The organism is Pedobacter frigiditerrae (assembly GCF_004331645.1).
In the GTDB taxonomy this organism is placed as follows: domain Bacteria; phylum Bacteroidota; class Bacteroidia; order Sphingobacteriales; family Sphingobacteriaceae; genus Pedobacter; species Pedobacter frigiditerrae.
On the sequence record NZ_SJSK01000005.1, the window covers coordinates 173015 to 230685 of the forward strand.

Sequence of the window (57671 nt, forward strand, 5' to 3'; positions counted from 1 at the left end):
TTTTGTGTAGTCTTGATTATTGGCTTCACCTATATGGGTGTAACCTCTATCGGAAACCAAGGTTGCAGGTAAATCACAGGAATCTTTAAGTTCTTTAATTAAGGTTGGCCTAAAAACCGACTCTTCCTTATATCGATAGATACTTTGTGAAACTGGAAAATTAAATATCGTTTTTTCTCTGGACAATACCAGGGGCTCTTTATTACCTAAAAGATATCTGAAGGCAACACTTCCATTAAACACCCTTACCTCAATGGCATAAGCATTTTTATCACTTTTATTTATGCTGTAAATTTGCTGATGGTAACCATTTTCAATTTTACTACGCTCTCCCAATGGCCAGTTTATTACTTCCTGATGGATTGATATATCCGATGCAGACAAGCTCATTTCTCCTGCATTGCCTTGATTCTCGAAATCTAAACCCAAAACAGACTTTTCTATAATAACTTGCTCATTAACGATAATGTCATATAGCAATTGCTTATCATTGAGCTGAATGGAAAATATGGTTTTATTATCTGGGGACGAAATTTTAAATGATTGTGAAAATGCCTCTACAGTAAAGCTCAGCCCACAACAAAAAACTAATAGACATCTTTTAATCATTTTTTTACATATGTTCATGGCTAAATTATATTAGGTTATCTACAACTGAACCGGCATACCAGCTACTGGCAGCACCAATTAAGGCCGACTGCTCTCCTAAAGAGGTGGTCTTAACTAAAATAGGATTATTCCGTAATTTTAGCTGACTCAACAATGAAGGTCCAAAAAAATCAAATGCCTTGGAAATGTTACCACCACATACCAAAAGTTCGGGGCTTTCCCGTGTGATTGCCTTATCAAGGAACAAAGCAAGATTGCATCCAAATTCTTCAAAGATATTTTTGACTATAGTACGCTCCTGTGGAAATTTAGCCACTAAGTCTTTGACGCTTCCCAATGTCTCCCCAGTTAAAAGCTGGTATTGGTTTAAAAACCAGTTGGTAGAAAAATAATGTTCTGCAATGCTGTCTTTAAATGGGATTTGCCAAAATTCTGCATCCCGAGCTCTTTCGTCACTATAAATCGCAGAACCAAAACCTGTACCTAAAGTAATCCCAATTACATTTTTATACCCTTTGGCGGCGCCACCAAAAACCTCCCCCTGCAAAAAGCAGGGTGCATCATTTAAAATATTGATACATTCTGGTAAAATATCTAGCTCAGCAGCTAAAAGTTCCTTAACATTTAATCCGTATAAGGATTCGTATTTATTTAATCCTTTGATATAAGAAATTCCTCTTTCATAATCAAACGGACCGGGCATTGCAATGCCCATCTTTAATGGTTTAAAAGCCGCATTTTCAAAAAGTTCAAAAATTGCAGCACACCATTGTGAGATAATTTCCTGTGCATTGCCATCAGAATTTACATTTCTTCTGACCATGACATCGTTAATGATCTTTCTTTCCAGGACATCAACTAAGCACACGGTAATATGAGAGCCCCCAATATCAGCTCCCAAAATGATAGATTTATGCATATGTGTTAATTGCGAATTATTATGATTTATAAAACTTATATCCAAAAAGGAAAATGACTAAATAACAAATGATTGGTAAATAATAAGCCGCTGCCACATCATGGTTCGCTATCAGCCCCATTAAAGGCGGAAAGACTGCTCCCCCAACAACACCCATCACAATGAACGAAGATGCCTTTTGGGTGTGCGGACCAAGGTTTTTTAATCCTAAGCTGAATATGGTGGGGAACATAATGCTAAAGAAAAAATTAAGCATCAGTAAGGCTATGAAAGAGGGCCAGCCCCAACTTTGGGCAACAATTAAACACATGGTGATACTTCCCAATGCAAAGAGTGCCAGTAAACGATTAGCAGGAACGAATTTCATTAAATAGGTTCCAAAAAACCGACCTATCATCATCATTACCATGCTTAATGCAAAGTAGTAACCTGCGGTTTCATCTGTAAAGCCCATTTTCTCATGGCCATAATTGATAAAGAAGGCCCACGTTCCACCCTGGGCGGCTACGTTAAAAAACTGTGCCATTACAGCAAAAGTGAAATGCCTGTGCTGAAAAAGTGTTTTTGCAGGTAATTTATCTGCTAAATCTGGAGCAACAGCATAAGCATCCGTATCTGTAACGTGTGGATCTGTTAATTTGGGAACTTTCACAAAAGCAAAGGCAACTGCAATTGCAGTAATGATGATTCCTATGATGATGTAAAGCATTTTAACAGAATAAAGGTCATTAGAATGCTCTTGCCCACCTCTTAAAATAAAATAACTTCCTATTAGCGGACCAACAACTGCACCAAGGCCATTAAAAGATTGGGCAAAATTGATACGTTGATCACTTGTTCTTTGGTCTCCTAATGAAGCTACAAAAGGGTGAGCCACGGTTTCTAGGGTGGCCAGTCCACAAGCGAGAATGAATAGGGCAAATCTGAAAAATGCAAAGGATTCTGCGTCTGCAGCCGGTACAAATAAGAATGCTCCAATGGCATATAAAAATAGGCCTAATAAGACACCATTCTTATAGCCATATTTTTTCATGAACAAACCTGCCGGAATACCCATTACTGCATAAGCTCCGAATATGGAGAACTGTACTAAGCCAGATTCTGACTTGGTTACGCCTAAAACATTCTGGAAATGTTTATTTAACACATCTCCCATGGTAATGGCAACGCCCCAAAGCATGAATAATGAGGTCACAAAAACTAAAATGATCGTGTATTTTTTTTCTGAAAAAGCAGGTTTCACCGACATTGATTTTTAATTAAAAGAGGCACTGTATTCAGGAAAAAAGCAATCCCAAAAACAGTGCTTTAAGTTGTTATAATAACTGATTATTTTTTTGTTTCTACCTTAATGTCATCAAAGAATAGTGATCCTGAATTAACATCTCCCCATACAGAACCCAATCTGATAGCATTGATCTGGTTGGTGCTTTCCACTTTTATCACTGATTGAGAGTCAATGAAATATTCACAGCCCGTTGCCGTAAAAACATACTTCATTTCATGCCATCCAGTAGTTCTTTTAACAGTAGTAGGCTTAAAATCCTTTCCGTATCTGTAACAATAGTTGTTTTTATCGACCCTTGTATGAATACCCATCATAAAGTTTTCTTTTGCCTCGGTATTATTAACAACGGCTGCTGCTATTCCCGTTACCTCTACCTGATCATAAAACCAAATGGTAACCGTTGCATTTTCAACTAATGGAAAATCCCTGTATAAATTACATTTACCGAAAGCACCTATTTCGTATGATTTATCTCCGGAATGAACCTTTACGCTGCTGATGATAGGTTCACATTCAGAGTTGCCATTTTTCCAAATCCTTTTTGGCTCTTCGAAACCGCTTTCAAACGCGGGTTTAGATTTTGATTTCTGAGCATGGCCGGCTATAGTAAATAAACTTCCTGCTATTAGGGTAAAGATTAACTTTTTCATTTTATTAAGGCACTTTAGGCGTTACTGTAATAGTAAATTCGATTAGTTTCTCTTTGAGTTCAACTTTAGAAGCGTTTCTAACTAAGAACGTGGCTTTATAAGTCCCAGGTGTATTATAGATATGCACATAAGATTTTATCACCGGAGTAGCAATAGACTTAATAGGTATTACTCCAGAGGCATCACCTGCAACGGTTCTCAAATCAAATCCCTTAGAAATTACCCAATCATCATCCCCAGGGTAGGCCGCATTTAAACCTGTATGCACAATATTTCCTGAATTTATTACCCAACGGGCAGAGTCTCCTCTAAATTCCACATTCTTAAACAATCCATCTGTAAAAGAGAGTGCATTATTATATATTTCCCCATCAGCATGAGTAGTTATGAAATTAAATGCACCTACTGTCCATTGTCTTTGCTTTTGTATCGCTGGGTCTACCGCCAAATATCTAAAGGCAACGTAAACAGGTTTTCCTTCAACTGCATAAGGATTCAACTTGATAGTACCTGAAGGTACATTAGTTGCAGAAGTACCTAGAATTACATCGCTAGTAATATTTGCCCAAGTGGCATTTTTTACGTTAGTAGTATCATAAACCCCGCTAAAATTATTAGAAACTAACACACTCAAGTTATTTTGAGCAATCCCAAATTGTACATTGCTGTTAAAACTTAATTGGGCATTGCCATTAACATCATTAGAAAACTTATTCTTCTTTGAGTATTCTTTGCCAATTTCACCAGAAAAAAAACTGATATAATCTGCATTACCATTGATATTAAATAGCACTGAATCTCCAGCCTTATAGGTTAAACTTTTTGTGGTAACATTTAAATCCGGATTATCTAAATATGATTTTCTGCAGGCCGAAAGTATTGCAATGGCAAACAATGCCGGTATAATTATTTTTTTTATCATGATTTTTTTACAATTAATTATTCACCATTTTAGAATCCAGGATTTTGCTTAGCAAATTTATTTAAATTCATCTCAACTGCCGGTATCGGATATACCAGCCATTTGTCCGTGAAATTAATTCCGTCTGCCCTTGCTGCATCTCTGTTGGCAGATGGAGCTGGGGGAATAATTTGGACATTATTAGGGAATCGTTCTGTACTTCCATTAAGGGCTAAATCAGCTCTTTCAATTACTTTTGCTTTTAGCAAACCCCAACGCTTTAAATCTTGTTTTCTTAACATTTCGAAACATAGCTCACGCATTCTCTCATCCTGTATGGTTTTCAAAAAATTAGCAGGATCGTAATCTGCAGGAGTTAAAGCACCAGTTAATTTTTTGGCAGTTGCAGTAGCTGCTGTGCCAATATAAGTAAATACGGCACCCGTGGTGGCCGCTGTTGAAGCACCAGAAGTATTAAATGGAGCTATTGTTGTACTGGTACCTGCTGTGGTTACCCTATATAAATTACCGGTTGTTGGTACTACAATATTAGCATTTACGGCAAAGGCCGTATTGGGTGTCCATGGAGTACCTAAATAAACTATGGTACCTAAAGGTACATCAGAATACTTACCCGTGGTACTCATGATTAAAGAGGTTACCTTGCCACCTACGATAGTTGTACCAATAGTTGCGTCTTCTGTACCAGTAGCACCTATTTGTGTTATGGCAGTAGGTGCAACAGTATAGCCGCTGCCTTGGTTAGCGGTTAGGGTTAATTCAATTCCATTTTTAACTGGATTATTTAAACCTCCATAAGCCCTGGAGCGTATTAAATTCATGATACTAATTGCCTCTGGACTTACAACACCTGTAGATTTAAAATCAGCTTCTACAAACATCAGTAGCACATCTGAATATCTTAACAATCCAACATTCATTGGAGAGTTGTTATTATCCCTGGGCACAACTACCTCATAATCTCTATTCCATTTGTTTGGCCATCTTACCCAATACCCATTTTGATTAAATGTAAAAAAGACTTTAACAAGAGAAGGACCTGAACCTGAATAAGCAAAATTAGATATACTAATATCCCTTCTATAGTCTGGAGAATTATCTGTTGATCTTATGGGGTTATAGTAAGACTGAAAGGACCGATATAAAACTGGTGTAGGATTTACTTGTCCAGTTGCTAGATTACCATTTGGTTGCTGTATAGTATTTGAATGATTTTCTCTTAAAACCCCTCCCTGAGCTATCACTGAAAATTCACATTCCCACATACTTTCCTTATAGGTAACATCGTAGGCATCCGCACATTGGTTAATAAAAATCTGAGCATAATCCGGGTTCAGGTTATGAATCCCAGATTTAATCACTTTATCTGCCCAACCTCTGGCTTCAGCATACCTTTTTGTATCATTAATAGGCTCTCCTGCAGCATATAAACAAACTCTTGCTAAAATGCCCTGTACAGTAGTTTGCACTACCCTACCGCTATTGTATGGTACAATGTTAGTTGCTTTTTGAGTAGACAATAAAGCTTCAGCTTCTGTCATTTCTTGAATCACCCAATCATAAACATCCTTAGATTTTGTAAAAGCAATATGGGTATCTTGTGGTACTGTTATTGATTTGGTTCTTAATGGACAATCTCCCCACCATTGGGTTACAATGAAATGATAATAAGCCCTTAAAAATTTAGCTTCACCTATCATGTGTTTCTTTTGGTTACCGGTAAATCCTTCTACCTTATCAACGTTTTCCAGAAAAGTATTAGCTCTGCCAATACCCGTATAACAAAGGCGCCATACTCCTAAATTTTGTACATCAGTGGAATTAGCGTTAAAATGTGCGATGCTCCCGGCAACCGGGATACTTCTGTTATAGGATTCATCTGATCCTTGTGAAAAAAAGGATTCATAATTTCCTGAATAAAAAGCCTGTATTCCATCTACCCTATTCATTGCGTCATATATCGAATTTAAATAGGTACTTGCTTCTATAGGCGTATTAAAATAAGTTTCTAGTGTTAATTCTTTCGGTACTGTATCCAAGAACTTTTTACAGGACGTAGCCGAAATACCTACTAATGTCAAAAGTAGGATTACAAATTTTATGTGATGAGTTGTTTTCATGATCATTGCTAGTTAAAGTGATACATTTAAGCCAAAGGTTACTGTAAATGCCCTTGGGTAGGCAGAAAAATCATATCCTGCAGTTGTACCTGTCCCCCTGGTAGAATTTTCTGGATCTGTAGAAGAATAATTGGTAAGGGTAAACAGATTTTGGGCAGAAGCATATAGCCTTGCTGACTTTAGATTTAGTTTTTTTATAAAAGTTGGCGGCACTGTGTACCCAAATTGTACAGTTTTTAACCTGATGAATGACGCATCTTCAATAATTCTTGAAGAATAAACTACCGCACCTCTTGCATTGGCCCTAAACATAGTATTGCTCCTGTTTTCAGGTGTCCAGCGGTTTGCATAACTTGCAAATTGATTAATGTCAAATCCTGCAGGAAAGCCTCCTTCTAAATATAACCTGTTTGCATTCATGGTTTCATTTCCATAAGACCATTGTAAAAAAACATTTAAATCAAAAGCTTTATATCTAAAGTTATTACTTAAACCACCAAAATGTAGCGGATTAGGATTACCAATAACAGTTTTGTCGTCATTATTAACTAAACCATCACCATTTACATCTCTGTATTTAGGATCACCTGGCTGTACCGGACTAGTTCCGGTACGTGCTTGACCTATATCTCCTTCGCCAACTGGGATATTTGCTTTTAAAATATATGAACCATTTTCTAATAAATCAAAATCTTCAACCTGGTAGTTACCATCATAAATAAAACCATACATTGAAGAAATAGGGCGGCCTATATGCGCTATGTAACCGTCCTTACCATTAAATGTATTACCAGATCCACCAATAGGGCTTAAAAAATACCTTTGGCCGTCAGTCAATGCTACTATCTGATTTTTGTTGAAGGTAATATTGAAGCTGGTGTTCCAGGTAAATTTATCGTTCTTGATTAATTGTGAATTTAAGGTAAATTCCACACCCTCATTTCTCGTTCTTCCTATGTTGTTTATGATATTAATGGGTAAACCACTACTTGCAGATAAGTTGGCATTTAACAATAAGTCATAAGTATCTTTTTTATAATAGTCGGTCTCTAATGTAATTTTATCACTTAAAAAACCAAGTTCTAAACCTATATCAACAGAACCTGTAGTTTCCCATTTAATGTCCCTATTACCTAGAGGTTCAATATAAAAAGCTTGTGTATCATAATTTACAACATTTCCAAAAGGATAGTATCCAGGAGTACTAGAGCTCCCACTAGCCAACTGACTGATATAAGCAAAATCTCCGATACGGTTGTTACCAACAATTCCATAACCGCCTCTTAATTTTCCAGTTGAAAATAGATTCAGGTTTTTAATAAATTTTTCTTCACTGAAACGCCAAGCCAATGCAGCTGATGGAAAATACCCGTATCGCTTTCCCTCTCTAAATTTAGACGATCCATCTGCCCTGAAATTACCGGTAAAAATGTATTTACCTCCCATAAATTGATAATTAAATATAGCACCGAAAGATTGTAATTTATAAGTAGACATAGAAGAACTTGTAGTAGAATTCAATGATAGAACTCTTCCTAATCCTGCTATTCCTAAATTTTCGTTAGGAACAAAATTTGATTGGTAGCCGAAGTTTTGGGTTTCATTGATCTGGAATTCATACAAGGCTTTTATAGAAAGCTGATTGTTTTGGTTAAATTTCTTAGTATACGTTAAAAGGTTATTTACAGAATAATCGTTTCTATATCTTTGAGCAATACTTCCATTCACACCGAATGTTTTTCCAGCTGGTGTAAGCGGACTCCCCTGTCTGGTTTTACTATTAAAAAAATTCTCAGTTCTGCCTACACCCAAGTTTACACCAGCGGTTGACCTTAGTTGTAAATTTTTTGTGATGGCGTACTCCAAATAAGTATTTCCCACAAAAGTATTGTTAAATACTCCGCGATATTCATTAATAAAAGAAGAATAAGGATTTACACGATAATCTAGCGGACTACCGTCTGTAGGATCATTTTCGGGATCTAAAAATTCATCGAATAAAGCATCTGGGTCTAAATTTGATCCGGTAATAGGTCTGTAACTCCATACTTGGTATAACAAATTAAAAGTTACATCATTACCTCCTTGATTATTCTGACTCCTGGGTGTCTGTCCATAAGATTTCGTAGCAGAATAATTAATATTGGTACCAATTTTGAATTTCTTACCTAAATTTTGGTCTAAAACTGCCCTTCCCTGATACCTAGTGAACCCACTATTTACGATAATTCCCTTTTGATCGGTAACCGAACCAGAGACAGAATATTTAGTTTTTTCAGTACCTCCATTAACCGAAAGGTAATGGTTCTGAAATGGAGCTGTTTCATAGATTTTATCCTGAAAATCAGCTCCTTTAATATTTCTGTACGACTCTAAGGTTTTACCATCTTTAAAATAACCTAGTGCATTTTGAGTAGAAGTTGGGTTAATTTCTGATTGCAATTTTACAAATTCGTAAGGGTTCATTAACTCTACCTTTTGAATAATCTTGTTTGTTCCATAATAACCATTATAGCTTACTGTAGGCTCTCCTAATTTACCCCTTTTAGTTGTGATGATAATTACACCATTAGCACCTCTTGAACCATAAATAGCAGTTGCAGATGCATCCTTTAAGATATCAATACTTTCTATTTCTGCTGGATTGATCGCGTTATTATCAGGGTCTTCGATAGGAAAACCGTCTATAACATACAGGGGAGAATTAGAATTATTAATGGAATTGTTTCCACGAATGGTAATACTAAGACCATCTCCAGGCTGGCCATCTCCTGAAATTACCTGTACTCCTGCAACCCTGCCTGCCAAAGCCTGTTCAAAAGACGTTACGGGGGCTTTTTGCAAATCTGCCATACTCACCGTACCGATAGAGCCAGTTACATCCCTTTTCACGGTTTGTCCGTAACCAGTTTGAATTACGACTTGATTTAAGAGCAATGCATCAGCAGCTAGCGTAATGTTGATATTGGTCCTACTCCCAACGACAACCTCTTGTTTTGTAAAGCCGATGGAAGAAAAAACAAGAACTGATTGGTTATTGGGTACTCTGATACTATATTTACCACTTGCATCGCTTGAAACAACTGTATTTGTGCCTTTTAATGCGATGTTAACGCCAGGAATGGCTTCACCGCCATTGTCCACAATAATCCCAACTATGACCTTATTTTGAGCGAGGCCTTTATTGCTTAAGCCAGTGATAAAAAATGTGATCAGTAGGACGAAAAATATTCTAATTAATATTTTATTTTGAGTTTTAGGCTTTCTAGGGCCGATTTCACAATATATGTTCATGTTGTTTAGTTATATTATTTTAAAACCACGTTGATAATGTTGAAGACACCATTTGCGGAAATCGTGTCAAACGGACTAATTGTACCAACGCCTGTATTATTAGGGCCTTGCGCAGAATATGTGGTACCGTTAGCAAATACCACTTTAAGCCCATTTAAACTAGTGCCAATGTAAGTGCTTCCAGCTGGAATTGAAGTCGAATAAATTTGCCCTAAAAAAATATGCCTATTCAATAAATCAGCCAAGACAGTAGGCGAGGCCAAAGAAATTGTCGATAATGAGTTATATCCCTCGGTTTGTAAAGCAGTATTAGTTGGTGCAAATATCGTTTTTGCATCGCTTCCCGCCAGCAAGGAGTTAAAATCTGTTGAACCGGTGCTTGCTCGATCAATTATTGCCTTCAGAAATGTTAAATTACTATTGCTCTGGATCAGCTGCAGTAAGTTGAGGCCTGATGGTTGACTTAGAACCGATGAAACTTCATTAATAATGCCATTACTAGCTATTTTGTTAGCCGCATAATCGTTCAATGCGAAACCATTGACAAGTACCCTAAATCCAGTAACAGCGTTATTGGCATTTAAAACCCTTGAAACTGACGTCGTTAATGCTGATTGATTTAAAGTGACCGGCTTTTTGGGCAATTGGTAACTGAAATACTTCATGTCAAGAATGTGGTAGGCAACCAATTCGCTAGCAACAACATTCGGATCAACCGCATTAATTTTAACGGCAGAGTTGTATTTACCACCTAAAAAAGAGTTGAAAGAACTGTTGGTTGGACAAAAAACGGTGTATGGCTTGGTGCCACTCAACAAGGTGTTATAATTTGTGGTCCCCTGACTTGCACGGTTGATGGCCGCTACAAATAATGAGTAGTTGCCATTAGACTTAAGCGCAGTCAAGATGTCATTACCTTCGGGCATTAACACTCTTTTAATGGCATAGAAGTTACCATTTGTCGTTCCTATCTCCTTACTGATGACCTCTGCACCATTAATCACATTGGTCAGGCTATCTTTGGTAGAGAACTTAAAGTTATCTAGCAATAGAACTTTACCATTATTGGCAGTTATGTTCAAGGAACTGTTAATCTCAGAAATCGAAACTTTACGATCAACCAGATGATACCTTAAAATATCTGACAAGACCTTGGGGTCGGCTGCATTCACAGCAGCAACGTTTGGGTAGCCAGCATCTATAAAAGCCTGGTTAATGGGCGCAAAAAAAGTGATGTTCCCGTTAGATCCTAGTGTTTCCTTCAATCCAGCTCTATCAATAGCGGCCCTGAGCATACTGAAGTTAAGGCCATCTGCCTTTAAGGCTTCATAGATGTTAACTGCTGCTGGCGTTTCAAATTCATCTTTTTTACATGAACTTAAAAAAAGGAGACATAAAGTAGATAATGTTAGGAATGCTGTGATCATCTTGTGCTTGATCTTCCTTTTGGATAGAAAAAACGCACGTTCCACAGATGAACTACACATTACGGGTAGTAATTGTTTCTTCATTTGGTTCGAGTTTATATTTGGTTAACTAAATCGGTTTAGCGAATTAAACGAATTTTTATGAGAATCCAAAATATTTTTTTTTATATCACCTTACTTTTTTAACAAAAAAGCATTTAGATTGGCTTAAATTTGCCAAATTAATAAAGATTAATTGCTTTAAATAAAATTTTAGCAACCTTAATGACGATGGAATATAAATTAGATAAAAGTGTCAGATAAAGATATCAAACCAGCAATTTTGCCAAATGCCTCATCGATGACGAAACCTAGCTAGTGTCCGGCCAGTCACTGCCAAATATCTGTCTAAAGATTCTTGTCGCTATTAAAATTATTCTGGAGGGATCTACAATAAATAACAAGGAGAAAAAAATCACATTCTCAGTTCGTTAAGCCCATATGTTTCCATTCCTATATTATTATTGTGCTTTAAAATCCTCGTCTTTTTATAGCTTCACAATAATTACGTACTTTTACGCTGCTAAATCAATTTAAGTACAAGTAAATGGCAAAAAGAAAAATAACCATCAAGGATATATCAGAGCATTGCGGAGTTTCAAAAACGACAGTTTCCTTTATTTTGAATGATAGAGCTAAGGAAAACAGGATTAGCGAGGCAGTAATCACAAAGGTCCTAAAGTATATTGAAGAAACAGGCTATAAGCCTAGCCAATTAGCGACAAGTTTTAGGACAGGCGTAACAAAGACCATAGGCTTGATGGTTGAAAATATTTCCGATACATTTTTTAGCCTTGTAGCAGCAGGAATTGAAAAACTGGCCTATAAGGCAGGCTATAAAATCATTTACAGCAGTCATTTTAATAATCCAGCCAAAGCAAAGGACATTTTACAAATGTACATAGATCAGCACATAGATGGTTTTATCATCACTCCTACTGAAAAGCTAGAGGAGGACATTAAAAATTTAGTGGATGAGAAGGTTCCATTTGTATTGTTTGACAGGTATTATGAGGGTATAAATACAAATTGCGTGGTCATAAATAACTTTGACGCGACCAATGAAGCAACAAACCATTTCATAACAAATGGATATGATAATATTGCCTTTGTAACGATTAATTCTATTCAGAATCAAATGAAAGAACGTCTAAACGGGTATCATAAAGCCATTTCTGATGCAGGAAAGAATGCTTGTGTACTTAAAATTGACTTTAACAAACCTTCCGAGGACAACATCGATAAAATAAAAAAATTCTTGATCAGTAATGACCACATTGATGGTATTTTATTCGCCACAAATTATTTAGCGTTGAGAGGCTTGGCTGCGATTTCTCAACTACATAAAACCATTCCCTCTGATTATGGCGTTATCGCATTTGATGACCATGAAATCTTTGAGCTAAATCTTCCATCTATTACTGCAGTTAAGCAGCCTATTCAAGAAATGAGCAAGCAAATCATGAACAACCTAATTAATCAGATAGAAAGCAATAATAATCTTGTATATAGCCATACAGTGGTTCCCGCTACATTAATCGTACGGAATTCCACCGTGAAGACCACATGAGGTTTTGATGATTTACCTCTGTTTAGCAAACAAAACTGGATACATCTGATCTGCAATGAATTTATTTCCAGTTGCATTCATATGAACCCGGTCCCTGGTTAAAATTCCCTTTTCTGCATTGTCAGGATTATTTACCTGAAGATACTTGATCATTTCCTTTCTTAGATCAACCAGGTTACAATTATATTTTAAAGCGATTTCCCTAACTATTTGACCATAGGCATTCAAATCCCCATCTTGGGGATTGGTAAAATCTTTTTTTTCGCCTATGACAGAAGGCGTGCATAGAACGACTTCTATTCCCCTGTCCTTTAATATCTTAACCATAGCAGAATAAAAATTCAAATAACGGTTGGCATCAGTACCGGTTCCCGACTGACTTTTATGCCATACATCATTTATACCAATATAAATCACCACCACATCTGGCTGCTTATCAAGGATATCTTTTTGAAAACGAAAGAATAAGTCATATATCTTATTGCCAGAAACGCCCGCTCCTATTAACTCAAACTGATCTATTTTTCCCTCTGTTTTAAGCCTATTCTTCATTAATGTGATAAAGCCATCTTCATCAGGGCCATGCCAGGTTATGGAATCGCCAAAAAAGATAACTTTTTTAGGTTTTAGCAATGTCATGCTGGAAAACATTAATCCCAACGAAATAATTAGGACTGAGATATTTGTCTTGTTTTTTAAATACTTCATAAAGAACCTCTTTTAATTAATTTGAATGGATTTTTAATTCTTTTAAAATTTTTATTTAAGATTAGGTTTCCAGCGGTTGCCCCCATCTGCTCCCAGTCGGTGGTTATTACGGTTATGTCTAATAATTCCTTTAAAACTGTCTCATTAAAGGATATGACCCCAATATCCTCTCCTAATTTAAGATTTGATATTTTGATCAATTTGAGTAGTTCTGCAAGGTCTGCCTCTTTGGTAACAATAAAAAACGTGCCCTTCTTTATTAACTCCATTTCAGCTTCATGGGCGATACGGAATGTTTTTCCATTTTCCTTACAGTAACTTTTAGCTCCTAAAATCACTTCACTTGGATGATTACTCCATCCAGGAAAAATCAGCACTCCCTTTTTATATTTTTGAAGTAAATCTTCAGCACCATTTAACGCATTGAATATATCTTTCTCAAAATCCTGATAAACCGCCATGATTTCATCATCAAGTTGAGGCAAATCCTTATCCAGGAGCAGCAGTTTATCGTGGGGAATCAATCTGAATGTTTGCAGGTATTCTTCCTCATCAGCTCCATTAAAAAAATGAGGCATGATGACATAATAATCATATTTACCCAAACTTTCGTTGATGATGCTTTTGAAAACCGATGGGTCATAGTGATGGATTTTAAGATCAACCTGTGCCTCTTTTTCTAAGGCATGCTTAAAACTGTAATAGATATACTTTTTATAGGAACTTAACTTGTTAAGCACCATTAAGATTTTTAGGCAATTATCTCTCTTACAGACAAAATACCCCTTTCCTTCCGTATAGGAAATATATCCCTCCTTTTTTAATTGACGGTAGGCCCTTGAAATCGTGACAAAGGAAATCTCATTGCTTTCACTCAGTGCTGTTACAGATGGCAATCTACTTCTTCCCTTCAGGTCCCCAAAATCTATCTCTTCCTTTAAAGACCGGGTGATCTGCTTATAAATGGGTGTTTCAAGATTGGCATCAAATTTCAGCTTCAACATGGCTAGATTTTTAGGTTGATGGTATAATTACCACTGTTTATGTTCAGGGCCTTTTGTGAATTATTGCTCATTTTGACTCCGTTGATCTTAATTTCTTTATAAAATGGTAAAACTACACTTGCCGAGGAATTTGCAGGAATAGAAATCTTTAAGGTAACCTCACTTCCGTCCCTTGCCCATGAAGAGGTGACCTCACCCTTTATGGTTTCAATTTTAGCACTGACTTCATTTAACCCGATAGATGGAAAAAATGGTTTAATGATAATTTCTTCATAGCCAGGCGCATCTACATTGGTTCTTATCCCAGCTAAGGACCTGTAGAACCAGGCGTCGATGCTACCAAACATCACATGATTGTGAGAGCCGCTACCATTCCACCATTCAGGAAAGGTGTTTCTCCCTTTTAGCATCTCATCAAATCCGGGATAACCTTTTGCGTTAACAAACTGATACACGACATCATTTCGGTCTGTTGCCATTAACATTTCATAAATGTATTTTAGGCCCTGAATTCCTGCATAGATATGTCCTTCCCTTTTCTTCAAGATATCATTCACCAAATTGGCCAGCGCATCATCCCTGTGAACATCGGGTGTTAAACCTAAAAACAGGGGAATACCTTGTGAATACTGAAAATGATAATCTTCTCCCTTGTAAGTCAAGGTGCTTTCATCAAAATAGGTACCATTAAAAGCTGCTCTTATCTTTAGTTTTAAGGCATTGTATTTCTTTACATCCTCTATTTTTCTTAAAGCTTCCGCTGATTTCGAGAGAATATCGGCACAAAAATAAAACATGGCAGTGGTTGAAAGTTTTGGAAAACCTCTCACCCATCCAGATTTCCCCTTATCATCCTGGGCCGGATTTCCCCAATCACCATATTTATCAGCCTTTAATATATAATTGTTCGCATTTTTTTCAAGATATTCGACATAGCTTTTCATCATGGGATAATAGTTTTTCAGAACCTGTTTATCCCCATGATTCGAATAATGGTCCCATATCACTGGAAATGACCCGCAACTCCAGTTGGTGTTTTCTGATACGCTAAATGTGGGTGCGATATGCGGTAAGGCTCCTTCTTCGTTCTGAGCGAATTTCACATCGTCCAACCATTTGGCATAAAAGTTAGCTGTGTTAAAGTTGAGCATTGCCTCATCCGCAGTAACGTAGCCATCGGTCATCCAGCCCAAACGTTCATCACGTTGCGGACAATCTACCGGCAAACCCTGGAACGCTCCTTTTTGGGATAAAACGGTGGCATCATGTATTTTATTGATGAGCGGATTGTCGGTTATCAAAGTTCCTGAATTGGCAACACTGGTGTAAACAAATTGACCCTGAATATCCAAAACCTGGACATTAACGGCAACCGTAACTTCTATATATTGAAAGCCATGATAGGTGAACCTGGGTTCGTAAATTTCTTCGGTTGACCCATTTAATATATAAATGTCTGTGTTTTTTGCTGCCCTGTTACTCTTAACGTCCAAGGTCTGGTCGGCTTTTAAATCTTCTGCATACCTAATGGTTACTTTGGCCCCTGCTTCTCCCTTTACCTTGATTTTGGCCCAGCCCGTGATGTTCTGACCAAGATCATAGACATTTTGTGTGGCATTGATCTTATACACATTAAGGGGATCGAAGGTTTGCATCACCCTTTCTGGCGACATGACCTGTACCATTAAATTTTCAGCAGGTTTGCTCATGGGCACTACATTTTTCCATGAAGCATCGGTATAACCAGGCAAATCCCATCCCCTTAATTCCAAACGGGCATCATAACTTTCTCCATCGTAAATATCATTTGCTATAATGGGACCTAAAGCTGCCCTCCAGCTCATATCTGTTTTGATGGTTTCATTTGTACCGTCTTCATATTCCAGTTCCAACTGCATCAAGGCTCTTGGATAACCCCAAAATGGCATGCGCCAGTCCTGATATTTTTTAGCAGGATTATACCAGCCATTACCTAAATGTATGCCTAAAGCATTTTTTCCGCTTACCAGTTTTTCCCTTACATCAAAAACCTCATATAAAACCCTGTCTGTGTAACGTGTTTTAGCTGGAGCTAAAACATGGTCTCCAATCTTTTCCCCATTGATATTTAGCTCATAAAAGCCTAATCCTGTCACAAATACCCTCGCCCTTCTGACATTTTTTTTAAGATCAATCTCTTTTCTTAGGTATTGAGACCTATTAGCTATTATGCTATCGGGCTTGAATGCTGTTTTTTCTTCTGATGTCGCTGTTTCAGCATTATAGGGGGCTTCAGATCGATAGCCAATCCACATCGCCTGCCAAACCTTAGGTTCAAAATAGGCTGTGCTAAATTGCGTATTAAAGGTAGATTCCCTGCCATCCTGATTCCAAGAGGTAACTTTAACCCAATAGTCGGTATTACTTTTTAAGATATTTCCTTCGGGGTAAATATTTGTGGATTGAGCTGATTTTATCTTTCCGCTGCTCCATACGTCAGGTGAGTTTTTTGTCAATAGTTCCTTTTTCGTGGAAATCTGAACACGATAATGTGTCTGCCTTTGATCATTTAATTTGGAAACGATTACCCATGTGATATTTGGGTGGCGATTCATAACATTGATGGGCGCCTCAACATAATCAATGGTAACTTTTGAAATTTTCCATTCTTCGTTTGCCTTGATCAACATGCTGTTCAATAGCAATGAAAAAACAATCACTACCCCTCCCAAAACCTTTCTCATTTTACAATCTTAAATCTTTTGTTAAATTAATTCCACTTGACGAGGCACCTACCATGATTCCAAAATCTCCTGGCTCAAAAACCCAGTCTTTTTGGGTTGGGCTCCAAAATTGAAAGTCTTTTTTATGCAGTAACATTTCAACCTTTTTAATCTCACCTGGTTTCAAATGTATTTTTTGAAAGCCCTTTAACTCCTTTACTGGCCTCTCTATGCTGCTTTGTCTATCAGCAATATAAACTTGGGTAATTTCTGCACCCTCTCTCTTCCCTGTATTTTTAAGTTCAAATGAAACTTTTACAATCCCTTCCTTGGCAAAGGATTTTGCATCGACGTTTAAGTTAGTATATAGAAAAGAGGTAAAGGACAAGCCGTATCCAAACGGATAAAGCGGCGCTATTTTCTGATGCTCATACCAACGGTAACCAACAAAAATGCCTTCCTTGTAGTTAACATCGTAAATTTTGCTCCTATCACCATCTTTAGGCGCATTCTTATTCATGGGCCTGTCGCCTGGCTCATAACCAAAAGCAGGTGAATCCTTGAAGTCTCTTTCGATGGTAAAGGGTAACTTTCCTGATGGATTTACTTTTCCAGATAAAATTTCTGCCAAGGCAAGTTGCCCAACCTGACCCGGATAAAAGGCATAAATGATGGCGGCAACATTTTTATTCCAATTGGTCATCTTTATGCCCGAACCTGAATTAACCACTACGATAGTTCTTGGGTTTAAGCTACTGATTCTCTGGATTTCCGCCTCGTCTGCCTTATTCAGGTTGAAAGGGCGATCTACTGCTTCTGTATCATTAGTTCCAACAGAATAAATGATGCAGGGAGCGCTTTTAAGCTCCTGGTCTGTTGGCTTATCTATAAAATAGGCTGCCTTGAATTCATTTGCAATTGCGGTTTTCATATTGATCACATCGTAGCCCAAAACCCGACCAGAACCGCCGCCTGCTGCATTTTTCAGGACATATTTACCAGTTACTAAAATTCTCCCATCAGCTTTAAGCGGTAAGATGTTGTTTCTGTTTTCCAGCAGGACAATCCCTTCTCTTGCAGTCTGCAAGGCAATTTTTTCATGTTCCGGAAAAGAGTGGTACTGTTCCTTAACCAAAGGTTTTCGATCGTAATAACCCATCATGATGCTGGATATCATTAAATATTTCACCATTTCATCAATCTCGCTGATATCCACCTTACCAGCATCTAAAAGTGCTTTGGTATTAGCCAAGCTTTCTCCTTTTGGCATTTCCAGGTTCTGACCAGATTTAATGATTTTCTCTGCATCCCAGACAGATGTCCAATCGCTCATTACCAAGCCTCTATAGCCCAGTTCTTTTCTTAACAATTGCTTTATCACATATGCACTTTGACCAGCCCATTCACCATGCACCAGGTTATAAGAGGTCATTACGCCTAGAACGCCAGCATCTATTGCTGCCTTGAATGCAGGCATATAGATTTCATGCAAGGTTCTTTCATCCAAATTAGAATTGCTTTTCCTTCGGTCCAAATCGGTATTGTTAGCCACAAAATGCTTTACTACGGCCATAGTGCCCGTATTTTGCATTCCCGTAACATAATTTTCAGTCATTCTTGAAACCAGGTAAGGATCTTCCCCCATATATTCAAAATTCCTCCCGTTTTGGGAGAGCCTGTAAATATTTACACCAGGGCCTAAAAGCACATTAATTGCTCTTGATTTAGCTTCCTCCCCTATGGCATAAGCATATCTATAAGCTAATTCGCGGTTCCATGTGGCTGCAAGTTGTATGGTTGGCGGATAAGCTACTGTTTTTTTGACATTATCAACCTTGACGGTATCTGAAGGTGCGTGTAAACGTACCCCCTGACTGGCATCGGTAAAATTGACCGGTGGAATACCTAAACGCTTGTTTTCCGCAATGTGAAAACCCTGCCCCCTAACCATATTGATCTTTTCATCAACAGTCATTTGTCTAATCAATTGGTTAGCCCTTTTTTCGGCCTCTTCATAAGGAACAAATGGGTTAAAAGGTTTTGGCGCTATATTTTGCGCTTGCGCTGATAATGTAGTAGCACAAAATATAAAGGCAATAAATAATCTGGTTTTCATATTATACTTGTTTGATCATGACACAGGTCCATGGTGCAATGGTCTTTTCATAATTTAGTATTCCTTTTTTAGGTTTTACCTGCTCTTTGGACAAGGCAATCGCAGCAAGCTTTAACTTGGCTACCTGTTCCCTGGTTGGGGGTTCGGGGCTCCCCATCTTTCTCCAGTCGTATAATACATTGCCATGTTCTGCATCTATGGTTTCTATTTCGAAAGAGGTGTTAGCAGGCAGGTCCGTTAACTGTAAACTTACCTGCTTTGGTTTTCCTATATCCGTTAGCTCATTTCCACCTCCAACGGCGTCGATTTTTTCTGGTGGGAAATGGTAAATTAGGGAAACTATTTTCTGTGTTTTAGAATTACGGGTCACGATCATCCCGTCTTCACGATGCAAAATTTCATCGCCAAGGGCATGCAACATTCTATATCCATGATAAGCAGGCTTAGGGATACCCTGATAGTTAATAAGTCCAAAGCCACCATGAAATATGGTATCTCCAGCGCCTTTTTCTTCAAACACATCAGTAAAAGTCCAGTAAGATAATGAATCAGTTAGTCCAATGCTATCTAAATTGGTTTTTAGCAAGAACGCTGCTACAGGCAGAATGTCATGGCCACGATCTCTTGGAGATGCACTGGTGTTCCACTCCGTTAGATGTAGCTCTGCGTTGGGATAGGCACTTTTTTTCACGGCATTACTCAACCAGGTTAGATCTTCCTTGGTAGACTCTACGCCACGGCCTTGTGGATAAGGATGGGTAGATATGAAATCAATGGCCAAATTTTCTTTTTGACAGTATGCCAGGAAATCTAGGATCCAAACGCCTTGGTACTTAGCCTTGGTATAATCGTCATTAAAGCCCGTTTCTACATTGTCGCCCGCCTCTATCCTCTGGCTTTTGTTGGCCCTGAAACTACTTGTTGACGGACCGCCGACCCTTAATTTCGGGTCTATTGCCTTAATTGCACTTACAGATACCTTGTATAATTCGAAATATTGGTCTTTACTGCCTGACCAAAAAGCACTTAGGTTAGGTTCATTCCAAACTTCAAAATACCAGGAATAAACCTCTTGTTTTCCGTAACGGTCAATGCAATGCTGGGTAAATTTAGAAACCAGTTCTGCCCATTTGGCAAAGTCTTTTGGTGGGGTAACATTACCTTTCCACCAGAACTGCGTTGTTGTACCAGATGCCATATCCGTTGGCATAAACCCCAACTCTACAAATGGTTTTACACCAATTTCCAGCATCCTGTCAAACAGGTCATCTATATATTGCCAATTATAAACTTCTTTTTCCTTGCCTGTTTTAGCATCTTTGAATATCCGGTAGACACACATGTCATCATGAAAAAGACCATGAAAACGCACATATTCGAAACCGCAGTTTTCTTTAACAAACTTTAAATGCTCTAACCAACCTGCCCTTAAGCCTTCATTTGCCCTACCTGCACCCACACACTTGCTCCAGAAGTGGGCGAATTTCTCACCTTTAGCTTTAAAACTTACCGTATGCTCTACATTCGCTGCAATAGCAAATACTGAACTAGCATTTAAAAATGATGGCATAAATAATGCCCCTGTACCGGCCAAAGCAGACTGGTAAATAAATTTTCGTCTTTGCATATTAAATTATTCTGATTTTTTTAAAGAAAAGGTTAAAGTGCCAAAACCAGGCTGGTCATAAGGTCTCGGTCCCGCACCTTCTGGCCTAATTTTATCTATTACTTTTTTAGTATAAGGTGCGTTTATTCCTTTACGGTTTTGATAATGGTTATAGACCATTTCGTAGATGGGTCTAAACTCTCCCCTATTATCTGCAGAAACTGTTTGATGCATATATTTTTTGGTCACGTCTGATTTGACCTCAAAAGGAACTTCTCCCCCCAGGTTATATTTAGCCGTATATTCAAAGCCCTTTAAAAGCCTATTGTTCAAGGCCCCGTACAAATCTATTCCCTGGTTGTAGGCTATTTCTGCGCATTCTGCAAGGTTTCCCAATCCCAGTTGCGCGTGGGCCTGGTCCCTACCGCTCTCTTGGCATTGACCACTCTCGTAGATATAGTTAGGTAGGCTGGCATTTCCCTCACCCTTTAGGTAATAATTTACCGCATCATCAAATATTTCCCTGTTGTTGCAAAACACGCCAATGGCCATTGCAGTCTTCAAGCAAGCATTTCCCCAATTGCCGTTAGCCCAGGGAGCATAGCTTTTTACCACGGGATAAAATACTTCCAGGAACATTTTTTCACACTGCGCGATATCCTTAGGGTCCCAACCCTTGTAACTATAACGAATGATTTCTGCTGCATTTAAAAAATGAGATCCGTTTAGACCTGCCAGCAATTCCTTGTCCCTTCTCACGATTGCCTTTAACTTATAGGAGTAGGCATTCAGGATTTCCACCGCTTTCTCTGCATGCGCTTTTTTTCCGGTGGCTGTCCACATTAAGGCATTGTAATAGGCCGCGATGCAATCATTATTGACCTCTTGGGCGTGCAGGCCAAAATCCTTCTCCCTGGCAACACTATCAAAGCCCCCCTTCACCTTATACGCTGAACTGGAGAAAGGATTGGCCCTCAATGCTTCAACACCGCCAAGCCAAGGCTGTTTAGCTCCATTTACGCGTTGATGAATCAGGTCCAAGGCAGCATTGCCGTGTAATATACCGGGATGGACAAATTTTTGCTGCGCAGTTGCCTGTTGTATCAGAAACAATGAGCAGATAAAAAGGCTCAGATAAAAATTACGGGTCATATTTGGTAGGGTTATTATTACAAATTAATAAATACTAAATCAGTTTAGCAAATATTTTACGAATTATGATTGATTTTATTTCACTAATGTTACAAGTAGGGAGAAAGACTCAACAATGTTTCTTTTTAAACTAATCCATCGTAGTAATCCCAAAGTATGTTCTAATGATTATAGGGGTGCAAGTAATCGCCTGTTGGACGCTTGACCGTCCCCTTTAGCGGTATCTGCAGGCCATTGGTACTCTTGAGCCAAGCTGCGAGTTCACTAGCCATCTCTAGCTCAATTTTCTCGCACCCCGGCTTTCCTGCTAGGTTGTAAAGTTCTTCAGGATCCTTTTTGATGTTGTACAACTCGTTTGTGTCCCAAACCCCATGGTACTTGATGAATTTAAATTCATCAGACCTTACCCCGAAGATTGTGGGCGTCATGGGAAAGCTAGATTCCCAGTAATACTCATAGAATACCTTATCCCTCCAATTTGTTTTGTCGCCTTTTAAAAGCTGGGTGAATGATTTACCGGGCATATGGTCTGGTTTTTGCAACCCAGCCATTTCCAGCACGGTAGGCGCAATGTCTACATTTTGTACCATGTTTTCAATTGTCTGCCCACCATTGAAAACTCCAGGGCCATAAGCTAAAAATGGCACTTTGACAGATTCTTCATAGAAATGCCTTTTGTCTATCAAGCCATGCTAACCAAAGGAGAAACCATTGTCGCCCATATAGATCACAAGGGTGTTCTGATCGAGGCCATTGGCTCTCAGGTATTCCAGCACGGACCCTATGCTTTCATCCACCCCTGCCAGCGTTTCACAGTAATTTCTTATATACTGTTGGAAATCCTTATGCTCATGGTACATGAAATCCACGCCATGCCAGCTAAACCGTTGGTTTTTCACCCACTGTGGCCAATTTAAGTTTTTATAATCATTATTGGAGGTCTGGTAAAAGCTACTGGGCAAGGCATACTCTAGATTTTTGTACATTCCCCTATGACGTTTTGCCGGTTGCCATGGTTCATGGACAGCCTTGTGTGAAAGATAAAGGAAAAACGGCTTTTTCTTATCCCTTTTCTCTAGCCAGGTAATTGCGTGCCCTGTTAGCAAATCGGTGATGTACGTGGAATCCCCATACTGGATTTCCGTTCCATTGATATTCAATTCGGGATTCCAGTAAACACCCTGTCCCTTGAAGCTTTCCCAATGATCAAAGCCCGGACGGGGTCGATCGGATTCATCCCCCATGTGCCATTTTCCGAAAAAAGATGTCTGGTAACCTGCCTTCTGTAAATATTGAGGAAAAAAAATCAGATTCTCGGGGTCCGGTGCCTGGTTATCGACCACGGTATGAACATGCGAATATTGACCCGTCAGAATAGATGCCCTACTAGGTGAACATAGGGACGTGGTCACAAACGCATTCTTGAAATATGCCCCATCCTTTGCCATTTTATCCATGTTGGGTGTCTTTAACCACGGTACCCTTTTGGTAAATCCCATAAAATCATTTCTATGGTCATCTGAAAGGATGAAAATCACATTTCTTTTGGCCGGATTATTCTTAATGGAAGCTAATTTAAGGGGATTTGATTTTTGAGAAAATCCAACGAGTGGTAAAATGTTCAGAAACAATAAAAAAGCTATGTACTTCATCGTAAATATGAATTTGTATACAAGGATATAATCCTGCCAGTTTATACTAAAAGCATAAACCAGCAGAATGAAGCGTTAATTTGCCTGACAGCTAACGTTAGTCAGATTCGTTCCCTTTTTAATATTCAGTGGAGAATTACCACTTAAGGAATTCCCCTGGACTTCACCATTTTTGGTGTTGTTTGGAATATAAATCCCGTTGTTGTCGTTATTATTCACGGTATTATCTATGATACTGAAATTTTGAGGCTGGCCGGTCTCGTCATACGCCAGTCCTATCCCAAAATCAGTGTTGCTGCTAACGGTATTTCCCCTCACCAAAATGATTGATGAACTGCCTCCCAAGCGGATTCCACGGAAATTATTCCCGGTCATGATGTTATCCTCAACAGTAAGGTTAGTTAGATGGGTTATGTTCAAACCATTTCCACCTGGAGAATCTTTAAAGTAATTTGTTCCATATACCCAGGCCTTATCAATACTTCTTAGGTAAACATTATGGAAAAAGGTTGGCAGGCTATGCGTTGAACTGGCCAAAGTTCCGTTACCCACTATATAATTACCTTTTAAAATGACATTATTGGTATGTTTGATATGGCATCCCATACCTGTATTTACGATCTTAACATTAGTAATGTACACACGGTTGTTCCTGGTCGTACCTCCATTATCTATGGTAATTTCTATTCCGAATAAGGGAAACTGGTTACTCATTCTGTAAGACTCTGGCCTGTTACCGTCAATGGACAAATCGGAGATCGTTAAGTCCTCAATATACCCCCCAGATTCCAGCATCCCCCTACCCTCTACGTTTGTCCAGCTTTCATCACGCTTGATTATTGACACATCTTGCCCACCACCTTTCAAGCGCACATTTGATTTAAGGATGATCGGGCTTTTGATACGGAAAATCCCACTACCCAAAAGAACAGTTCCCCCACCACTATTACTTAGGTTAGTTATGGCAGCATTGATTTGGTTTTGGTTATCATTTTCCGTTCTGGGCGATAACACATTTGATGGGCTTTCTATAATTGTTGCCTTGGTGGGCAATGTGGGTGTATAGGCGGCTGATTGTATGGTTGCCAGCATTACATTTGAAAGAGCTCCCTCTCCTTTTTTGACATACTGTCCATCCTGTGCCTGTGCCTGTGTTTGAGTTTGTTTTTCACATGAGGACATGGCACCCGTGATTGACAGTAAAGCGCCTAGGATAAGCGCCCTGGTCAAATGTTTAATTTTCATACTATTTAATTTGGCTAATGGATATTACACTTTTTTTTTACTTATATATACTTTATCGACCTGTCAGGTCAATTATCTCAAGCTCATTTCAACATATATCGTTGCCTCGGGCTCTAGGATGACCTCCCCTAGTTCAGCCACCATTCCCGTCTGGGTAATACTTGGAAGTTTTCCATTGTTTCTGCCATAACTGAACGATTTGCTGTTTATGGCATACAGATCGTATTTTAGACTAGCTGTATTCAGGCCCTTGAAACTTAACTTAATCGTTTGGCTGGTTGCAGTCTTATTCCAAACGACAACATTGTACCTGCCATTTTCAGAAGCCACGAATGAGTTTATCTTTGCAAGGTCATACGTGACCATATTTCTGTTGACAGGCATCTTATTATAAATCCAGAATGCGTAGAACCCGGAGCGGTACTTATAGTTTTTAGAGTCCCAGTCGTAGTTCTCCAAGGTGAAAAAGTCATCTCCGAAACTGGCACTTTGCCCCATCGACTGTGCCCAATAAAATCTATCTGTCTTTGTTAACTGCTCCAGTGCCAGTTTAGTAAGTTCAAGTGTCCTTGCACAATGCCTGTAGCTATTGTTTGCCAAGTCGTTAACACTGCTGTACGGGCTTTTTAACCAAGAATATTCTGTGCAAAATAACTTGACATTTGGCTGCAAGCTTCTGTAAGCAGCTGTTCCATTATAAAATCTGTTCATCTTGTCCACTGCGGTTTGCGTACTTGATTGGGCGATTGCATTGTCGCTCCAATTCAAGTAGTTGTGGTAAGCCAGGAAATCAAGGTTTATGCCATGCATTTTCCCGTCGGAGAGTTGCACCTTATTGGTGGCTGGGTTGGTTAACCGATCCATGAACATAGCGAGCCAGCGGTCCAGCTCAAATCCCGGCGCACCTATTTTTAAGTTAGCGTCAGTAAGTCTTTTGTTCGCCAGGCCAATGTAAGCATTGACGAAATCTGTCCAGAATAATTCAAAGTTAGGATAATAACCCCACTCAATACTCGAATCCAACTCTGGCTCATTTAAGATCTGGTAAAATATGTCTACGTTACCCCCAACATATGACCTTACCTTTTCGAAGGACGTGCCGTGCAAACGCTGTACTTTTTCTGCATCCCCTCTCATTGCACGGGGCACAGACTCCATTCCCAGGTGGATACCGACACCTGCCGCAATCAGGTTATTGACAATTGTCTTTTGTGAGGGCTGCCCGGCATCCGTTATATCGTTCCAGGTTCCGTCAGCGGAAATATTTGTCCCATTGGGAAGGTTCAATTTGTGGAACTTGACACCTAATGGCGCCAGCACATTTACCTGATCATATATTTTCCCTGCATTGACCCATTTTTGCGGGCAATATGTTCCCAATAGATCTTTTTTTAGGCTTACCCCTTCGTGAGTCCTTGAAAAATCAACATCAACCTGCAAGCGGTTGTCCGTAACCACCGGAACAGATACAGGCTGGACAGTACCCGTTACCTGTTTTTTTTCCTTTTTACAGGAACAGAAGGACGTCATCCCCATGACCAACATGGTGAATAGTCCAGCTTTCAACAAGTAAGTCAATCTTATCAAAAAGATCTGTATCAATGTATGAGCGTAAGTTTGAAGTAAACGAGCATCTCTAAGTTGAAATACTCTTCCAGTAACAAGTAGGTCCCGTTCGATCATGTTCTGTATTCATTTTTACTCAAAGACTGGATGCAGGGCAAGCCAATTTCCGCAAGTAATTAGGATATTTGGTTAGAGATTTTTAAATCTTATATCAATATTAGGTAAAGTAAATCGGTTTAGCAAATTAATTTTTGATAATGTTCACAAATTGGCAAAAAAAAAGGGAAGGTTTCCAACTACTCTTTATGGACCGAATTACGGAAACCTATAAAATCTCCTGACCCAATGACAACAATAATTGAACGGGCATGGATGAAAAAGTGTCCAGGTAGCGGATATCTTAACACAGTTGACATTTTTCTTTAATAGATTCTTTTGAACATCAATACCTTCGGATATCAGCAATCGTCATTTAAGGATTGGATTTAGCCAAATGTCAGATGAAAAATCGTGTCAGAGAAGTGCGTTTCCGGGTTTGGCAAATGCGGTGGTTTCTCTACTAATGTTTGGCATAGAACCAATTTTTAATTATTAGCCAATATGTCTAAGGCGCGCTGGACAGCCGCTTTTGCAATACCCATTTTATGGCCGTTTTTTTTCAGCGCTGCAACCAATTATTAAAGCGTTTCTGCAAGTCCTGACAATGGTCCCATTAACTCGACAAAAAATAAGCGCCAGAAGTAAGCCCTTCAAGAGATTTCGCGAATGTCTTTAGGCATAAGAGAAGCGAACGGAGTATCGATTAAGGATAAATGCAGAGTCAAGTCAGCATAGGAATTGTTCATTATTCAGCTTGTCCGTTTTCTGTCATAGCGTTTGAACTGGCGATTTTTTGTTAATGATTTTCAAGAAAAGTTTAGGGTTAATTCTTGAGCCAATTCTTAACACTTTTACAATGCCAATAGGAATTTCAAATATGTCCTTGCCTATTGCCTTTAGGCTTTCAACAGCCACTTTTTCAGCTGAAATGCCTTTGTCCGTTTGCCCACGTTTATCTCTTGCTCCATTGTCTAACTCAGTATCAACAATCGGTGGTAATATTTCGAAAACCTTTACGGTCGTGGCCTTTAACTGTTTGCGTAAAGAAATGGAAAAAGAATGTAAGGCAGACTTTGTCGCTGAATAAATAGGGACAATTACCAAAGGTACAATTCCCAAACCTGATGATACATTGATAATCGCACTCTCTTTATGCTTCATAAAATGAGGTGTAAATAGTGCAGTTAAATGAAATGTTGCGTCTAGATTAATAGCAGTTTCACTAGGGCCATTCAGATAGTCTGTTTCGCCCTTTCTAAAATCTATTTCTCGCTGGATACCTGCATTGTTTACAAGTATATTAACAGAAGGAAATTGTGCCATGCAAAAACCATATAATTCTCTGCGTTTTTCAATATCTGAAATGTCGCATTGTTTTGTTATGAGAGCAGGAAGCAGGTTTTTGGCTTCTCTCAATTTATTTTCCCGCCTGCCACAAATAATAACGGTATTGCCATTGGCAATAAATTGTTTTGCTAATTCCAAACCAATGCCTGTTGCACCACCTGTAATTAGAATTGTATTGTTTGTTATGTTCATTTACGTTTATAGATTTAAGTGTGCAAAAAATCCGATGTTGTTTCCGTATGGGTCAATTACCTGCGCAAAACGTTGTCACCAAAAATGAGTCCCAAGGTCCTTTGAAGATTGGTGTTTCTGATTCAATGAGTTTTTTATGGGTTTCATCCACTTCTGATGGTGTTTTGCGAGCAAATTGCATACTAATTCGGTTTTCGCCCTTTGGTGGTTGCCAATTCGGGTTGGTGTGCAACATTGCATTTTCGGGAATAAATCCGATACTGTAGGCGTCTTTCGATGTAAAATCGACGTGGTGTTCATTGTCTTGACCCTCGGGAATTGCAAGGGCAAGATTACGATATAATGAGGATTTTGCCAAGTCTTTTGCTGTTATGCCAACTGTCTGTAATGAAATTGCCATTGTTTATATTTCCTTAATGATTTAATGGGACAAAGGTCTGCAATCCATATTTAGTAAATGTTGCTTTATATCAACGTTTTTTGATGATTACGACATTTGGTAGGATTGTTTTATTAAGCCATAAATTTCCGTTGTCAATTCATCTAAACTGGAAATTCGAATATGATTTTCATGTTTGGTGTTCAAAACTAAACTTTTGATTATTGGAAAATCGTTTTGCTCTCTTTCTGAATAAAACTTGATGTCCAATTGTGTTTTCATTGGTCTCACAATGAGAAAGGTTTTGTGATGAACAAATACAACACAGTTTTTTGTTGCACCTACTACGATGTTTTCCCAATCAATAATTTCCGCCAAAAGTCTGTCAAATATAAATTCTAATTCTTCTGCTTTATTTTTGAAAAGGTCGCCAATGTTTACTTTTACGCAGTTATGCCATTGGTTAGGATTTCTTAATTCTCTTTCACACTTTGGGCAGGTCTGCATACTATAGTTGTGATTTTATTCTACTCAAAGTAGAAGGTGTCAAACCTAAATACGATGCGGCCATTTTGTTGGAAACTCTTACTAAAAACTCGGGTTGATATTTCATAACCCACTTAACTTTTTCTAATGCGTCAAAACCCTGAAAACCATAAATTCTTTGTTGAGCCGTGATGAAACCACGTTCTAAAATTTGTCTGTAAACTTTTGCAAATTGTGGTAAAGTCTCCACCAAATGAAAAAAGTTTTCTCTGGATATTTTCAGAAGTTCTGATTTTTCAATTGTCTGTACAAACTCGAAAGCCGGTGTTTGGTCTATTAAGCTTGGTAAAGCTGTACCAAAAGCACCTTCAAAAGCAAAATATCTTGTTGTATCTGTAGCTTCATTATTGGTTGTAAATAATCGTAAACAACCCTTGTTGACAAAATAATAATACTTACAAATTTCGCCTTTATTAAGAAGAAATTGATTTCGTTTTGTTGTCAATAAGGTAAAATGAGAACAAATATGGTCGAGTGTCGGCTCGTCAATAAATGTCTTTTTCTTAAGATATGTTTTGATTTTTTCGTACATCTGTCTGTAGTTTGACGCTCCAAAATGGCACGTACCTTAAAAATTTTAAGCTTTTGATTCCAATTTGAGCACTGTTTATTCAAGATTGGATCACATGAATCCTAATGATAAATTATCTTATCCTCCAAAAAATCGCGGGGTTTACATCACACACCTAAAACCAGTATTTTCCAGTCCGGTGTCCATTGAGGATTTCATGCGGGAAGATACCCGATAGCCTTCGCAATAAGATTCATTACATAAGAAAGAACCTCCTCTAACTACCTTCTTGGGTATTTGGGGCTCCATTGGATCAAGAGAACTGCCTGGCCCCCTTGGATTCACAACTGGTTTACCTGAATTATCATGATAATCTGCCGAATACCAATCGCTGCACCATTCCCAGACGTTTCCCGCCATGTCATATAGGCCATACCCATTTTTTGAAAAGGACCTAGTGGCTGCCAGTCCCCTAAAGTTATCCCAGTTGGTATTGAGGTTGGGAAAACTACCTTGCCAAGTGTTCGCCTTTGGCTTGCCGACTTCAACACCCTCATTCCCCCAGGGATATAGTGCATCCTTTAGGCCGCCCCTGGCAGCATACTCCCATTCTGCTTCCGTGGGCAAACGTTTTCCCGCCCACTTGGCATAAGCGGATGCATCGTTCCATGAGACATGAACAACCGGAAAATCCTCCTTACCGATAATGGAACTGTTTGGACCTTGTGGATGTTTCCAATCGGCACCTTTTTTCCAAGTCCACCAATTGCCAGGGTTATTTAAGTCTACCCGGTTCCTTGGTGAAACAAATACCAGGGATGCCGCAACCAAGACACTGTCGGGCGGCTTTGGAGTGCCTAGGGGCAACTGTTTTTTCATATCTTCCCAGTCGGGCACCTTTTCTGCAGTGGTAATGTATCCAGTTGCCTTTACGAACGCTGCAAATTGTTTGTTGGTAACTTCGGTAACATCCATCCAAAATCCCGTTAACCTCACCGCATGTCGGGGTTTCTCATCTAAACGACCGCCTTGGTCTGAGGCACCCATCATGAATTCCCCATCAGGGATCCAGGCCATCCCAGCTGTATCTGCCTTAATGCCAGCTAAGTCCGTTCTCATCGACTTTACACCGAACCGAGTGGGAAGGCGAGCACAACAACTTAAACTGTCATTTGACAATGTCGTTTCCTCCCTGGGCTTTTCAGAACATGAGGATATCATTATTATACCTACAAAAAATGAAACCTGCATTATCTTGTTCATTTATCTTTTTATGTTTAAATCGTAATTAATTGCAATATTTAATATTGAGTAACCTGATGACTTCCAGATTAAATTAAAGGCAATGCCACTTAATTATTTCGCAATTTAATAATATTAGGGATACCTAGCCAGTAAATTCGTGTGTTAAAACACATCAGATCGATTTAGCTTCCCATTCCAATTGCGGTAAATAGTGGCTGGGACATGATTTCCAGGCCATGAACTTCATTGTTAACATGAGCAGCATCGATCAAGTTATTTGACTGGCTACCAGTCAGGGTAGGAACTTCGCAGTGCCTGGCATAAAACAACCTAAATTTTTTATATAAACCCGACAATTTGCGGGAATGGCTTGCCACAGTTCAGTCCAAATAACCAGCCGTTAGCTAAGGGGCATTTCGAATCACGTTTATCCACAAAATTTCGGAACAATACCCGCTCTTTCAGCACTGGTTTAAAAATAGGTTGATGCTTGAGGTGTATCTAACCATAAACCACTCCTCAAAGACGCCATCCAATGCAGCAATCACCTCAAACAAAATACACTTCACGATATCGTGAAGTGTATTGGCCCTCCAAGTTGTATCGAACCAGCTCGCCCCCTCTAATGAAAATTCCCATTGAAAGCAGTCCACCTTGCCCAAAGCAAGGCTTAACAAAAACCAATCCACCAAGGCATCATAATTCAAAATTAAAAAACCTACCTCATCGACATAGGCACATAAGCATCACCGTCATCAATTCTTTTGTTCACCATCCTTGCCATCTGATCCAAAAACCTAGTCTTCGACATCGACTTGCGTCTTTTAATTTCCGTAAAACGCCTAAAATACCTAGACAAATTAATCTGGAAACATTGCTCAAAGACATCCATTAGATCAGACAAGTCCACCTCCCCATCATTCACTTGCCTACAGTCAAACACCCCATAAATCAATTCAATCAAATTACAGCTGTCACCTGTCCAACGTAATTCCCTCCCCTTCTTAGAACGCACCACCCCACTACCAGCCAACGACGGAACCTCCATCTCAGCAAGCACCAACTCCCTCAATCTCTCCAGCGCAATGAATTTTGAAAACAGGTAATCACCCAAAGTCGTGAACGAAGGATCCAAGGCAGGCAAGTCCGCTCCAACAATTCCAGCAACATCACCTCCACGAACAAAATACAGCACATCCAGCTCCACTGCCCCCAACCGGTAATACTGGTACAAAAATGCATGCTGGTCAAAAAACCTCGAAATGTAATCCAATTGCCTGCGGTAAAAAGCATCCATCCCCTTACCCTTACGTAATGGCCTAGCCATCTCAAAACCATACCTTTCAGCAGCAAGCACCATCAGTGAATAAAACCTAGGCTTGACCACCTTAAAGAACAATACCTCTTCAGCCTGGGATACAAACCCAGATTCCAAAACCAATTCCTGCAATTTCCCCAATGAAGTCCGCACCGCGGTAAGCTCAGAACGCATCCGATCCAGCGGACCCAGTTCAACCAAATCCTCTAATTCCCTTTCCAGCTTTGATAAAAGCACCTCATATTTTTTCTCCATGACAATAAAAATTAAGTTTAAGAGAGCGAAATTGACAGGTTAAAATTCCGGACTTTTACCCCCTTTAGACGTGAGGCTGCTCACGTTTGAAAGTCATCGGCAACAGATACCATCGGGCGCGAAAAGAAAAATATTCCATAGTCGCCGTGACCATGATCACAAACACGCAACATCAACATACCAAGATGAATTGAACGGCCAAATGATTGAAGATTCAATTCTCCCTGCTGTTTAATCCCCAACCCATAAATTCACCGGCCAATCATATCCCTATGGAGAAAGCACAATTAACCACTTGTTGCCCCTTCATTGTGGAAACAATCGATTAACCGACAAATGGGTCCTTTGATATCCTGAGTACCATACAAACAAAAAGCTGGAAGGCTTTCATAACCCCCAGCCCCTGTGAACATATATGCATTGGAACGGTTTATTGCTCTTGTTCGCCCACTATGATTTTTTTGAGTTTATCGAAGGACAGGGTACCATAAATCGACACGGCCGCGCTCCTTCCCGCTCCAGTGGTTTTCGGCCAATCTATGGCAACTCCAAACCCCTTGTCCAGGCTACCACCTTTAACCCTTGGGGCTCCATTGAACAGATTTACCGCGAACCCAGGAAGCCAGTTTGATGAACCGTTCCCAAACCCATAGTACGATGCGTAAGGGGTTAGGTTCAGCCATTCAGTCACAAAAACGGGAAGTGAAGCCCGTAGGCGATATACCGTGGACCTCTTGAGCGAACCGATGTTTCCTAGCACATCACTTGAGGAAATTATGTTCGGATCGATATAGGTCTTTGTGGTCCTTCCCTGGTAGGGAATAAAAAGTTCAGAGTTATAGCTGTTGGACAGGTCGGCAGAGAAAGAGAGTGCCCAGCTCAGCTTGGAGAACGGCCCGGAATCAAACCCGTGCTTGTTGAACGCCGTAAAATGTCCGTGGATTCCATATACAAGCGGCCTATGGTTGGACTGCACTCTTGCCAAGGTATCATAAAGGTTGATATCCTGGTATTCCCCGTACATACTAACGCCTGCTGAATAGGTAGAAAACAGTCCGCTAGCTGGAAGCTTGGTGATATCGTAAAAGGTATTCAGATTGCGCTGATATCCCGCCTCCAGTCGGTAGGATGGCCTGACCAGCCCCTTCGAGATACTGAAGGGCTTTCCACCGTCGGTCCCGCTCCCCTGCACCTTACCTGTCATGCTCAGAGAATGGGACTTACCCACCGTCTTCTGGGCCTCATCACCATTGATATAATAAAACAACGGGGTTCCGATCACTTGGCTGTAGGTAACCTCAAGGGAGGTCTGAGTCGGGGTAAAGAGCGTCTGTATCGCGCCTCCCTTGTAAAACTCAAGCACATCCTTGCCCCTCGTATCTTGGATGAGCTTCTGCGCAAAGGCCGAATTACAGGTTAAAAGCGGCAATAGGCATACGATGGCCATGGTAAGGTTTAACTTGAGAGTTTTCATGTTCTAATCTAGATTTATGTAAAAGTTTAAAATTTCTGCCAAAAATATTCACTGCCCACTACTCAACACAAAATATACGTTAACTGGGATAAAGCTAATAAATGCAGTGCTCATCATCAATACCCTTTTCATTGCTGCCCATATTTCCTACACTAAGTTTAATAAGCCAAGTGTAATCCATGACTCATAAAGCAAATCCAAAGCCACATCAAAACAATCCTGTGCACCCAAGCAACCAAATATTGCCACAAAAAAACCCAAACCACAGGAACAAGCCCCCAATGACCATCGTTTAATAGACAACCTAAAGGAATAAAATCAAAAAGCCGACACCCATGGAAACAACGAACGACACCAATTACCTGCTCCAGGTACTGGGCTCCATCACCCCACTACCAGCCCCATTCCAAGAAAGAATAACCGAACAAACCTTAACCGAAACCTTCAAAGCCAAGGAAATCCTCCTGCACCCAGGAGAAACGGCCCGAAGGATCTACTTCGTCAAAGAAGGATTCCTCCGAGCCTACTTCCTTGACCAGAACGGACACGAACACACCACCTGGTTCGTCTCCGCAGGAGACCTCATGATCTCCGTCTACTCCTTCTTCAGCCAAAGACCAGCCGAAGAATACATCGAAGTATTGCAAGAAGCCACCCTCCAATCCCTCACCTGGCACCAACTCCAGTCCTATTACGCCGACTTCCGGGAAGGTAACCTCATCGGAAGGATCATGACAGAAAGATACTACATCCTTTCCGAGGAACGCAGCATCTTTCTGCGCACCCAGTCACCCGAACAGCGCTACCAAGCCCTACTTCAACGACATCCAAACATAGAACAACTCACCACCATACAAAATATCGCCTCCCACCTCTCCATGACAAGGGAAACCCTAAGCCGCCTACGCAGCAAGCTCCTCAGGTCAAACCAACAAAGCCAAAAAACATCTCAAAAAACCACACCCTAAAACCAGTCCAAATGAAAAAGCACATCAAAACCATAGCCATCCTCATCTTACTGAGCAGCAGCTTCGCCTGCAAGAAGGAACAGCCCAACATCAAAGGCATCAACACCGCAACTCAAGCACCAATCCACGCAAAAACCCTAACCATCAGCGAAGCTGAAAGCTGGTTCAACCAACAAAAAGATACAATAATCACCAATAAACTACCCATCCGCTGGACCAAAGCAAAGAGCATCCCCACCAAAACAGGCAATAGGATCGTCATCCCGCTACCCGGACAGCCAACCATAAACAACCTCAAAATGGGCTACCGCCAGCTCTCCATTCAAAAAAACCCCACAACCAAAAAAATAGAAGGAAACTTCATCGAGATCATCCCAGATTACCTCTACCACCAAGAAAAACAAAAAGTAAGTTCCAGCGACTTCACCGGCCAGATTCTCAGTTATAACCTCAACTACCAGCTCCAAGAAGGAAAAGTTTACCGAAACGGCAAACAGGTCGGAGAAATCCGTCCAACCACCACCCCTCAAACAAAACCAAACACATCAAACACAAATATCACATTCAATCCTCTTCAATATCCCACCCAAGGCAGCAATGGAAAAACGATGCGAATGCAAGCCATCGAGTCCTGCATATGGGTACAAACCTATTATGTCGACGCACAGGATGAATTCCACGTGCTCAATACACAGGTCTGCCAGAACATCTACTTCGATGACGGCTATGGTGGTTACAATGACAGCGGCATCAACACCAACCCCAATCCCCCATCAGGAGGTGGAGGAGGTTCAACCAATACCAGCTCACCACCACCTCCCTCGAACATCCCAGGAGAAACCAGTCCAACGGTGGACCCAAAAAAAATGATGAAATGCTTTGAAAACGTAAAAACTGAAGGTGCAGCATTCCAGGTGAAGGTCATCGTCGTAGAACCCCTTCCCGGCACAACTTTCAATTACGGTCCCAACAGCTTTGGTCACGTCGCCATCCAGCTTACTAAAGTCAACGGCACGCAGTCAGTTACCCAAACGATTGGGTTTTACGGCACCGGTAATGGATTTGACAGGATGGTTTCCACATCACAGATCAAGAACAACGGTGACATGGAGTACAACCTTGATGCAAGTTTCTTCACCGATGCAGCCTCCTTCCAGAAGATAATCGATTTTACCGCATCTCCCAAGTCAGGTTACCATTATATGGACTATAACTGTGCAGCCTTTGTATACGAGGCGGGACAGGTCGGTGGACTTGCCATTCCCAAACCCACCATACAGGTGGGAACCGCAGGACCAGGTGGTGCAGGTTATGCGATGACTCCTGCAGGTATGGCCAATGCCCTTCGTCAACAGAAAGCAAACGGAGCAAAGAACATCCATGAAGGTGGTGGACAGACCCCTTCAAGCAAGGGTGAGTGTAATTAATTGAACGGTTATACGTTAAATAAACATCAAATGAAAAGGACATTAAAGATAACTAGCATCATCATATTTGCACTTGTTGTGATCAGCAATACCCCACCGGTTCAATTTTTCGTGCTGGACAGATACACCTATAGAAACCTTGACGACAGCTTTAGGTTTGAAGAAGAACCCGGCAGCCTATACTTCAAAACTTGCTTATCTCAATTCGAAACCTTCAAAAGAGAACACCCCCATAACCCTAACAAAACCTTATACCGTAGCTTCACCATCAAACCTTGGCAATTCTGGGAATGGTGGCAATATATTGCCCATCCCAAGAGATTCACACTACCTTACCTTGAACCAACAGACTAATCAACAAGTGACCGGGCTACCCCTGGTCACTTATTTCCCATTCCTGAACGCCAGCGGACTCATCCCCCTGAACCTGACAAAGTACATCCTAAAGTTCTGAGGCGATTTGAAGCCAAGCTCCATGGCAATTACCTTGATCGGTTCATCTGAGTACAGGAGCCTAAACTCGGCCTCACCTAACAACCAATCCATCAACACTGCAAAAAAAGGCTTGCCTAAAAACCAGCTCCTGCATAGCCCATTGAGCCTACGAGGCGAAACTCCCATTCTTCTGGCATAAAACTTTGTCGAACGTTCCTGACGAAAATTAAGGGCTAACAGCTCATTAAACTCCTCCATATCAGACCTAAGCTGTTTGCCTATCAATAAATTTGGCTCACACTCAAGAACGTTCAGCATCAGTAGTGCAAAAAGCAATCTTGACCTTTCCAAGTTTGACCCCAACGCTAACTCCAATACCAATGACTGACAATCCCTTTGCAACAAGGGAACTTGTCCTGCAGGCACGACCAACGAAAGCAAATCCCCTTTAAAAACACGGGCCTTGCCAAAAAGCGGATAACGAAGCAAAAACCAATCAAGCATTGTTTGCGAAAAACTAAGCGCATACCCAGATTCAATACCTCCATCCAGTATCTTAACTTCCGAAGCATCAAAAACAAATAGCACGCTACCTCCCCTGAAATTACTTACCTCGTCAAGAAAGCTAACTGTTCCCTCTCCCCTGAGTACGATCAGCACCAAAGGGCCCAACTTTTCGCAGGAGAATTTATTTGCCTTGCAATTTACCAGTTCTTCGATTTTGAGCATAGTGAATAAACCACTAAAACTGCAAAACCCCTTCTTTTAACCGCCTACGGAAAGGCTGGAAACCCGCCAATGGTAGCAAAAGAGATGTGAATCGTCATTTCTCTGATCAATAACCCATGTCAGGTGTTGTTCTAGCCTAGGCGATACTTATCAAACACTTTCTTGAAGCCATGGAAACGATCCCTGCTCACCAAAAGCGAAACCTCGATGGCCAGCCCCTCCCTTAATATTAAAAGACCCTGTCCGTTCCTTACCTTTTCATAACCCTTGACTGCTGCAATGGAAAGCATCACTGACCTGCTGATCTGGTAAAACATACCAGGGTCCAGTATACCTGCAAGTTCCTGCATCTTATAGTCAATGATGAATTTCCTCCCATCCATCATCCAGACATAGCCCACATTTTCCTCCCGCTCGAAACAAATGACCTCCGAGGGAGAGATAGTGATCAATTTATTACCAAGCTTGGCATCTAGGTCCCTCAAGTAGCCTTCCTTTCGTTCCATCATCTGGTAAAAACCCGAAAGTTCGCTACTGAGCCGCCTGTTTTGTATTGAACTGCGGATAAAGCTCTCGGCATAGAACCAAGCAATATAAAGAATGTTCATACAGAGCACCATCCACTTGGCAATGGGAAACTCAACTTCCATATACCCACTTGCATAAAAATCCTTACCGAAACCCCAGAAATAACACCTAACCGAAATGTAGATCAAGAAAAGGATCAGGCAGATCCCCAGCACAAACTGCATCGCGATCCGGTGCGGAAGCCTCGTCATCCAGGGCAACCACCTATCCAAGCGCCTGGTCACAAAGTGCACCAACCACATCACCAACACTGCAACCGAAACACTAAAGACAAAGGCAACCCAGTAATTCAACTGCTGCAAAATCTGCCACACCGATTTTGGTTGCCCTTCGGTGATGATCAAATGGGAAACAACCACCGAAAGCAAAAGGCGGTACCTCCAATGTAAATACTTGATCGGCGCCTCTATTAAAACATTATCATCGTCATTATATCCTTCTACCATGGTGCAAAAGAAACATTTTTTTTAACCATCGACAATAAATTTTTAACAAGCTAGCCACAGAGCCCTACCGTTCAACCCTTAAAGCCGACCAGTCACCACAAAATCAGCCTTAGCACTATCAAAACGCATTATCCTGCGACTAATATTGCTGGCACAACCGGTAAAGGCTACCGGTATTTTTAACTATATACTTATCGTAAAATGAACAAATTCCCATTCACAAGCGCAGGTCTGACCGACCTATTGACCCAATTATTTGCCCTACCAGATGCTGAGCTACAGGTTCAGGCCGATGCCATAGGCAATGACTTCCGTGGTTTCACAGTCGAACATTTTGAGCTATCAGCTACCCAAGTCAATTTCCTCAACTCACTCGATGAAAGATTTGTCACTACCGCAGCAAGAGACTGCAAAGACTTCGTGCAAAGGCGCAAGATGATCGGTCTGATCAAGGAGGAAACACCCGCAGGTAGAAATGGAACCCAAAGTGCGGATGGCGACGACAGGGGAAAATTACTGGACTTAGACAAGGCAGCGGTGAGCAGCTTTTCAGAAGAAGAAGGATTTCAGGAAAGCGAACGCCTTAACTTCGTGATCACCTACCCCATACAAAATTGAACATCCAGACCTGCCCAGTCAAACCGACCAGGGCAGGTCTTCATACAGTCACCGCAAACACCGATAACAAGGAAGAAGCTCTCAGACAAGAGGTATGGAAGAGAACCCACAACAGTTAAAGACCAGCTTACAAACCCTTGGCCCGTTGCAGCCAGAAGCCTGGCTGCAGATTCTGCAACACCAAAAAACCATACCCCTCAATCCAGGAGAAAGCCTAGTCAGAAAAGAAGGTATGCTTGCCTATCTCAGCAATGGCATTCTAAAAGAATACGATGCGAGTAACCGCAAAAACCCCTCGATCATTAACTTCATCAAGAAGGGCCAACCCATCATCACCCGAAGACAAAACCAGGTCTATTACCTCAAGGCATGCACCTCTTGCCTAGTACTATACTGGGAAAGCAACGACATCAAAACCCTTCACCAAACTTTTGCAGAACTGGAACACATCTACAGGTCGCTCTGTGCCCAATATGACACCTCCATTGCCTTTCGCGGGCTGCTCCTAGAGGAAAAGTCGGCCATCCGCAAAATCCAGCTATTCATCAGCACTAACCGCGACATCCTTCCCCAGCTGAAAAAAAAGGACATGGCCAACTATCTCAATCTTGACTATGACTACTTTGTCCGCAACTTCCACGGCCTGATCACCCTTGCCGGCATTGCCCTCCTATAACCCCTTAATCAAAAAACAACCAAAATCCCGGCTTCATTCCAAACTGAAACTAAATCATACCGTAAAAAACTGCTTTTAAGCAGTTTTTCTTACCCTAATTTCACAGTTCCAACATCCATCCCGCTACCCTAAATTTGACCTGAAAGAAACAACAAAGTTCCGATGGAAAAACAGCTCATCCTTAACAGCACGTTCCTCACCCGCAAGACCATGGTGGACCTCACCTGTTACCTCTTCTTCCTACTATTCGTTTACGCTGCCACAAGTAAGCTGCTTGACTATCAGCAATCATTGCTTCAACTCTCAAAGTCACCGATTACCACTGATTACGCTGCCTTATTGGTTTGGCTTGTCCCGGTAACCGAGCTCATTATCGCGGCATTACTCCTCATACAAAGAACCCAAACCCTTGCTCTTTATGCCTGCCTTGGCTTAATGTCGCTATTTACCACCTACATTATCGCCATCCTGAACTTCAGCGAGATCATCCCCTGCAGCTGTGGCGGCGCACTACAGAGCCTCAGCTGGAAGCAACACCTCATATTTAACCTAGCTTTCATCGCCCTAGCTATTCTATCCATCTTCATCAAACCCAATCCAAACAAATCAGGCGAACCGAACTCGCCCCAATCATATTCCAATGGCCAATTGAATCAGGACAAACCGAAAACCTGTAAAAGAGTAGGTACTTAAATAAAAAACCATTAACATGAAAAAATTATTTCTATCCGCTGCATTGGCAATAGTTGCCATTGGTGGAGCAATTGCGTCGAGTGCGAGATTCGTGCCTAACCACTACAGTGATAATGCCCAGACTCCGGATATCGACTGTACTGGTGGAACCGCCTCTTGTTCGGTTTTCTATGGCGAAGCCTGGGACAAACCAGCCAGTGATGGCACAAGAGTTCTGATATCACCAGAGCAGCTAGCCCTTGAAAACTATAACCCTTAGCCACCTCGCCTGTCCCGATATGGGACAGGCACTAATTGCAGATGAAAAAGAAAATCCTATATCTCCTGCTGGCCTTATGTATTCCAATGGCAATACTATTTCTCGTTCAGTTACTGAATCGAACCAAGCAAAATAATGGTTTTGAACGTACCATCAGATTTCCCCAGCTTGATTTAAGAAAGACGCTCGTCCTTCCCTCTACCTCTTATATCTTTGTGCACGATAGTGACAAGGCGATAACTCTTCAGAACAGCACTGATCCTGGTGAAATTTTGATCACTGACCGCGCGTTGTCAGCTCTTAAGGTTCTGAACTTAAATACCTCAAATGCGTCATCCAGAAAAGCAAGTGCAGTTGGAAGGTCCAGCACCACATTGTACTCAATCATGGGTCGAGGCGATCAACTGTCCGCTATTTCAATAGTTACTGGCCGAATGCAACATTTCAACCTTCCAGAAAATGGATATGACCAGTTGGTGCCGATTTCCAAGACCACGATCATAGCAAGGCAATCTTCCCTAAAAAACGGTCTACCAAGTAGGAGACTAACTAAGATATCCTATTGGAAAGCTCTGACGGAAAATAATTTTGATCTGGATAAACAAGTGGATGCATACTTTAGCAACGATGGTATTTTAAGGAACGGTTACAACGGTAGTTTGACCTATTCCTATTTCTATCGTGGTCAGTTCCTTTGTCTAGATACTAACTTAAGATTGTTATACCGGGCAAAGACCATCGACACAGTAAGCTTTGCTAGGATAAAACTGAAAAAGTTGACTAGGAAGACCGTAAATGGTATACAAAGTCGCATCACCCAAGCTAAGCCTCCCATACTTGTCAACAGGAATTTGGTACTGGACAATGGGTTTGTTTTTATCCTTTCTGCGCTTAAGGCGGACAACGAAAATTGGTCTAACTTTAATAATAACCAGGTCATCGATAGGTATTCCCTTGTTAACGGAAGGTACCAGTACAGCTTTTACATTCCCAGATACAACGGAATCAAACCCCAAGACCTCAGTATCCATGGAAACTCAATCATTGGTATATACGGGAACTTGTTGGTGGCCTACACCATCATTTTTTCCCCTTAAGTTAAAAAAAACAAGTCTTCACCACGCTATCACAAAAAAAAGAATGGCAGTTAGCTTGTAGAATGAGAACTTCCGCCAATTTTTACCATTAATTAACATTTGAATACCAGGGAAAACTTGCTTACAGAATCACTCACGTTTTTTTGATTTTTTAGTTGAAGTAACTAATAGACCAAGTATGCTAGTTTTATTTACAACGTTAATCAAATATGTTTTTCGTTGGACTCAATAGGCCTTATCAATCAATATTAGCCTTGGTAAAAGTTAGCTGAAAGTCTTCCTAATCAATATCATTCAAAAAAAAAGTTAATTTTTGACCGGAGAAAATGGTAAAGAACTGATTTGCGAAGTCGTTGGGCACAGCAAACAAGGTTGCATCTAGAACTTCTTCAATGGGGGCTTAAAGAGTGTTCTATCTGGCAAAAAGTTTCTAATTCAGATGGTCGTTTTGATGTAAGAGAATAGTTAACTCAACTCCAGTTTTTTGGTTCTCAATAATTTCCCTATGAGACAGAGTCCTTTTCATCCTGAGTTTATGCTTTTTGTCAAAGCTAGGCGAAATTCGTAAAAAATGCAGCCCAGTAAAATGGTATTGAAGAAGCTTGATTTACGCCTTTTAAAAAATTGGATTAATCATATTACAATCTTAACTTTACTTTAACCATCAATTAATCTATAAAGTTGATTTTGGCATTTTTAAATACAACATTCTTAACCTTAATATTTACACAGATAAACCATTCACTCCATGAGGAACTTAAAATTGATCATTCTTGCCAGTGCCTTCATTATTCTGGCATTATCATGTAAGAAGTTCAGTCCATATGACCCTAATCCAAAACCTGTTCTACCTCCCATTTCTGCCGAGGGACGCAATACATTTGGCCTTATGTTTGGTTCAGAGGTATGGACTCCAAATTTTTATTCTGCATCTGCAATATTGTCTGCAAATTATCCTGGAATTCTCAGTAACCCTAGGCTACATATCGTTTGCCTTAGAAAAAGCACCCGTACCATAGGGAAAATTGATGACTTTACACTTGAATATTTTAGCTCAAACATAAGCGTTGGCACGTATCCTCTGAATACCAACAACAGTAAGATTGTTGCAATTGTAAAGTTTCCTGATAATAAAGAAAAAGAATACCAATTGGAAGACACTGGAACCATAACCTTTAGCCGTTGGGACATGGGAAATAAGATTGCATCCGGGACCTTTTCAATGACCTTAAAAGATGCGACATCCGGTGAGAAGGTATCCATAACAGAAGGCCGTTTTGATCTAAAATTTGGCGATTAGTCAAATTTGTCGGTAGCATTTTTATTATCTAAATTATCCAAAACATATCAGTCCCATATTCAATCTGTACTGACAATCAATAAGCCATACTAATTGCTCTCAAACATGAAATATTCTTTAATCTTAGGCTTAATTGTCTTAAGCCTATGTGTGCATGCGCAAACTCTTCGCGTGAATTCTTCCACTTCCAATGGCGTTACAAAAACAGATTCTCTTTGGTATACTCACCAAGAATATTTGGGCCATGTTTTCGGCAACTTGAATTTTGCAGAGGTAACCTCAAATTTCCTAATCGATCGGGCACCAGGAAAACTATCGACAACTGCACATGACGGTAAGAACAGCAATGATTCAACAATACGCTCTACCTTACATGCCATGGGCATATATACAAACTTTTATTATGCTGCACTTGATACCAATGGAAGTTATGCCCCTCAACATCCTCAATCTCTAGCAACAGCTATCAATGATAATTGGGCAATAAATCAAATACCTATTCTACTAATCAACCATAGCTACCATAGTATTCGGTCAGATGCCGCCAGCCTGGGGCTTTTTACTACCAATGTAGATACCACCATACTTTATGACAACACTACCAGGACAATTTCTCCATATCAGAAGCATCGACTATTCGCAGGAATGCCTTTCTTTAAGGGAAGGGATTTTGCTTCTAATGGAGATGTAGTGTTTAACATCCTTCCGACCACTATGCTTGTAACCGATACTATCGCTGGGCAAATCCAAATAGATTTTGGAGATGGGAATGGCTATGTTAATGTGACTGCAAATACGTTGAAGTCTATTTATTATTCATCATCTGGACCCAAAATAATCAATATCAAGCAAGGAGGATTGGAAAGCACATCAGGGTTCAATTTCATCAAAAATGAACTGTTCTTTAATATGCAACCATTCCCAACGCCTTCCGAAGAGGCAAATAGGACACTAAACCGTTTAGGCGGTTCAGGAACTATTGTAGAAAGAGAGATTGGTTCGAGCTGTGATAACACCTTTGATAAACCCATCATCGTTGTAGAGGGCTTTAATATCGAAGAAGCCTTGGACGCTCGTCAGTTGTTAAATTCCCTAAACCCTAATGGCCTCGTCACCCAATTGCGTGCCTTGGGATATGATTTTGTAACTGTAAGGTTCACGAATAATACTGCTAGTATTTTTGACAATGCACAGGCTTTACGACAGGTTATAGAAGACGTTAATACAGAAAAAGCGGGAAGCAACAAAATTAACATCATTGGATTAAGTATGGGTGGTTTGATCACCAAATATTGCCTAAAGGATATGGAAGATAATTCAATCGCCCATAATGTAGAAAATTTTTTTTCTTACGATGCGCCGCATCAGGGGGCTTATATACCATTGGGCATCCAACACTTGCTATTTGATGCTTCTAAAGCCCTATCTCAAGTTAAGTACGATCCAAATGTGATGACCTTAACGGCACAACTAAATTCTGATGCCGGCACCCAACTTTTACAGCAACATAGAAATGGGGTAACGGTTAATGGAAGAAACACTTTTGCCAACACTTATGCGGCTAAGGGATACCCTACTCAATGTAATAATTATGGAATCGCAAATGGACGTGCAGACGGTGTTGGTTTGGGCTATCCAGACGCGGCTCAATTATTAGACTTTAGAGCAGAAACATATTATTTATTTAGGGTTTATAACCATAAGCAAGAATTATACTCTACAAGTGTGAATAACTCAACTATCTCCTATCTGAGAAGCAGCGGATTTGCGACGAGCATCTTTGGGCCGAAAGGGATATATAAAGTTAGCTCTAGGGTTAAGTTTGATGGCGAATTGTCCCATGAAACAGTTCCAGGAAGTACGGCTCCTTTTATTGATGAATACGAGACTAATCTTCTTGCAAGTTTCAGGGGTAGCGCAGATATTTGGTCGCAGTTTATTGATAGACAGATTTCAACCTTTGTACCTACAGCGTCTGCACTAGATTTGAATAATCAGAATTATGGTGCCAATGGATTTTACTTTTCTCAAAACCCCTATTACAATCTCACAACTGATTCAAATCCTTTATCGAAAACTCCATTTGATGATATTAGCTACCCATCTACCAGTGAGGAACACCTTCTAATGTCCCCAAGGGTTACCAACTTTGTCTTCGAAAAGATATATGGTTCCCCCATACCAAGCACGTGCGCTGGAATCTGTGCCGCTACTGCTGAATTCAGTGGACTTGTAAATGTATGTAATGTCGCAAACCCTGAGATTACCTTTACGAATATGCCGTCTGGAGTAATTGTAAATTGGGTATTGCCAAGTGGATTATCGGTATTAAGTGGACAGGGAACTAATAGCATAAGGATTAACCACGCTGCTACTGGAACATACACTGGGGGTTACGTCACATTGTCAAGACCTGGTTGCCCCACTGCAAGCTATGGTTTCACAGTCCAGTTCACTGAGCCAACTAGCATTTCTGGACCTGCACAACTTTGTACAAATTCTACTTACAACATTCCAAATCTTCCAAACGGAGCGGTGGTTACCTGGGAGGTGATTGGGTCGTCGGCAGAAATTACCGAAAACTATAATGACCATGTGGTTCTGAGTGGGGTAGACAATGGACAGGTCAAACTGAAGGCCACTGTCGTTTCCAGCTGCGGCACACATATAATTGAAAGTCCGTATATTAACAATGGTTGGCCATATTATGTCACCCTTACCGACATCTACAACGATGGTATGGGAACTTCGCAAGGCTACTTATGCAGTGACGCATGGTCGTTCGATAATTACCATAACACGTTTTCATATATAATTCCTTCGGGATCTGGTACAGTTACCTTACATTACCAGATTTATGGTTCATCTGGCCTGGTCTATTCCAATGACGTGACCGTTACCGGCACACAGATACTTCCCAACAACCTTGCCAATGGCACCTATACCCTCGACGTTTGGATAAGCGGTGGCCCTTGCAACCTGAGCACAGAACTTTCCGAGGTAGAGATCATTTACCAGAGTTGCGACCTGTCAAAGATCTCGGTCTACCCTAATCCCGCAAATTCAGAGCTAAACATTAGTTTTTCCTCGGAAGCCAAGCATATGGATATTTCAAGGGCAACAAAGCAATCTTTTTCAGTTAAGCTGTTCAATGAGAAAGGTAGGTTGGTCAAAGAAGGCAGGACGTATCCGGCGAATAACAGGGAAATCCGCCTGCAGGTTGCCGACTTGCCAAACGGCACCTATTTCCTGCATGTCTTTGAAGGGAAAAAGGTTACCAAGCGCCAAATTATAGTTGCCCATTAACCATTAGTACCAATCAAGGTAAATTCATCAATTCCCTAAAGGGTAAGCCCTGCTAATCCATTCGACAGCAGGGCTTGTACATAATGGGCTTAGTTATTCCATGTTCATTTGACGGGCTTAATTCTCAGCCAAAGCCTCATTGATCGTTTTTAGGATGGCCTCCGGTCCCGGTTCTCCCTTCAACCTGGAAAAGACCTTGCCATCTTTACCAACAAGTAGGATGAAGGGCGAGTAACTCAAGTTGTAATACTTAGGAAATGGGTGGCCGAACATAAGTCCATCGGTAAATACGTTTAGATCGTGTTTACTCGTATAAAGACCACTATTGATTCCCTCGATCCACTTTTCCCTGTTTCGATCGGTGCTGATGCTTAGGACGACAAAATCATCCCTGTTGCCAATCTTTGGTCGGATCTGCTTTTCAAACATATCATGAAATACTGCGCAGTTACCGCATCCTACCCCCCACATATCGATAAGTACTACTTTGCCTTTAAGGGAGCTAGTGGTGATCCTGTTGCCTTTTAGGTCTGAAAATGAGGCCTCAAAAAGCTGCTTTCCCTTGCTCAGCTTGAGTATGTTGGATATCTCGTTTCGAAGAAAGGGAATTTCAACCAAGCGTTGCGCATCAACCATCAATGAATCAAGTTCGCCCCTGTTGAACTCAAGCAGGCCCAATCCTAAGGGGTTGACAAGTAGCCAGGCCAAGAGCTGGCTCTTGATCGGCTGTGGATATACGCTCTTTATTCTGTCATAGCATGCCTGAAGGGATGTGCCATTTCGATCGCCGTTAAAGATAAGCTCAAATTTAACCCTCCCAGACAGATTAATAATGTATATTGGGCACAGGGTCATCAAAGGGTTTGGTCTATAGCTGAATTCACTTTCCCTGAGGTTAAAGTATTTCCTGAGCAGAATGCGGTTGGAGCCAACTTCAATCCAAGGCTTCCTCCACATATTGTATAGCCAGTAATCCCATTTCGAAAATAGGTTGGCGTACTCATAATCAATTAGCTTCATCATTATAGGTCCCAATTTGTGAAATTCAAGTATTTTTCGTTTTCTTTCAAGAGCATTTCTCATTATTCCATCCAACAGGGTCAACTTTGACTCAATGTCTGACGGTTGGTGAAGTCCAAGTTTAATTGGCACTTCTGCCAGGCCCTGTTGGAATTCCTGTAAGTCCCTAACGACATTGTACTTTTCCGCCCCCTTGCCATTGAATGAAGCATGGTCCCCAGCCGAATCGCAGGTGATAACCACCCTTATGTCATCACCTGGCTCCACGAAATATTTGTCGAGCTTAACGAACTTCCCATTCCGGTGCGCCGCCTGGACAGCAATTGAGCTGGGCTTGCTAAAATAGGGCAGCTTGAATTCAAAGTTCCCCTCGGGTCCTGGTACCACCCAAATTACCTGCGGGTCATAAATAATGGAATTTGGACGATAAAGGTGTATGAGCAGGCTATCTACCGGACTTGCACCCTTGTCCAGCTTGATCAATCCGTGAAAAACAGGACGGGCCGGATTCCCCTCGGTGGCCATTGCCGCGAAACCTAGCAGCATAAAGGCCGATAGGCAGGTGATTTGCTTGATTATTTTCATATGGACTTGATTTAGTATCCCTCGTTCTGGGTAATGTTTTGATTTCTATTGACCTCATCTTTTGCTATCGGGTACAATACGTCCGTAGCTTGCCAGTTTGCCTTTATCGGAGCAAGAACCAACGTTGCGGTGCCAGTCCTTTTAAGGTCGAGCCAACGGTGTCCCCACTCGCCTAGCAATTCCACTCTGCGCTCGCCCTGTATTGCTGAAAGCAGCTGAGACTTGTTTAGCGTTAACCCCAGCCCACTCAATCCAGCCCTTACCCTGATGACATTGAGATCAGACAGGCCACCAGCAAGGTTATCTAGGTTAACACGTGCCTCCGCCCGAATCAGGTACAGCTCTGCTAAGCGTAATACCATTGAATGTTCGGTAACGGTAGTAGAGGATTTGACCTTGTACTTAAATGGATAATAATAGGTGCCGGTTGCATTGACAAAACTCCTGACCCAATTGACCTTTCTCTGGTCTCCAACTTCAAAGCCGTTAACGGCAAGGTTAGCACTTAGTGAGACCTGGATAGGCGTGGCTGTCAGGATAAGCAAGTTCCCCTCGTTAGTGTTGGCACCCGCAGGAGGCATCAATTGCCATATAGCTTCCTGACTATTCTTTAAAAATATGTTATTCAGCCCAACCAGCGCATAAACGCTTGTCATATCGATTACCTTAGAGGCATAAACTTCAGCGTTCTTAAAATCGCCAATGTACAGGTAAACCCTTGCCAGTAGTGCCCTTGCTGCAGCCTTGTTGGGCCTACTTCTTTCTCCGCCCACATAAGCATCTGCCAAAAGTGTTTCAGCCTCTTGCAAGTCTGCAACGAGTTGCGCATAGACTTCACCAACAGGTTTTCGACTGGCAATCGCATTCAGGCGCTGGTCGGTGGTAAGATGAAGGGGAACAGCGCCAAAAAGATTGACTAGGTAAAAATAATTAAATGCCCTTGTAAAAAGTGCCTCTCCCCGTAGACCTGCAGCTACAGATGGGCTCAGCACCTTGCTCTCTGACAAGCCTTCGAGAACAGAGTTGGAGGCGTAGATACGCTGATAGACAGAAAGCCATAAATTGGCAAGTACGCTATTATCGGCAGGAACCTGATTGATATTAAAGGGAATCAATACAGTGCTGTAAGCAATATATTCATCGGCAGAAAGCCCACATATGGTAGAAATACTCCCACTGTCCCCGGAGCCATACCCAGAGGCCGCCATCGAGCTATAGATGCCCAGCACCGCCGAGGTGGCAACTTCGTCACTCTTGAAAACCGTTGCCGGCACCAAGCTATTGGATGGCGGATCAATTTCAAGGAATCCCTTGCATGACCATTGGACAAGGCAAAGCGCCAGTGCCAAGACCACATTTAGTTTTTTAATATTTTTCATGCTCATGATTTAAAAGTTAAGCTTAAGTCCAATAGTAATTGCACGCAATGGCGGTAGGTTGGTCACGCTCTGGCTCTCGGGGTCCAGGCCTATGTAACGGGTCAACGTAAACACATTCTGCCCCTGCAAACTTAATCTGGCGTCGCTGATCCTTAACCTTTCTAGCCAGTCATTGGGTAACTGGTAGCTCAGTGAAACGCTCCTCAACTTAAGGTAGGAAGCATCGGTGATGGATAAACCCCCATCTCCCCTGGCATTCAGGTAATTGATATAACCGGAAATGGTGGTGGAAAATTTCTTGACATTACTGATGTCGCCGGCAGCCTGCCACCTGTCCAGCACTGCGGTCGGCTGATTGGTGGTAGCCGAGGCGGTGAAATAACCCGGACCATACGGTATTCCAGACATGTAGTTATTTCCGGTCTGGCTTACAAAGGACAACAAAAAGTCCAGGGTAAGCCTCTTATAGCGAATTGAATTTTGCAATCCCCCATAAAACCTTTGTCCGATGAAACTTGTCAAGTACCGGTCTCCCTCATTTTGGGTCACGCTAGCATCCCTGTCCTCAAAGGCATAATTCCCACTCTGAGGATCAACGTTGGTATTGTAAACTTGCCGGATCGAAAGCGGTTTACCAACCACATAAGTAATGCGGTTGGCCGAGCTGGAAAGCCCCGGATATGCAATCAGCGTATTTTTTGGAATGGTAAGGTTGAAACTGGCCGACCATTCCAGCTCACCCCTGTCGATCAGCCTGGCACTGCCCTCTATCTCCCAGCCCTGGTTTTGAACGGTCGCTGGCAAGTTGACCAGGATTCCGGTCGAGCCCACGCTTGGCGGGGTTGGGTTCAACAGCAATTGGTCAGAAGACCTATTTCGGTAATAAGCCATCTCGATATTGAACCTATCCTTTAAAAAGCCCAGCTGCAGTGCCAGTTCCATCTTCCTAGTGGTTTCCCAACCGTAGTCAGCGTTTGACAACCTATTGATGGTCAAGGTTGAAAATCCCTGATAGGTACCAACGCCATTATTGGTCCACAACTGCAGGTAACCGTAGTCTGGAATCTGGTCATTTCCTGTAATCCCGAAACTGCCGCGGATCTTCCCTAGGCTCAGCGCCGGAAAGGCCCTTTGCATGAAACCTTCTCCCGAAAAAACCCAGGCCGCACCAACCGCACCAAAATTGGCAAACTGCCTGCCAGGTCCAAACCTGCTCGACCCATCCCTCCTTCCTGTAAGGTTGAGGATGTACTTATCAAGCAGGTTATAATTTATCCTTGAAAAAACAGCAGTATATAGATATGATGAATTGGTATTTTCATTTTTCGTCAGCGTCGCCGCATTTCCTATGTTCCCCAATAACTCATCACTATTGAACCCGCTGGCCAGGATGTTCTGAAAACTGGATTGGTTGCCCTGAAAACTCAGCCCTACCAGCGTCTCTAACCTTCCATGTCCCAAGCTTGCCCTATAATTAACCTGAGGTTCAGCAATCCAGGAACTGTTAAGATTGTTACCAAAATAACCCTGACGATTAACACTTGTCGGACTGGTTGCTGGAGAAAGCGCCTCTAGAGGCCTCTTGGTCAATTCTTCCCTATTCATCGTGGTATAGCCCAGGGAAGCCTTTAAAGAAAGGTTGTCCAGCACCCTATAACTCAAAGCAATGTTCCCGATAAGGTTGTCTGTTTTTGAAGTGATGGTATTTAATAGAAAGGCCATCGGGTTCAATGTCATCGGCGTGCCCTTATAGGTCCAGTTCAGTTTTCCGGCGCCATCATGGAGATCGGGATAATTGGGAGCAAGACTAATGAAATTGGTAAGGTCTGCAGTAAGCAACCTTCCTTTGGCATGGCTATAGTTGACTGTAAAAGTTGCCTTCAGGCGATTTTCCAAAGACCCCAGGTTCAAGCTGGCGTGAACCCCACCCCAGTCAAGCCCAAAGCTTCCCGGAAAGACAGTGCCCTCACCTTGGTAGCTTCCGCCAATCCTGTAACTACTAACGCCGTTTCCGCCTGAAATATTTAGATTGGCATCCGTAATCGTGGCATTATTCCCAATCAGTACTTGTTGCCAATCAGTATACTTCTGCTGGTCCCAAGTCCCATTTACATCATAATCTAATGCTGTCGGTGAAAGTCCATCATTCTTGAAAGCTTCCCTTCGCATCATGAGGTAATCAGCTGTACCCAAAAGTTCCACCTTGTGTCCCACTTGCGCATATCCATGATTCAATGAAGCCCCAACCCTCAGTGCACCCCCTTTGCCTTTCTTTGTCGTGATCAAAATAACCCCGTTTGCGCCACGAGAACCGTAAATAGCTGTTGCATCCGCATCCTTCAAGACCTCAATGCTTTCGATCTCATCCGGATTGACCATTGCCAATGGATTAGCGCCACCCGCAGTAATCACGTTAGATGTATTGGTCGACATTTTCACAGAGGGATAGATAACCCCATCAACGACATAAAGGGGATCATTGGTCACCTGCACATTCAGACTGCTTCTACCCCTGATCTGGACCGAGAACGAACCGCCGGGAACCCCAGTGTTTTGGGTAACCACCAATCCTGCCACCCTACCCTGCAAAGCTTGTAAAGGATTCGAAATGACCTGTTTCTCAATCAACGCTGCACTTACCCTAGAGATCGAGCCCGTCCTCTCCTTATCCTTCACCGTATAATAACCCGCATTGATGTTCACATTATCGAGCGTGGAAAGTTCCTCCTTTAACACGACCGTAATAAAACTCCCAGCCTTGACCTCCTTTTCAAAAGGAATGAAACCCATGTAACTCACCTGCAACACTGCGTTCCCATCTCCAACAGCAATGGAAAAGTTCCCATGTTCATCACTGAGCACTACTGAAGCTGTTCCCAGCAGTTTCACCGTTGCTCCAACGACTGGTTTACCCACCTCATCCGCTACCCTTCCCCTCACCATACCATTCTTTTGCCTGCTAACATCGCCTGCCCCATTTTCGCCTGACTTTTCCAAGCGCCTCACCACAACGGTTTTCTCTACTAGCTTATAGGAAAGAGGCCTGTCCTTAAAACAAAGGTCCAGTACCTGTTTCAGCGAGCCATCCTTGACAGAAACACTCACCTTAGCCACTCCTTTTAACACATCTTTCTCATACCAAAAGCCATAGCCAGACTGCTTTTTGATTTCCCGAAAGGCAGTTTCCATATCGAAGGTCTTTGGAGCATTAAGAAAAGAACTGAAACCCCAAATGATCATATTGATTTAATGCGAGTATCCACAGCCCTCCAACCTTCTGATATACTGTTTACCGATAAAGCAAGAAAATCCGACCTGAAGGAACTGGGATTTGATGCAAAATATGGCACGAAAGTGCTGTTGGGAAACAGCGAGGATATTGAATATTTTGAAAAATTCTTGCGTAATTTGATTGAAACCAATGGTTCACTGAATTAAAAGCGGAACTAAGCCCAAAACCATAAAATGTCGGTCAAAACAAAACAGGCAATTACAAAGTGTCTTAATAAAATTGCGGATGACACGTTCGATGAGGAGACCCTGAGATCACTACTCATTATATCTCGTGAGTATATAAAATCTAATGGTCTAATAAAAGAGCTTGCTCATTTCGTTGCCCATAGTGATAGAAATCAAGGCATTTTTCACAAACAGGTTAATAATAGGTATGCCAAACAGAAGCTGATAGACGATCAACTGAACGGTGCAGAGACAAAGGAATTGATGGAAAAAATTAAAACTGAAGACGACCTGAGCGACTTTCTTCTGGGTGGAATTTCAATTTATAGAATCGATTCAAAACTTTTCAATATTCTTTACTCAGATGGACTAGAAGATATTCCAGAAGCCCATTTATTAAAGCACACCAATTTCACCAAAGCCGAAGTGAAAGAACTTTTTGCTCGTCACTATCATAAAGAAGAAGGATTTCACTGCCTAAATACAACACAAACTAGACTGCAGCATAAAAAAATTAGTGAGCTGGAAAACATCAGTGATAAGGATAGGGAAAAAATTGACGAATATAGGTCAAATTCAGAAATCTTAATTACTAAGATCGAACTTAAAATCGATCAAATCCAGAAGGTTATTCGAGGTGCAATATACTACACTTCAGTATTCGATCTAGAAACCTTCAATAATGAAATAGCAACAACCTTAACTGTGGTTATAAAATCGTTCTCAATAGACCAGAAATATATGCAGGCCATTATGGAACACAGTCAAGATATTTTACTTTGTATAATGTCCTTGTTGCACGATAGTAAATTTATACTCTACGATAAAAAGGAGGCAAGGAACTTTCTCGGATTCTATCTTCATCCCCCCGATTCTAATAACGGTGAGAATATGGACAATCGATCAATCTACGAGGATGGTGTATTAGCGTTATACACCTGCGGGGCAGGCAGTATTACCTTCCCCCTGTATGTTTCCGATTTGCTTGTAAAAGACTATATCAGTGCTGACGAGTTTAACAAATTTGCTGAGTTAAAAAGCTTCTCGGAGTCTCCATGGATTACAGCAGAAAGAATTGATTATAAACTTCGGCTTGTGAATTAGCTGAAATGTTGACCAAGTTAGGACTCCACTAGTTTATACGGGTCGCAGATTAGTTTTGCAGATTTTTAACATTGAAGAAACTAATCCGTATATTATTACCATAAAACTACGTAAACTAAATGAATAGCAAAGGCTCCCCACTTCAGGTACAAACGCCAAGCCAAGGCTGGAAACAGTTCCTGACCGCAAAGACCAGAATGCTTGCTGCCTATGATATAGCGAAAGAACAAGGTAGTAACAGGCAGGTAAAAACAAGGCATGGTCTGGTCGCAGAAGCCGAATTTAGAAAATGGCTGAGCGAATTCTTGCCGAAGCGGTATGGCGTTACATCCGGCTTTATCATTTCACCTGGTATTTCGAGTTCCGAGCATATGGTGCACTACGATGTGATCATATACGACCGGTTGGAATCACCAGTGCTATGGGTCGAGGACAATCCCGATTCTTCCGGTCAGGGAAGGTCACTTGCAATCCCAGTAGAATATGTGCGTGCGGTAATCGAAGTAAAATCTGCGTTTAATAAACAATCCGCAAACAAAGCGGTTGAACAGCTGTCAAAGCTGAAGCCATTATTGGTACGCGTAGATCCTCCGAGCAGCAGAGGCAAACTTTATCTTCCTGCTAATTTCTTCTGTGCTACGGTATTTTTTGAGCTCCGAAAAGAAGACGAGAAGGATTTTGCTGCATTGGATGAGCTGGTTAATGCCACAATGATCCAAAGATTCTTCGGCGGAATCATACTCCGTGCAGAAACAGAACACAAACTCGACAGCGGAAGAATATTCTTCAGAAATGAAAACGTTGATACAGAACGGAATAATAGCACCTCTTTAGCATTTTGGGCCACCTCAAAGTGCCTAAAACATAAAGAAGATTCTTATTTCAGTCTATTGTTGAACTATTCGGAAACGTATTTTTCAGAATTTGCATTTGATATCCTGGCCCTGCTAAAAGGCACATACCAACCACATGTTCTTTCCAGTCTTTACTGCATGGGAGCTACTTACCAGGAAAATGGCAGTTGCGTTGAAACACGATACTTTGATCCCGAAGCTCTCAAAAAATTCAATGAGGAAACCGCAGCAATCCTGAAAACAAAGGGATTTGTAGGTTTTGAACCGTTATTTTAAAAGCAACATTGTAAAAATCCCGTATGTTATTGACTGGTTTGGCAGGTTAAATTTTTTATTTAGCATCATAGTTATTTCACATCTTTGATTGTGGATAAAATGGTATAGTAACATTGAGTCTAGTTTCGTAGATTTAATGTTCAGGAATAAATATGTTGGTACCCTTTGGATTGGATTTTGGCCTACGGCCCACTATGGCCTTGCTTTTTGATACTGCCTTTATCGAAAATTATAGGAAGGCAGAATGTGGAGGACTAGCCTATTTCAATCTGGCAGATAGTAAAGGAAACGAGGAACCCTATGAATTTGGTTTCATGATGAAGAACGAAAAATATGCAGAGCTTTTTTTTGATTCACTATTAGGTTGGCAAGAAAAGTCCGGAGGAGACAGCAATGCAATTGACATGGAATTCTTGGAGCAGAAGAATGGAGATTACCTGCTTTCATTTGGCCCCGACCTCAGATTGACAATTGAGCGCATGGTGCCTAGTCATCTAAAAGATTACGTTATACCTATGGCGATCCAAGCTTTCCAGTCCAAGGCAGGGATGCGTGTTAGCCATTCTTTTAGACTGTTTAAAGATAAGTATGTTAAGGGCAGAAAAGTGGCGGTGAGATATTACATTGTTGATGACAATCATAGGGTGAGAAAAAAGAGTGAAAGATATTTCGTCAAAACTGAATTCAAGTTTTCCAAAGAAGGGGAGCTAACTGGGGATTCACTATATAACCCTTTAATCAATAGTGAGTTAAAAAAGGGAAAACCACCAAAAAAAATGATGTCGGGGGAAGATGTGATAACAGAGAGAATGAAAAAACTTGGGGAATTTTTCCCTCTAGCACATATGCGTTTTTATGAAGAAGATTGGGTGTCTGAAATTACAAAAACCATCAATACCCGATATAGTCGCGATCAGGTCTTCCAAGCTATTTGCAATATTCTTCTTTTTGAAAGGCTTAAAAGAAACGATGCCTCGAAGGTCAAAACAGATTCTGCTGGCTATGACCTCAGTCTTTTAGAGCATCTAATCGAGACTCACGAATCGTTCGATAGTTATTTTCCTGAGACTTCTTTTTTTACCAAACAGTCTATAGAGAAACAGATAAGACTGGATGAAAAATATTTTAAAACGCATTCAAATAAATAAAATGGAAATTTTAACCTCTCTCTTACAATTTTGGGATAGTGAACATACAGGGATAATAAGTAAGATTGTAGCAAGTGCATCCTATGATACCCTGAAAAAGCACGTCGATTTCAAGCCGTTATTTATCAAAATAGGCAAAATGTTCAGTACCCCTGAAAAGGCAGAGACTTTTGTCAAGGAAATATGTGAACGTCAGGGTACCGGTTCACTCGGTCAGGACATCAACAAATTGTACACAGAGGTGAGTGGTGACCAGGCACCGTCAGATCTATTTCCTATCCTTAGTGACTGGGCAAAAGAAAATCTCCAGAATATTAAAAACATCAACAATTTTTCTGCGAGCAAGACCTCTGGGTTTGTTATTGGAAGCCAAACAGCTGGAAGGGATATCAATATGATTCAGGGAAATTATTATGCCAACCCAGAAAATAATGAAGATTGATAAGCAGGAAACTTCTGGATCAATCTTTAATATAGGTGGCAATTTTGTAAACCAGGGAATCCTAAATGCAGAAAACGTCTATCTCAACAATGACGGAACAGTTCAGGAGCTTGTGCGACCTAATCAGGAGACATTGCGCATTCAGTTTGGAATAAATTACGTAGATGATCTAGCTAATGAGCAATCTGGAAAAAGATTGATAGAAAGGGAGGATTTAAACCAAGTGTGTCAAATCCTAACTGAAAATAAGGAAATAGGCATTGTGGGTAACCCTGGGGTTGGAAAAACTTGTATGTTATTTCATCTTTCCTGTAAAATGAAAGATGTTATCTACATTAATTTAAAGAATAAGTCTCTCCAGACAGTGCTGTTGCATATTATCAATAAGTATAATATCATCGCGGGAGTACAATTGATTGACAAAATTGATATTGAAAACGGCCTAGAGTTGTTCCAAGGATTGCTCGTGGATAGCAAAATTACGTTCCTAATTGATGAATGTGAGAATTCCAGTGAAATTATTAAACGACTTCTTCCACTAAAAAAGCATCAAAATATATTTGTCTATGCTTCCCAGTTAAGGACGGATTTTGATGCCGAGAGTATTGAGGTGGTGCCTATCGGAAATTTTAATGAATCAGAAGCGAAAAGATTTCTTCAGGAATATGATATCAGTTTGGATGTACTCGACATTAATGAGCTGTTAGAAGCTTCTCAAGGAAATGCACTTTATCTCTATTATTATAGTCAATACAGTATATCTCCTTTTCCGAAAGGAGTAGATCAATACCATCGTGCTATCTGGAAGCAATTAGATGTATCGCAAAAAGAATGTGTAATTGTTAGCTCTCTTGCTCATTTTCCTGTTACCACAGTAGAAGTTTCACAACTACTTTTCAGTGGTGAA

The 57671-nt window shown here is 40.9% G+C and carries 47 protein-coding genes (2 of these 47 running past the window's edge); 17 read left to right on the plus strand and 30 right to left on the minus strand.

Annotated features, from left to right (window positions below; all coding sequences use genetic code 11):
- The 8 genes from EZ428_RS18395 to EZ428_RS18430 form a co-directional block, all read right to left on the minus strand.
- Nucleotides 1–609 carry the beginning of a glycoside hydrolase family 97 protein gene (locus EZ428_RS18395; RefSeq protein WP_165501815.1) on the minus strand. 1209 nt of this gene lie to the left of the window's left edge, so only the first 609 of its 1818 coding nucleotides appear in the window; it begins with the start codon at nucleotides 607–609; the stop codon falls past the left edge of the window.
- Nucleotides 610–634: 25 nt separating this feature from the next.
- Nucleotides 635–1528 carry an ROK family protein gene (locus tag EZ428_RS18400; protein WP_131554671.1) on the minus strand — a complete coding sequence of 298 codons (894 nt, stop codon included), beginning with the start codon at nucleotides 1526–1528 and terminating at the stop codon, nucleotides 635–637.
- 19 nt (nucleotides 1529–1547) lie between these two features.
- Nucleotides 1548–2777 carry an L-fucose:H+ symporter permease gene (gene fucP, locus EZ428_RS18405; RefSeq protein ID WP_131554672.1) on the minus strand — a complete coding sequence of 410 codons (1230 nt, stop codon included), beginning with the start codon at nucleotides 2775–2777 and terminating at the stop codon, nucleotides 1548–1550.
- An 80-nt stretch (nucleotides 2778–2857) separates the two neighbouring features.
- Nucleotides 2858–3466 carry a hypothetical protein gene (locus tag EZ428_RS18410; RefSeq protein ID WP_131554673.1) on the minus strand — a complete coding sequence of 203 codons (609 nt, stop codon included), beginning with the start codon at nucleotides 3464–3466 and terminating at the stop codon, nucleotides 2858–2860.
- A 4-nt stretch (nucleotides 3467–3470) separates the two neighbouring features.
- Nucleotides 3471–4388: a DUF5017 domain-containing protein gene (locus tag EZ428_RS18415; protein WP_131554674.1), complete on the minus strand. Its 918-nt coding sequence runs from the start codon at nucleotides 4386–4388 to the stop codon at nucleotides 3471–3473.
- A gap of 29 nt (nucleotides 4389–4417) precedes the next feature.
- Nucleotides 4418–6508, minus strand: a complete 2091-nt coding sequence (locus EZ428_RS18420) for a RagB/SusD family nutrient uptake outer membrane protein (RefSeq protein ID WP_165501816.1) — start codon at nucleotides 6506–6508, stop codon at nucleotides 4418–4420.
- Nucleotides 6509–6520: 12 nt separating this feature from the next.
- Nucleotides 6521–9802 (minus strand): SusC/RagA family TonB-linked outer membrane protein, encoded by a 3282-nt coding sequence (locus EZ428_RS18425; RefSeq protein ID WP_131554676.1) that lies wholly within the window; start codon nucleotides 9800–9802, stop codon nucleotides 6521–6523.
- A 14-nt stretch (nucleotides 9803–9816) separates the two neighbouring features.
- Nucleotides 9817–11313: a fasciclin domain-containing protein gene (locus EZ428_RS18430; RefSeq protein WP_131554677.1), complete on the minus strand. Its 1497-nt coding sequence runs from the start codon at nucleotides 11311–11313 to the stop codon at nucleotides 9817–9819.
- Between the two features lie 502 nt (nucleotides 11314–11815).
- On the opposite strand from EZ428_RS18430, the gene EZ428_RS18435 reads away from it, so the two are divergent.
- On the plus strand, nucleotides 11816–12838 hold the full coding sequence (locus tag EZ428_RS18435; protein ID WP_131554678.1) for a LacI family DNA-binding transcriptional regulator: 1023 nt from the start codon (nucleotides 11816–11818) through the stop codon (nucleotides 12836–12838).
- 12 nt (nucleotides 12839–12850) lie between these two features.
- On the opposite strand, the gene EZ428_RS18440 is transcribed toward EZ428_RS18435, so the two are convergent.
- From EZ428_RS18440 to EZ428_RS18515, 17 genes are all read right to left on the minus strand, one after another.
- Nucleotides 12851–13546, minus strand: a complete 696-nt coding sequence (locus EZ428_RS18440) for an SGNH/GDSL hydrolase family protein (RefSeq protein WP_225871093.1) — start codon at nucleotides 13544–13546, stop codon at nucleotides 12851–12853.
- Nucleotides 13543–14550 (minus strand): GntR family transcriptional regulator, encoded by a 1008-nt coding sequence (locus EZ428_RS18445; protein ID WP_131554679.1) that lies wholly within the window; start codon nucleotides 14548–14550, stop codon nucleotides 13543–13545. The genes EZ428_RS18440 and EZ428_RS18445 overlap by 4 nt, the downstream gene beginning before the upstream one ends.
- A gap of 2 nt (nucleotides 14551–14552) precedes the next feature.
- Nucleotides 14553–17273 (minus strand): family 78 glycoside hydrolase catalytic domain, encoded by a 2721-nt coding sequence (locus EZ428_RS18450; RefSeq protein WP_131554680.1) that lies wholly within the window; start codon nucleotides 17271–17273, stop codon nucleotides 14553–14555.
- A 1-nt stretch (nucleotide 17274) separates the two neighbouring features.
- The gene (locus EZ428_RS18455) at nucleotides 17275–19368 is read right to left on the minus strand and encodes a beta-glucosidase (RefSeq protein ID WP_131554681.1); all 2094 of its coding nucleotides are present in this window, start codon (nucleotides 19366–19368) and stop codon (nucleotides 17275–17277) included.
- A 1-nt stretch (nucleotide 19369) separates the two neighbouring features.
- Nucleotides 19370–20995 carry a GH39 family glycosyl hydrolase gene (locus EZ428_RS18460; RefSeq protein ID WP_205945753.1) on the minus strand — a complete coding sequence of 542 codons (1626 nt, stop codon included), beginning with the start codon at nucleotides 20993–20995 and terminating at the stop codon, nucleotides 19370–19372.
- Between the two features lie 6 nt (nucleotides 20996–21001).
- Nucleotides 21002–22126, minus strand: a complete 1125-nt coding sequence (locus EZ428_RS18465) for an alginate lyase family protein (protein ID WP_131554682.1) — start codon at nucleotides 22124–22126, stop codon at nucleotides 21002–21004.
- 161 nt (nucleotides 22127–22287) lie between these two features.
- Complete coding sequence (locus tag EZ428_RS24110) at nucleotides 22288–22812, minus strand: sulfatase/phosphatase domain-containing protein (protein WP_205945754.1); 525 nt, start codon at nucleotides 22810–22812, stop codon at nucleotides 22288–22290.
- Nucleotides 22813–22818: 6 nt separating this feature from the next.
- Nucleotides 22819–23778 carry a sulfatase-like hydrolase/transferase gene (locus tag EZ428_RS24115; protein WP_205945755.1) on the minus strand — a complete coding sequence of 320 codons (960 nt, stop codon included), beginning with the start codon at nucleotides 23776–23778 and terminating at the stop codon, nucleotides 22819–22821.
- Between the two features lie 75 nt (nucleotides 23779–23853).
- The gene (locus EZ428_RS18475; RefSeq protein WP_131554683.1) at nucleotides 23854–25023 is read right to left on the minus strand and encodes a right-handed parallel beta-helix repeat-containing protein; all 1170 of its coding nucleotides are present in this window, start codon (nucleotides 25021–25023) and stop codon (nucleotides 23854–23856) included.
- Nucleotides 25024–25095: 72 nt separating this feature from the next.
- Entirely contained in the window at nucleotides 25096–26706 is a 1611-nt protein-coding gene (locus EZ428_RS18480; RefSeq protein WP_131554684.1) for a hypothetical protein, read from the minus strand.
- A gap of 750 nt (nucleotides 26707–27456) precedes the next feature.
- A complete protein-coding gene (locus EZ428_RS18485; RefSeq protein WP_131554685.1) occupies nucleotides 27457–28227 on the minus strand; it encodes an SDR family oxidoreductase in 771 nt (256 codons plus the stop codon).
- Nucleotides 28228–28279: 52 nt separating this feature from the next.
- Nucleotides 28280–28627: a VOC family protein gene (locus EZ428_RS18490; protein ID WP_131554686.1), complete on the minus strand. Its 348-nt coding sequence runs from the start codon at nucleotides 28625–28627 to the stop codon at nucleotides 28280–28282.
- 87 nt (nucleotides 28628–28714) lie between these two features.
- The gene (locus tag EZ428_RS18495; protein WP_131554687.1) at nucleotides 28715–29113 is read right to left on the minus strand and encodes a DUF5655 domain-containing protein; all 399 of its coding nucleotides are present in this window, start codon (nucleotides 29111–29113) and stop codon (nucleotides 28715–28717) included.
- A 1-nt stretch (nucleotide 29114) separates the two neighbouring features.
- Nucleotides 29115–29684, minus strand: a complete 570-nt coding sequence (locus EZ428_RS18500; RefSeq protein WP_131554688.1) for a Crp/Fnr family transcriptional regulator — start codon at nucleotides 29682–29684, stop codon at nucleotides 29115–29117.
- A gap of 141 nt (nucleotides 29685–29825) precedes the next feature.
- A complete protein-coding gene (locus EZ428_RS18505) occupies nucleotides 29826–30782 on the minus strand; it encodes a formylglycine-generating enzyme family protein (RefSeq protein ID WP_225871094.1) in 957 nt (318 codons plus the stop codon).
- An 844-nt stretch (nucleotides 30783–31626) separates the two neighbouring features.
- Nucleotides 31627–32481 (minus strand): RteC domain-containing protein, encoded by an 855-nt coding sequence (locus EZ428_RS18510; RefSeq protein ID WP_131554690.1) that lies wholly within the window; start codon nucleotides 32479–32481, stop codon nucleotides 31627–31629.
- Between the two features lie 430 nt (nucleotides 32482–32911).
- Nucleotides 32912–33955 (minus strand): hypothetical protein, encoded by a 1044-nt coding sequence (locus tag EZ428_RS18515; RefSeq protein ID WP_131554691.1) that lies wholly within the window; start codon nucleotides 33953–33955, stop codon nucleotides 32912–32914.
- 335 nt (nucleotides 33956–34290) lie between these two features.
- Here EZ428_RS18515 and EZ428_RS18520 point away from each other — a divergent pair, with 335 nt between their 5' ends.
- From EZ428_RS18520 to EZ428_RS18530, 3 genes are read left to right on the plus strand one after another with little or no spacing between them, the layout of a single operon-like run.
- Nucleotides 34291–34923: a Crp/Fnr family transcriptional regulator gene (locus tag EZ428_RS18520; RefSeq protein WP_131554692.1), complete on the plus strand. Its 633-nt coding sequence runs from the start codon at nucleotides 34291–34293 to the stop codon at nucleotides 34921–34923.
- 11 nt (nucleotides 34924–34934) lie between these two features.
- Nucleotides 34935–36350, plus strand: a complete 1416-nt coding sequence (locus EZ428_RS18525; RefSeq protein ID WP_131554693.1) for a hypothetical protein — start codon at nucleotides 34935–34937, stop codon at nucleotides 36348–36350.
- A gap of 30 nt (nucleotides 36351–36380) precedes the next feature.
- Nucleotides 36381–36704, plus strand: a complete 324-nt coding sequence (locus EZ428_RS18530; protein ID WP_131554694.1) for a hypothetical protein — start codon at nucleotides 36381–36383, stop codon at nucleotides 36702–36704.
- A gap of 30 nt (nucleotides 36705–36734) precedes the next feature.
- Here EZ428_RS18530 and EZ428_RS18535 read toward each other — a convergent pair whose 3' ends face one another.
- Together EZ428_RS18535 and EZ428_RS18540 are read right to left on the minus strand one after the other, a co-directional pair.
- Nucleotides 36735–37514 (minus strand): helix-turn-helix domain-containing protein, encoded by a 780-nt coding sequence (locus EZ428_RS18535; RefSeq protein WP_131554695.1) that lies wholly within the window; start codon nucleotides 37512–37514, stop codon nucleotides 36735–36737.
- A gap of 131 nt (nucleotides 37515–37645) precedes the next feature.
- Complete coding sequence (locus tag EZ428_RS18540) at nucleotides 37646–38548, minus strand: LytTR family DNA-binding domain-containing protein (RefSeq protein WP_131554696.1); 903 nt, start codon at nucleotides 38546–38548, stop codon at nucleotides 37646–37648.
- 201 nt (nucleotides 38549–38749) lie between these two features.
- Here EZ428_RS18540 and EZ428_RS18545 point away from each other — a divergent pair, with 201 nt between their 5' ends.
- The 7 genes from EZ428_RS18545 to EZ428_RS18575 all read left to right on the plus strand — a co-directional run bounded on the left by EZ428_RS18545 (nucleotide 38750) and on the right by EZ428_RS18575 (nucleotide 46497).
- Nucleotides 38750–39166, plus strand: coding sequence for a hypothetical protein (locus EZ428_RS18545; protein ID WP_131554697.1), 417 nt, complete (start codon nucleotides 38750–38752; stop codon nucleotides 39164–39166).
- A 94-nt stretch (nucleotides 39167–39260) separates the two neighbouring features.
- Nucleotides 39261–39842, plus strand: a complete 582-nt coding sequence (locus EZ428_RS18550; protein WP_131554698.1) for a cyclic nucleotide-binding domain-containing protein — start codon at nucleotides 39261–39263, stop codon at nucleotides 39840–39842.
- A gap of 162 nt (nucleotides 39843–40004) precedes the next feature.
- Nucleotides 40005–40535 carry a MauE/DoxX family redox-associated membrane protein gene (locus EZ428_RS18555; protein ID WP_131554699.1) on the plus strand — a complete coding sequence of 177 codons (531 nt, stop codon included), beginning with the start codon at nucleotides 40005–40007 and terminating at the stop codon, nucleotides 40533–40535.
- A gap of 16 nt (nucleotides 40536–40551) precedes the next feature.
- Nucleotides 40552–40794 carry a DUF6520 family protein gene (locus EZ428_RS18560; protein WP_131554700.1) on the plus strand — a complete coding sequence of 81 codons (243 nt, stop codon included), beginning with the start codon at nucleotides 40552–40554 and terminating at the stop codon, nucleotides 40792–40794.
- Nucleotides 40795–40835: 41 nt separating this feature from the next.
- Nucleotides 40836–41891: a hypothetical protein gene (locus EZ428_RS18565; RefSeq protein WP_131554701.1), complete on the plus strand. Its 1056-nt coding sequence runs from the start codon at nucleotides 40836–40838 to the stop codon at nucleotides 41889–41891.
- A 748-nt stretch (nucleotides 41892–42639) separates the two neighbouring features.
- Nucleotides 42640–43191, plus strand: coding sequence for a DUF6252 family protein (locus tag EZ428_RS18570; RefSeq protein WP_131554702.1), 552 nt, complete (start codon nucleotides 42640–42642; stop codon nucleotides 43189–43191).
- 105 nt (nucleotides 43192–43296) lie between these two features.
- Nucleotides 43297–46497, plus strand: a complete 3201-nt coding sequence (locus tag EZ428_RS18575) for a T9SS type A sorting domain-containing protein (RefSeq protein ID WP_131554703.1) — start codon at nucleotides 43297–43299, stop codon at nucleotides 46495–46497.
- 117 nt (nucleotides 46498–46614) lie between these two features.
- Here EZ428_RS18575 and EZ428_RS18580 read toward each other — a convergent pair whose 3' ends face one another.
- Genes EZ428_RS18580 through EZ428_RS18590 form a run of 3 tightly spaced genes read right to left on the minus strand, consistent with a single transcriptional unit; the run spans nucleotide 46615 to nucleotide 52670 of the window.
- Entirely contained in the window at nucleotides 46615–48102 is a 1488-nt protein-coding gene (locus EZ428_RS18580; protein WP_131554704.1) for a TlpA family protein disulfide reductase, read from the minus strand.
- 11 nt (nucleotides 48103–48113) lie between these two features.
- Nucleotides 48114–49481: a RagB/SusD family nutrient uptake outer membrane protein gene (locus EZ428_RS18585; protein WP_165501817.1), complete on the minus strand. Its 1368-nt coding sequence runs from the start codon at nucleotides 49479–49481 to the stop codon at nucleotides 48114–48116.
- A gap of 9 nt (nucleotides 49482–49490) precedes the next feature.
- Nucleotides 49491–52670, minus strand: a complete 3180-nt coding sequence (locus EZ428_RS18590; protein ID WP_165501818.1) for a SusC/RagA family TonB-linked outer membrane protein — start codon at nucleotides 52668–52670, stop codon at nucleotides 49491–49493.
- Between the two features lie 60 nt (nucleotides 52671–52730).
- Between EZ428_RS18590 and EZ428_RS18595 the strand changes: the two genes are divergently transcribed.
- From EZ428_RS18595 to EZ428_RS18620, 6 genes are all read left to right on the plus strand, one after another.
- Entirely contained in the window at nucleotides 52731–52919 is a 189-nt protein-coding gene (locus tag EZ428_RS18595) for a hypothetical protein (RefSeq protein ID WP_131554707.1), read from the plus strand.
- Between the two features lie 27 nt (nucleotides 52920–52946).
- Nucleotides 52947–54044 (plus strand): hypothetical protein, encoded by a 1098-nt coding sequence (locus tag EZ428_RS18600; RefSeq protein WP_131554708.1) that lies wholly within the window; start codon nucleotides 52947–52949, stop codon nucleotides 54042–54044.
- A gap of 119 nt (nucleotides 54045–54163) precedes the next feature.
- Nucleotides 54164–55174 carry a DUF6602 domain-containing protein gene (locus EZ428_RS18605; RefSeq protein WP_131554709.1) on the plus strand — a complete coding sequence of 337 codons (1011 nt, stop codon included), beginning with the start codon at nucleotides 54164–54166 and terminating at the stop codon, nucleotides 55172–55174.
- 194 nt (nucleotides 55175–55368) lie between these two features.
- The gene (locus EZ428_RS18610; RefSeq protein WP_165501819.1) at nucleotides 55369–56322 is read left to right on the plus strand and encodes a hypothetical protein; all 954 of its coding nucleotides are present in this window, start codon (nucleotides 55369–55371) and stop codon (nucleotides 56320–56322) included.
- Nucleotide 56323: 1 nt separating this feature from the next.
- Complete coding sequence (locus EZ428_RS18615; protein WP_131554711.1) at nucleotides 56324–56764, plus strand: hypothetical protein; 441 nt, start codon at nucleotides 56324–56326, stop codon at nucleotides 56762–56764.
- A protein-coding gene (locus EZ428_RS18620) for a tetratricopeptide repeat protein (protein ID WP_131554712.1) crosses the window boundary here: on the plus strand, nucleotides 56754–57671 show its 5' portion. 2316 nt of this gene lie beyond the right edge of the window; the window shows 918 of its 3234 coding nt (coding positions 1–918); its start codon is at nucleotides 56754–56756; its stop codon lies beyond the right edge, outside the window. Before EZ428_RS18615 ends, EZ428_RS18620 begins: the two co-directional genes overlap by 11 nt.

Excerpts from the sequence above, each read along its gene's own strand:
- EZ428_RS18600 (WP_131554708.1), top strand. The coding sequence starts at position 52,947 with ATGTCGGTCAAAACAAAACAGGCAATTACAAAGTGTCTTAATAAAATT.
- EZ428_RS18555 (WP_131554699.1), top strand. The coding sequence starts at position 40,005 with ATGGAAAAACAGCTCATCCTTAACAGCACGTTCCTCACCCGCAAGACC.
- EZ428_RS18515 (WP_131554691.1), bottom strand. The coding sequence starts at position 33,955 with ATGAAAACTCTCAAGTTAAACCTTACCATGGCCATCGTATGCCTATTG.
- EZ428_RS18440 (WP_225871093.1), bottom strand. The coding sequence starts at position 13,546 with ATGAAGTATTTAAAAAACAAGACAAATATCTCAGTCCTAATTATTTCG.
- EZ428_RS18480 (WP_131554684.1), bottom strand. The coding sequence starts at position 26,706 with ATGATCGAACGGGACCTACTTGTTACTGGAAGAGTATTTCAACTTAGA.
- EZ428_RS18400 (WP_131554671.1), bottom strand. The coding sequence starts at position 1,528 with ATGCATAAATCTATCATTTTGGGAGCTGATATTGGGGGCTCTCATATT.
- EZ428_RS18430 (WP_131554677.1), bottom strand. The coding sequence starts at position 11,313 with ATGAAGAAACAATTACTACCCGTAATGTGTAGTTCATCTGTGGAACGT.
- EZ428_RS18580 (WP_131554704.1), bottom strand. The coding sequence starts at position 48,102 with ATGAAAATAATCAAGCAAATCACCTGCCTATCGGCCTTTATGCTGCTA.
- EZ428_RS18460 (WP_205945753.1), bottom strand. The coding sequence starts at position 20,995 with ATGCAAAGACGAAAATTTATTTACCAGTCTGCTTTGGCCGGTACAGGG.
- EZ428_RS18560 (WP_131554700.1), top strand. The coding sequence starts at position 40,552 with ATGAAAAAATTATTTCTATCCGCTGCATTGGCAATAGTTGCCATTGGT.
- EZ428_RS18525 (WP_131554693.1), top strand. The coding sequence starts at position 34,935 with ATGAAAAAGCACATCAAAACCATAGCCATCCTCATCTTACTGAGCAGC.
- EZ428_RS18425 (WP_131554676.1), bottom strand. The coding sequence starts at position 9,802 with ATGAACATATATTGTGAAATCGGCCCTAGAAAGCCTAAAACTCAAAAT.
- EZ428_RS18605 (WP_131554709.1), top strand. The coding sequence starts at position 54,164 with ATGAATAGCAAAGGCTCCCCACTTCAGGTACAAACGCCAAGCCAAGGC.
- EZ428_RS18595 (WP_131554707.1), top strand. The coding sequence starts at position 52,731 with ATGCGAGTATCCACAGCCCTCCAACCTTCTGATATACTGTTTACCGAT.
- EZ428_RS18530 (WP_131554694.1), top strand. The coding sequence starts at position 36,381 with ATGAAAAGGACATTAAAGATAACTAGCATCATCATATTTGCACTTGTT.
- EZ428_RS18465 (WP_131554682.1), bottom strand. The coding sequence starts at position 22,126 with ATGACCCGTAATTTTTATCTGAGCCTTTTTATCTGCTCATTGTTTCTG.
- EZ428_RS18450 (WP_131554680.1), bottom strand. The coding sequence starts at position 17,273 with ATGAGAAAGGTTTTGGGAGGGGTAGTGATTGTTTTTTCATTGCTATTG.
- EZ428_RS18500 (WP_131554688.1), bottom strand. The coding sequence starts at position 29,684 with ATGTACGAAAAAATCAAAACATATCTTAAGAAAAAGACATTTATTGAC.
- EZ428_RS18490 (WP_131554686.1), bottom strand. The coding sequence starts at position 28,627 with ATGGCAATTTCATTACAGACAGTTGGCATAACAGCAAAAGACTTGGCA.
- EZ428_RS18575 (WP_131554703.1), top strand. The coding sequence starts at position 43,297 with ATGAAATATTCTTTAATCTTAGGCTTAATTGTCTTAAGCCTATGTGTG.
- EZ428_RS24115 (WP_205945755.1), bottom strand. The coding sequence starts at position 23,778 with ATGAAGTACATAGCTTTTTTATTGTTTCTGAACATTTTACCACTCGTT.
- EZ428_RS18435 (WP_131554678.1), top strand. The coding sequence starts at position 11,816 with ATGGCAAAAAGAAAAATAACCATCAAGGATATATCAGAGCATTGCGGA.
- EZ428_RS18535 (WP_131554695.1), bottom strand. The coding sequence starts at position 37,514 with ATGCTCAAAATCGAAGAACTGGTAAATTGCAAGGCAAATAAATTCTCC.
- EZ428_RS18495 (WP_131554687.1), bottom strand. The coding sequence starts at position 29,113 with ATGCAGACCTGCCCAAAGTGTGAAAGAGAATTAAGAAATCCTAACCAA.
- EZ428_RS18585 (WP_165501817.1), bottom strand. The coding sequence starts at position 49,481 with ATGAAAAATATTAAAAAACTAAATGTGGTCTTGGCACTGGCGCTTTGC.
- EZ428_RS18520 (WP_131554692.1), top strand. The coding sequence starts at position 34,291 with ATGGAAACAACGAACGACACCAATTACCTGCTCCAGGTACTGGGCTCC.
- EZ428_RS18455 (WP_131554681.1), bottom strand. The coding sequence starts at position 19,368 with ATGAAAACCAGATTATTTATTGCCTTTATATTTTGTGCTACTACATTA.
- EZ428_RS18420 (WP_165501816.1), bottom strand. The coding sequence starts at position 6,508 with ATGAAAACAACTCATCACATAAAATTTGTAATCCTACTTTTGACATTA.
- EZ428_RS18570 (WP_131554702.1), top strand. The coding sequence starts at position 42,640 with ATGAGGAACTTAAAATTGATCATTCTTGCCAGTGCCTTCATTATTCTG.
- EZ428_RS18475 (WP_131554683.1), bottom strand. The coding sequence starts at position 25,023 with ATGAAAATTAAACATTTGACCAGGGCGCTTATCCTAGGCGCTTTACTG.
- EZ428_RS18410 (WP_131554673.1), bottom strand. The coding sequence starts at position 3,466 with ATGAAAAAGTTAATCTTTACCCTAATAGCAGGAAGTTTATTTACTATA.
- EZ428_RS18615 (WP_131554711.1), top strand. The coding sequence starts at position 56,324 with ATGGAAATTTTAACCTCTCTCTTACAATTTTGGGATAGTGAACATACA.
- EZ428_RS18505 (WP_225871094.1), bottom strand. The coding sequence starts at position 30,782 with ATGAGAACGGACTTAGCTGGCATTAAGGCAGATACAGCTGGGATGGCC.
- EZ428_RS18565 (WP_131554701.1), top strand. The coding sequence starts at position 40,836 with ATGAAAAAGAAAATCCTATATCTCCTGCTGGCCTTATGTATTCCAATG.
- EZ428_RS18550 (WP_131554698.1), top strand. The coding sequence starts at position 39,261 with ATGGAAGAGAACCCACAACAGTTAAAGACCAGCTTACAAACCCTTGGC.
- EZ428_RS18445 (WP_131554679.1), bottom strand. The coding sequence starts at position 14,550 with ATGTTGAAGCTGAAATTTGATGCCAATCTTGAAACACCCATTTATAAG.
- EZ428_RS18485 (WP_131554685.1), bottom strand. The coding sequence starts at position 28,227 with ATGAACATAACAAACAATACAATTCTAATTACAGGTGGTGCAACAGGC.
- EZ428_RS18415 (WP_131554674.1), bottom strand. The coding sequence starts at position 4,388 with ATGATAAAAAAAATAATTATACCGGCATTGTTTGCCATTGCAATACTT.
- EZ428_RS18610 (WP_165501819.1), top strand. The coding sequence starts at position 55,369 with ATGGCCTTGCTTTTTGATACTGCCTTTATCGAAAATTATAGGAAGGCA.
- EZ428_RS18590 (WP_165501818.1), bottom strand. The coding sequence starts at position 52,670 with ATGGAAACTGCCTTTCGGGAAATCAAAAAGCAGTCTGGCTATGGCTTT.
- EZ428_RS18545 (WP_131554697.1), top strand. The coding sequence starts at position 38,750 with ATGAACAAATTCCCATTCACAAGCGCAGGTCTGACCGACCTATTGACC.
- EZ428_RS18510 (WP_131554690.1), bottom strand. The coding sequence starts at position 32,481 with ATGGAGAAAAAATATGAGGTGCTTTTATCAAAGCTGGAAAGGGAATTA.
- EZ428_RS18540 (WP_131554696.1), bottom strand. The coding sequence starts at position 38,548 with ATGGTAGAAGGATATAATGACGATGATAATGTTTTAATAGAGGCGCCG.
- fucP (WP_131554672.1), bottom strand. The coding sequence starts at position 2,777 with ATGTCGGTGAAACCTGCTTTTTCAGAAAAAAAATACACGATCATTTTA.